Here is a 55,922-nt window from a genome sequence, read left to right on the forward strand (position 1 = left end):
GACGAACTATCTGTCGAAGGTGAACGCCGAGTGGAAGTCGAAGGTCGGCGAAGGTTCGACGGTCAACTGGCCGACCGGCACGGGCGGCAAGGGCAACGACGGCGTCGCGGCTTTCGTGCAGCGTCTGCCGGGCGCGATCGGCTACGTCGAATGGGCGTACGCGAAGCAGAACAAGATGACCTACGTCGGCATGCAGAATTCGGCGGGCACGGTCGTCGAGCCGGAAACGAAGACGTTCAAGGCGGCCGCTGCTGGCGCGGACTGGTCCAAGTCGTTCTACCAGATCCTGACCAACGAGCAGGGCAAGGACGCATGGCCGATCGTCGGCGCGACCTTCGTGTTGCTGCACTCGACGCAGGACAAGGCGGCGCAGGGCACCGAGACGCTGAAGTTCTTCGACTGGGCGTTCAAGAACGGCGGTCAGGCGGCGAACGAGCTCGATTACATCTCGCTGCCGGAGTCGGTCGTGGCGGAAATCCGCTCGCAATGGAAGGCGAAGGTGAAGGACGCGGCGGGCAAGCCGGTCGCGGAGTAAGCAGTACGCGGAGTTTGAAACTGTCCTAAGCTGCACTGGCGGGACAGCAGCAACACCAAGCCGCGCGGCGCGCTAGAAGCCGCCGCGCGGTCTGACACGCAGCGTAACCAAGGCTCCCATGTCGGACATCAACCTCGCGTCGGCACCCCCGGCGGCGCACGCGCAGCGCGCCCCCGGCCGCATCGGCGACATCGTTTTCGGCGGCATCACGCGGCTCGCAGCGGTGGTGACGCTGCTTCTCCTCGGCGGCATCATCGTCTCGCTGATCGTCGCGTCGATGCCGACCATCGAAAAGTTCGGACTCAGCTTTCTGTGGCGCGCCGACTGGGATCCGCCCAGCGACAGCTTCGGCGCGCTCGTGCCGATTTACGGCACCATCGCCACGTCGATCATCGCGCTCATCATCGCCGTGCCGGTGAGCTTCGGCATCGCGCTCTTCCTGACGGAACTGTCGCCCACGTGGCTGCGCCGGCCGCTCGGCGTGGCGATCGAACTGCTCGCGGCGATCCCTTCGATCGTCTACGGCATGTGGGGCCTGCTCGTGTTCGCCCCGATCTTCGCGAAATACTTCGAGAAGCCGCTCGGCGCGCTGCTCGGCGGCGTGCCGCTGATCGGCGCGCTGTTCCAGGGGCCGCCCATCGGCATCGGCATCCTGTGCGCAGGCGTCATCCTCGCGATCATGATCATCCCGTACATCGCCTCGGTGATGCGCGACGTGTTCGAAGTCACGCCCGTGCTGCTGAAGGAATCGGCATACGGCATCGGCTGCACGACGTGGGAGGTGATGTGGAAAATCGTGTTGCCGTACACGCGCGCCGGTGTGATCGGCGGCGTCATGCTCGGTCTCGGGCGCGCGCTCGGCGAGACGATGGCCGTGACCTTCGTGATCGGCAACACGAATCTGCTCGATAACGTGTCGCTGTTTTCGCCGGGCAACAGCATCACGTCCGCGCTCGCCAACGAGTTCGCGGAAGCGAGCCCCGGCCTGCACACATCGGCGCTGATGGAGCTCGGCCTGATTCTTTTCGTCATCACGTTCTTCGTGCTCGCGCTCTCGAAGCTGATGCTCTTGCGCATGGAACGCGGGGAGGGTGCGAAGTGAACCGTCCCGCTACGTTCGATCAGGACCACGACCGCGTGCAGGCGACGCGCATGAAACTGCAGCGCCGCCGTCGCGGCACGAATGCGATTGCGCTGACGCTGTCGCTCGCGGCGATGGCCTTCGGCCTCGTCTGGCTCGTGTGGATTCTCTTCACGACGCTGAAGCTCGGCGTCTCCGGCTTGTCGATGGATCTCTTCACGCAATCGACGCCCCCGCCGAACACCGATGGCGGCGGTCTCGCGAACGCGATCGTCGGCAGTCTGATGCTCGTCGTGCTCGCGACATGCGTCGGCACGCCGCTCGGCATCCTCGCGGGCGTCTATCTCGCGGAATACGGGCAGAAGCGCTGGCTCGCGAACATCACGCGCTTCATCAACGACATCCTGCTGTCCGCGCCGTCGATCGTCGTGGGCCTCTTCGTGTATGCGCTCGTCGTCGCGAAGATGGGGCGTTTCTCCGGCTGGGCGGGCGTGATCGCGCTGGCGCTGCTGCAGATTCCGATCGTCATCCGCACGACCGAGAACATGCTGAAGCTCGTGCCGAACGCATTGCGCGAAGCGGCGTTCGCGCTCGGCACGCCGAAGTGGAAGATGGTGATGTCGATCACGCTGAAGGCATCGGTGGGCGGCATCGTCACCGGTGTGCTGCTGGCGGTGGCGCGCATCGCCGGGGAAACCGCGCCGCTTCTTTTCACGGCGTTGTCGAACCAGTTTTTCTCGATGGACATGAATCAGCCGGTGGCCAATCTGCCGGTGACGATCTACAAGTTCGCAATGAGTCCGTTCCCGCAATGGCAAGTGCTCGCGTGGGCCGGTGTGTTCCTGATTACGCTCGGCGTGCTGGGTCTGAATATCCTGGCGCGTGCGATCTTCACGAAGAAATAAGGGCGGAGTGATTCCATGAATCTGGTCGAAAGTGGTGTCAACCACCTTGAATCGCAGACTCGCAACGCGAGCATCGAACGCGGTCCGGCACCCGGCAGCGTGCGCCCGGCGCACGCTTCGCAGCCCGCCGATTCCATCAAGCCGAAGATCGAGGTCAACAATCTCAACTTCTTCTACAACAAGTATCACGCGCTGAAGAACATCAACCTGCGCATTCCCGAAAAGAAGGTGACGGCGTTCATCGGTCCGTCCGGATGCGGCAAGTCCACGCTTCTTCGCACGTTCAACAAGATGTACGCGCTCTATCCGGAGCAGCGCGCGGAAGGCGAGATTCTGATGGACGGCGCGAACCTGCTCGAGACCACGCGCGACATCTCGCTCTTGCGCGCGCGCATCGGCATGGTGTTCCAGAAGCCGACGCCGTTTCCCATGTCCATCTACGACAACATCGCGTTCGGCGTGAAGATGTTCGAGCAACTGTCGCGCTCGGAAATGGACGACCGCGTCGAATGGGCGCTCACGAAGGCCGCGCTCTGGACCGAAGTGAAGGACAAGCTGCAGCAGAGCGGCTACGGTCTGTCGGGCGGCCAGCAGCAGCGTCTGTGCATTGCGCGCGGCATCGCGATTCGTCCGGAAGTGCTGTTGCTCGACGAACCGTGTTCCGCGCTCGATCCGATCTCGACGGGCCGCATCGAAGAGTTGATCGCGGAGTTGAAGAACGACTACACGGTCGTGATCGTCACCCACAACATGCAGCAGGCGGCGCGCTGCTCGGACTACACTGCCTATATGTACCTTGGTGAACTGATCGAGTTCGGCGATACCGAGAAGATCTTCATCAAGCCCGCCCGCAAAGAGACGGAAGACTACATCACGGGCCGGTTCGGCTAAAAGGAATAGAGGAGCAGAGCATGTCCGATAAACATCTGTCGAGCCAGTTCGACGCCGATCTCAATGCGGTATCGTCGAAAGTGCTGCAAATGGGCGGTCTCGTGGAGTCGCAAATCATTGCGGCGATGCATGCGCTGAACGAGTTCGATATTCAGGTCGCCGATCAGGTGATTGCCGCCGAAACGCGCCTCAACATGATGGAAGTCGAAATCGACGAGGAGTGCAGCAACATCATCGCGCGCCGCCAGCCGGCCGCACGCGACCTGCGCCTGCTCATGGCGATCTCGAAGACCATCACGAATCTCGAACGCGCCGGCGACGAAGCCGAAAAGATCGCCAAGCGCGTGAAGCGCATCAACGAGGACGGCGCGGGACGCACCGTGAATATCGCGGAAATCAAGCTGTCGGGCGAAATGGCGGTGTCCATTCTGCGCCGCGCGCTCGATGCCTTCGCGCGCCTCGACACGGTCGCCGCCGCGCAGATCGTGCGCGACGACAAGGCCATCGACGAAGAATTCCGCGCCTTCGTGCGCAAGCTCGTCACCTACATGATGGAGGATCCGCGCACCATTTCGGCGGGCCTCGATTACCTGTTCATCGCGAAAGCGGTGGAGCGCATCGGCGATCACGCAAAGAACATCGCCGAGTTCATCATCTATATCGTGAAGGGGACCGACGTGCGCCATATCTCGCGCGACCAGCTCGAACGCGAAGCGCTCAGCTAATCCTCCTTCCACTTCCAGCAAAGGTCAAAGAGGTGCCGATGCCCAGCAGTATCCTCGTCGTCGAAGACGAACCCGCGATCTCCGAACTCATCGCGGTGAACCTGCAACATGCGGGACATTGCCCGATTCGCGCGTACAACGCCGAGCAGGCGCAGAACCTCATCAGCGACGTGCTGCCCGATCTCGTGCTGCTCGACTGGATGCTGCCGGGCAAGTCCGGTGTCACGTTCGCGCGCGAGCTGCGCAATCACGAACGCACGAAGCATATCCCGATCATCATGCTGACCGCGCGCGGCGACGAGCAGGACAAGGTGCTCGGGCTCGAAATCGGCGCGGACGATTACGTCACGAAGCCTTTCTCGCCGAAGGAACTGATGGCGCGCATCAAGGCGGTGCTGCGCCGGCGCGCGCCGCAATTGACCGAAGACGTGGTCGCGATCAACGGCCTGCGGCTCGACCCGGCGACGCATCGCGTGGCCGCGAGTCATTCGGGCAACGACATCAAGCTCGATCTCGGCCCGACCGAATTCCGCCTGCTGCACTTCTTCATGACGCATCCTGAACGCGTGCACAGCCGTACGCAACTGCTCGATCAGGTTTGGGGCGATCACGTGTTCGTCGAAGAACGAACAGTCGATGTGCATATCAAGCGCCTGCGGGCCGCGCTCAAGCCCGCCGGTTGCGATGCTATGATCGAAACGGTGCGCGGCAGCGGCTATCGGCTGGCGAAGGGCGCGTGAAATCGGCGCATCCATTCGCAGTCACTGATCGAACGACAACATGAACATCATCTGGACGCGGTCCATCGTGTCCCTCGCCCTGCTGGCCGCGATCAGCGCCGCCATCGGCGCATTCGCAGGCGTCTCGGCGGCGCTCGGGTTCGCGGTGTTCATGCTGGTCGTGCAGACGCTCTTCAGCACGTTCCACACGCAGCGTCTATGGCGCCTGCTCGAAGCGCCGGTGTACGGCGAAGTGCCCAGCGCGCTCGGCATCTGGGGTGAAATCTACTATCGCCTGCACAAGCTCGCAAAGCGCTGGCACGCACAAGTGCGGCAGGTCGAGCAGCAGCATTCGCGCTTTATCCAGGCGATCCAGGCGTCGCCCAACGGCGTTGCAATGCTCGACGACCACGATCAGATCGAGTGGTGCAACGCCATCGCCGAGACGCACTTCGGGCTCGATGCAAAGCGCGACATGCGTCAGCACATCACGCATCTCGTGCGTCAGCCGGACTTCATCCGCTATCTGAATTCGCATCATTACGAGCAGATGCTGATCATGCGCGGCATGGGCGAAAACCGGCAGCGGACCATCTCCGTGCAGGTGTTTCCTTATGGCGAGCATCGCAAGCTCATTCTCACGCAGGACATCACCGAACTCGAGCGCACCGATTCCATGCGCCGCGATTTCGTCGCGAACGTATCGCACGAACTGAAGACGCCTTTGACGGTGCTGGCGGGCTTTCTGGAAACGCTGCGCGATCTGCCGCTCGACGAAACCGATCGCCGGCGCTATCTCGACATGATGGACAACCAGGCGACGCGCATGCAGAACATCGTGCGCGACCTGCTCGTGCTTGCGAATCTCGAAGGCGATATCCATCCCCCGAGCGACGACCTGCTCGACATGCGCGCCGTGCTCCGTCATCTGGAGAACGATGCGAACAATCTGTCGGGCGGGCATCATCGCATTGCCTTTCATGTGGACGATGCAGTGACGGTGGCGGGCGCGGAGACGGAAGTGGTCAGCGCGCTCGGCAATCTGGTGACGAACGCCGTGCGTTATACGCCCGAAGGCGGCGCAATCGATGTGACCTGGCAGCGTGAGAACGATCGCGCCGTGTTCATCGTGCGCGACAGCGGGCCGGGTATCGCCGCGGAACATATTCCGCGTCTGACGGAGCGTTTTTACCGCATCGACCGCAGCCGTTCTCGCGATACCGGCGGCACCGGACTGGGCCTCGCCATCGTCAAGCATGTGCTGCAACGGCATCACGCCGAACTCGACGTGAAGAGTGAAGTGGGGCGGGGCAGCACGTTCATCGTGCGCTTTCCCGCATCGCGCACCGCGTTGAGGAAATCGCTGGCGGCGTGAGCCGCTTCGTCCCTTCGGCTCAGGATCAGGCTCAGGAGCAGAACTTCGCGAGCAGGCCCAATTGCGCGTTGCGAATGGCTTTGCCGGAGCGGCGCTTGCGATAGTGCCCGTCGCTTTGCATGACCCATGCGGACTGATTGTCGCCGAGACACACCGACAAACCCTCGGCGATCACGCGGCGCTTGAGACGCCTGTCGCGAATCGGAAACGCGACTTCGACGCGACGAAAGAAGTTGCGGTCCATCCAGTCGGCGCTCGACAGATACACGTCTTCCTTGCCGTTCGCATAGAAATAGAAGATGCGATGATGCTCGAGAAAGCGCCCGACGATGGATCTGACCGTGATGTTCTCCGAAAGATCTTCGACGCCCGGCTTGAGCGAACACACGCCGCGCACGATCAGATCGATCTTCACGCCCGCATGCGATGCCTCGTAAAGCGCGGCGATCACGGTCGGTTCGAGCAGCGCATTCATCTTCGCGACGATGCGCGCGCGGCGGCCGGCACGCGCATGCTCGGCTTCGGCGCGGATCGCGTCGATGAGCTTCGCATGCAGCGTGAACGGCGACTGCCAGAGCTGATTCAGCGTGATCTCGCCGCCGATGCCCGTCAGCTGCTGAAAGACGTGATGCACGTCCTCGCACAACTGCTGATCGGCGGTCATCAGGCCGAAGTCGGTATAGAGACGCGCCGTGCGTGGATGATAGTTGCCCGTGCCGAGATGCGCGTAACGCTTGAGCACGGTCTTGCCGTTCTTCGATACGCGCCGCACGATCAGCATCATCTTGGCGTGACACTTGTGACCCACGACGCCATACACCACATGCGCGCCGACTGCTTCCAGTTGCGACGCCCAGTTGATGTTCGTCTCTTCGTCGAAGCGCGCGAGCAGTTCGACGACCACGGTCACTTCCTTGCCGTTGCGCGCGGCCTGCATGAGCGCGTCCATCAGCGGGGAATCGGTCCCCGTGCGGTAGATGGTCTGCTTGATCGCGACCACTTGCGGATCTTTCGCGGCCTGCAGCAGCAGCTCCAGCACCGGCTGAAAACTTTCGTACGGATGATGCAGCAGGATATCGCCCTGATCGATGACATCGAAGAGATGCGTCGCATTGGCGATCGTCTTCGGCACCGACGGAATGTGCGGCACGAACTTCAGGTCCGGGCGGTCCACCATTTCGGGCAGCTGCATGAGCCGCACGAGATTGACCGGACCGTTCACGCGATAACAATCCCGCGCGTTCAGCTGGCTTTCATCGAGCAGGCGGCGGATCAGATGCGGTGGCGTTTCCGCCGATACTTCGAGCCGCACCGCATTGCCGAGATGCCGCGCCGGCAATTCGCCCTGGAGCGCGACGCGCAGATTCGTGATTTCGTCTTCATCGACAAAAAGCTCGCTGTTGCGCGTGATGCGAAACTGATTGCAGTTGCGCACGAGGAGATGCGGAAACAGTTCGCTCACGAAGCGCTGCATGAACGAGCTCAGCAGCACGAAGCCATGCGGATAACCCGACAGCGCTTCCGGCATCCGCACGAGGCGCGGCAGCGCGCGCGGCGCCTGCACGATGCCCATCATCGCCTGGCGGCCGAACGCGTCCGTGCCTTCCAGTTCGACGACGAAGTTGAGGCTCTTGTTCAGCACGCGCGGAAACGGATGCGCGGGATCGAGGCCGATCGGCGTCAGCACCGGCAGCAGTTCGTTCAGGAAATATTCGCGCGCCCACGCGGTCTGCTGCTCGGTCCAGCTTTCGACGCCATGAAAATAGATGCCTTCCATTTCCAGCGCGGGCAGCACGATGTCGTGCAGCATCGCGTATTGTTGATGCACGAGGCGTTGTGCGCGTTCGGACACGAGATCGTAGACGTGTTGCAGCGACATGCCGTCCGGCGAGAGCGAGCCGGGGTTGTCGCGCATCTGTTCCTGGAGCCCGGCCATGCGGACTTCGAAGAACTCGTCGAGATTGCTGCTGGTGATGCAAAGAAAGCGCAGGCGTTCCAGCAAGGGCACCGAAGTATCGGCCGCTTGCGCGAGTACCCGCTCGTTGAAACCTAGAATGCCGAGTTCACGGTTAAAGAGCGGATAGTGTATCGGCATCGGCTGTGAGGAAAGGGTCTTGATCGGATGGGCACAAGAACGCTCAGATAATCTCACAGTAAGATGGCTTTTTTGTGACAGAACGATTGTCACAAATTCTACTCACATTGCGAATAGCGTCGCTAGCACAGGCGCGCGTTCCCGGATCCGTCGCCTCGCGCGGCATGGAATAGAATTCGTGCGCTGCAGCAGTGCGGCTGCGTTCCTCACTTCACGATTCCTGGATCTCCGATGGTCACTCATCCTCATCTCCTCGCCGCCGTCGACCTCGGATCGAACAGTTTCCGGCTGATCGTCGGACGCGTCGAGGAAACGCCTGCGGGCAGCCAGATCTATCAGGTCGACGCCTTGCGCGAACCGGTGCGGCTCGCGGCGGGGCTGTCGCGCGACAAGATGCTCGACCGCGCGTCGCAATTGCGCGGCTGGGACGCGCTCAAGCGCTTCGGCGAACGTCTGCGCGACTTTCATCCGGATCAGGTGCGCGCGGTCGCCACGAACACGCTGCGCGTCGCGAAGAACGCGCACGACTTTCTCGTCGAAGCGGAGAACGCGCTGGGTTTTCCGATCGAAGTGATCGCGGGCCGCGAGGAGGCGCGCCTCATTTATGCCGGCGCGGCGCATTCGGTGCCGGCGAGCACGGGCAAGCGGCTCGTCGTGGATATCGGCGGGGGATCGACGGAATTCATCATCGGCTCGCACTACACGCCGATTCACATGGAAAGCCTCTATATCGGCTGTGTGAGTCATAGCCGCCAGTTCTTCCCGGCCGGCAATGTCGACGAATTCACGATGCGACAGGCCGAGCTCGCCGCCAAGCGCGAAATCCAGATCATCTCGCGCGAGTACAAGCAGACCGGCTGGGATCAGGCGATCGGTTCATCCGGCACGGCGCGCGCGCTCGCGGAACTGGTCGAAGCGAACGGCTTCAACGACACGCAATACACGCACGGCATTTCACGCGGCGGCCTCGAGCGCCTGAAGCGCGCGCTGATCAAGGCGGAGAACGTGAACCGCCTGAAGCTCGTCGCGCTGAAGCCCGACCGCATTCCGGTGCTGGCGGGCGGGCTGTCGATCATGCTCGGGGTGTTCGAGGAACTGGGCATCGAGTATGTCGATACCACCGACGGCGCGTTGCGTCTCGGCGTGCTGTACGACCTGCTCGGCCGCTCGCAGCACCAGGACATGCGCACGGTGACGGTCGAAGGCTTCAAGCGCCGGTATGGCGTCGATGCCGCGCAGGCCGGGCGCATCGGCGATCTCGCGATCAGCTTCTACGATCAGCTCGGCGAACCGGATGCGGAGCGTCGGCAGGAGAATCGCATGTTCCTCGCGTGGGCGGCGTCGCTGCACGAGATCGGCTTGTCGATCGCACATAGCGCGTACCACAAGCACTCGGCGTATATCGCGAGCAATGCGGACATGCCCGGCTTCTCGCGCACCGATCAGGCACGGCTCGCGGCGCTCGTGCTCGGCCACGCGGGCAAGCTCGGCAAGCTCGCGCAGGCGAGGGACGTCGACTGGACGCTGCTCTTTTGCCTGCGCCTTGCGGCTTTGCTGTCGCGGCGCCGGACGGACGTGGGGCTGCCGGGCATCGAGGTGAGGGCGGCGGCGGGCGGCTTCGAAGTGCGTCTGCCGAGCCAGTGGGTGACCAATAACCCGCTTACCGATTACAGCCTCGTTCAGGAAGCGATGGAGTGGGAGAAGATCGGCCGCCCGTATCGCGTGGTCTATACGGGCGAATGAAGGGCTTGCTATTCGGCTTCGGCTTCGGCTTCGGCTTCGGCTTCCGTTTCGGTTTCAGCGCGCGGCATCGCCGATGAAGTGCCGCGCGTAACGCGCGTTGATCTCCGACAGGCGGAACAGCGTCAGAAAATCCGCCGTGTTGAAGTCGGGGTCCCACGCGGGCGCGCCGCAGATCTTCGCGCCGAGACGCAGATAGCCTTTGACGAGCGGCGGCGCGTTGACGGCGGCGCCGGTGCGCAAGTCATCCACCGGCAGGGGCGTATGCGGGAACGCGCGGTATTCGGGCGCGGTGAGCGCGCCGGCGGATAGCGAGTGATACAGATTCGCCGCGTAATGACCGCCGTCATTCATGCCGACGCTCGCGCAGCCGAGCATCGTCTCGTAGCCGTTCTGCATCATGTAGGCGGCGAGTCCGCCCCATAGCGACATGATGACCGCGCCGCTGCGGTAGTCGGCGTGCACGCAGGAGCGTCCCACTTCGACGAGCTTCGGGCGCAGATGCGCGAGGCGCGAGACATCGAATTCGCTTTCCGCGTAAAGCCGTCCGATGCGCGCAGCCTGATGCGGCGGCAGCACGCGATACGTGCCGACTACTTTGAGCGTGTCGAGATCGCGCACGAGCAGGTGATCGCAGTAGGCGTCGAATTCGTCGACATCGAGGCCGCTGCGGCCGGGCAGACGCGCGCCCATTTCTTCCGAGAACACGCGATAGCGCAGGCGCTGGCCTTCACGCAGCGCGTCGTCGGAACGCGCCCACGCGACTTGCAGGCGATGCTGGCTAGTGACGGTTTCGGCGATGCGCGGAAGATGGCGGCGCGAACGGACGGGCGTCGGCAGATCTTGCATGGGCGTTCCTCGGCAGGACGTGGCTTGAACTCCTCGCCAATGTAGTAACGCCCGGTGACGCTCGCATGGCTTTGCAATGACGTTTCGATGAAACGACACACGCGTGCCGCGTGGTCCGCCGCGTCGTTCGCTACAGCATGTCCGGATTCATCACCGCACGCAGGACGATGTGCCCGTCGCCGCCGCGCGTGCGCCCCTGGAACCACCAGATGCCGGTTTTCTTGATCGACCACTCCGCTTCTTGCCCGGTCATCAGCAAGGCGGCAACGCGCCCGAGCGTGGGCTGGTGCCCGACGATCACGACCGTGCCGGCAGCCCCTTCCGGCCAGCCGGCGGCATCGAGCGCGTGCTGGGCGGTCTTGCCCGGCGCGAGGTCATCGACGACGCGATAACGGTCGCCGAATGCCTCGACGGTCTGGATGGTGCGCGTCGCCGGGCTGGCGAGGAAGAGGGCGTCATCGTCGATACGCGCCTTCAGCCACTTCGCGATGCCCTGCGCCTGCTTGCGGCCGCGCGGCGTCAGTTGGCGCGCGAGGTCGCTCGATGCCTGATCTTCGGCTTCGGCGTGACGCCAGAGAATGAGGTTCATCGATCGTCTCCGTGAGGGGGTCGTGTGCCTTCGACCTTGCGTAGAACGATACGTGCCAGGGCTGCATTGCGGTTGTCGATCATCGACGCTACAATACGCGGCTTGTCGGAGCGTAGCGCAGCCTGGTAGCGCATCTGATTTGGGATCAGAGGGTCGAAGGTTCGAATCCTTTCGCTCCGACCACGAAACAAACGAAGGGGTTACAAGTCACGGCTTGTAACCCCTTCGTCTTTTCGACACTCGCCAAGAGGCCTCATGCCGCGCCACGTTCTTTCCGCCGCCTTCGTTCTCGTTGCGCTCGCGTTGTCCGCATGCGCCGATTCCTCCGCTCACCGCAAGCATCCGCCGCAGGACCCGCCCGACTATCAGGGCGTGCCGACCGATATGCGTCCGCCGTCGATGCTGATCGCGCCGTCGCAGCCGGAATAACAAAGACCGTTTCGGCTCGATGACCGAATCGGTCATCGCTACTTGACGAAAGCCTCTAGCTGCCGCTCAAGCGAAATTTTTTCCGCGCGGTTAAGATCGGACACCTTGTTGCAAATGGGTTCCGCCATGAATCTGCTGTGGGTTTTCGCTGCCGTCGCACCTGTCGCGATCGCTTCGCTCGTGGCGTTCGCCGCGCGTATCGATCCGTTGTCGGGGCACTGGCGAACGCGGGCACGCGAGCGCCGCGACGGCGGGCCATCGGACGCGTGAGACCGCGCGCATCACTGCTTGCAGCGAATCACCATCGAACGATTCTTGATGTTCGCGCCGAAGATGCCCGCGACCGATCCGCCCGCTGTCGCGCCGTTATCGGCGTCCTTCGAGACGACGTCATAGCCGTACGCGCCGCATACTTCGCCCGCCTGCTTGTAGCACGCCGCCCAGCTCGTGCTGGCGTCGCTGCCGCTGCAGTTGATCGCGAAGCCGGTATCGCCCGAGGGCAGGTAAGTCATGGTCGCGTTGTGGGCGCAGCCGCCCAGCGTGGCGACCGAAGCCGCAGCGGCAAACACCGCGGACATCGCGGCTGCATTCGTCTTCTTCGTCGATCTCATCCATCTTCCTCGCAACGCCGTCACGCTTTTCAGCGCGGCGGCAGGTAGCGCGACGGGTCCGTCGAGCGGCCCATGTAGCGCACTTCGAAATGCAGCATCGTGCGATCGCTGTCCGTGTCGCCCATTTCGGCGATCTGTTGCCCCTGCTGCACGGTCTGACCTTCCTTGACCAGCAGCGTCCTGTTGTGGGCGTAGGCGGTCAGATAGTCGTCGTTATGCTTCACGATCAACATGTTTCCATAGCCGCGCAAGCCGTTGCCCGCATAGACGACGTTGCCCGCGGCCGCCGCGACGACCGGCGTGCCGGCCGCATTCGCGATGTCGATGCCCTTCGAGTTCTTGCCGTCGAAGCCGCGAATCACCGTGCCCTGCGCGGGCCAGGACAACGACATGGCGGGCGCCGGCGCGCTGGATGCGCGCGCGTCGGCGGAGGCGTCGCTCTTCGCGGTGCTGCGACCGCCGGAGCCGCCCGGGCTGCCCGCGGACGCCGCGCTGCCCGCGGGCGGCTCGACGCGCAGCACTTGCCCGACCTCGATCGCATCCGGGTTCGCGAGCGTGTTCCAGCGCGCGATGTTCTTGACCGACGTGCGATTCTCACGCGCGATCTTGTACAGCGTATCGCCCCGCTGCACCCGATAAAACCCCGGCGCGACCGGCCCTGACCCGCAGGCGGCGAGCACAGCGGTGAGCAACGCGCAGACGAACAGTCGACTTCTCTTACGCAAAACCTGACCTCGCAAAGCGTCGCCGGACAGCAGCTGGCCCGGCGGATCGAAACGCAGGATTCTACCGTTTCGGGTTCCGTCCGACAGAAGGGGCATTGCTTTGCTTGCGTCTTACTCCGTCGGCGTGACCACGAGTCTCAGCAACGCCGATTCCGTCTTGCCCGGCGCGAGCCAGCGCAGGCCGCGCCCGTTGTGGATGGCGTCGGGCAGGCCGATCCACGGTTCGACGCAATAGAAGTCCGAATCGCCCGATTCGGTCCACGTCGTGACGGCGTACCAGGGCACCGAGTCCGGCTGATGCAGCTCGAAGCTGACGACGCGTTTCAAGCCGGGCGTCACGAGGCGCACCGGCTCGTCGGACGGTCCCGTCAGGCAGTGGAAGCAATCGATGATGCTGTCGTCGCTGAGCGCGTAACGCGGTGCGCCGGGCTGCGCGTCGGTGATCGAACCGTCCGGCTGCTGCCGTCGCCGTTCGCTGCGCGGCAGCTCGACGCTGCTTTCGCCGCGCTGCCCGTGCGGAAGATGAAAGTAGAAGTGATGCCCGGTGTAGTACGGCAACGCGACCTCGCCGGGATTCGACGTGGTCAGCTCGACTTCCAGCGTCGTCGCATCGACGATGCGGTACGCCGCTTCGAAGCGAAACGCGAACGGGTAGCCATCGCGGGTGGCGTCGCTATCGACGAGGGTCATGCGCAACCCGTGGCCGTCGGCATCGCGCGTGGCGGAGAAGGGCAGGTTGCGCGCGAAGCCGTGGGTCGGCAGCGAATGCACGATGCCCTCCGCATCGCGCCATTTGCCGATCTCGCCATCGACGAAATGCCGGCCGAGGAAAGGGAACAGCAGCGGATTGCCGCCGCGGATTTTCGCGGCGTTCGACCAGGCGGCGTCATCGAGCGGATCGGGCCAGTGGATGACCGGCTCGCCGCCGACGCGCCAAGTCATGAGCCGGCCGCCCGCGTTGGGCGCAAGCTGGATGACGGCGCCGTCGCGCTCTATTTCGATGATGTCTTTCTCGGATGACATGGTGGCAACGCACTCCGTCTGAGGCGGCGCGCGGCTTGAATGGGGAGCCGGCGACTGGTTACGGGATTCGCCGATTCTGCCTCGCTTTTTCATGCGGAGAAACCCTCTGCGGGAAATTGCGACTGTCGAAGGCAATTGCAATGTGTTGTTATATCCTCCGAATGTTGGGAATCAGACGGACAGGAGTCGGTATGGATCTGGCGATGGCGATGGGTGTCGCGATGTTCGGCCTCTTCGGCGCGAGCACGGCAATCTTTCTGTACAAGCTCAAGGGCTGACGGATCACGCAGGGTTTGGCGCTGTTCTTTCGGTTTCCTTTGTATTTGCTTGCGAATGTTTTCTCTTTCGCCGACGGTTAGCTGTCGGCGTCTTCTTGTGTGCGCGTAGCGCTTGGCGCTCCCTAAGCCCCTAGGCATAATCGGTCCCGGCTTGCGCGCCGCACCATTCCTCTTTCCTCTTCCGCCACGCTTTTCGAATCGGCAAGCGGCTGCGAAGCGGCTGCGGCGCGTCCTCTTTTCTCTTCACGACAAGGACCGTCGCGTGACTCTCTGGTTTCTCGTTTTTCTCAGTGTGCTTCAGGGCGTGACCGAACTCTTTCCGGTCAGCAGTCTGGGCCATACGTTGCTCGTGCCCGGCGTCATCGGCATGCATATCGATAAACATGCGCCGCAGTTGCTGCCGTTTCTCGTCGCGCTGCATCTCGGCACGGCTATCGCGCTGCTCTGGTATTTCCGCAAGCGCTGGGTTGCGCTGATCGGCGGCTGGTTCGCGTCGCTCGGCGGTCGCCGGAACGAGGACGGCCACATGATGTGGGCGCTCATCATCGGTACGATTCCGACGGGCATCGTGGGCCTCGTGCTGGAGAAACGGCTCGAGGCGTTTTTTCACGACTTGCGGATCGTCGCGGCGGCGCTGATCGTCAATGGCGTGTTGTTGTGGCTGGGCGATCGCTTGCAGCGCAACCGTGCGTCGCGTGCGCCGGAGAAGCTGACGTTCAGGCAGGCGTTTCTCGTGGGGCTGGCGCAGATCGGCGCGCTGATTCCGGGCTTTTCCCGCAGCGGCCTGACGATGATCGCAGGCGTCGGCGCGGGGCTCACGGCGGAAGCAGCGGCGGAGTTTTCGTTTTTGCTGGGCACGCCGATCATCTTCGCGGCGGGCGTGCTCGAACTGCCGAAGCTCTTTCACGCGCCGGGCCAATTGGCCGATGCGCTGCTGGGCGGCGTGCTGACGGGCATCGCGGCGTATCTGAGCGTGCGGTTCCTGATGCGCTACTTCGAAGGCCACGGCAAGCTGGCTTCGTTCGGCGTGTACTGCGTGATCGCGGGCGTGTTCTTTCTCGGCTGGTTCATGACGCACGGACAGCCCGTGTGATGACGGCTAGACGCGCGGCAGGGCGGATGAGGTAAAATCCCGGGTTCTCTGCTGCGCCATACCCGCCCTTAGCTCAGTTGGATAGAGCAACGGCCTTCTAAGCCGTAGGTCACACGTTCGAATCGTGTAGGGCGGGCCAATATCAGCAAGCGTTGCGGTGTCTTGCGCCGTGGCTCTCTTCACTTCTTGGCTTCATGCCATCGTCCTGTTTGTTGCAAACCGCCGGCTCTCTATTCAAATGGCGATTCTTACGGGCGATACTGCCGCCGGTTCTTCCCTCGGTCTTACTCGTTCGTTGACGCCGGAAAGCCGATTCCGCATCCATTCAGACCGGCTTTTTACAGCCCCGATTGAAACGGGCGCGGGCGTTCATTGTGTAACCCGACCGGGAGCAATCGGTACACGAATCTTCGTCGTGAAGGGCATTCGACTTTCGGAATAACTCACTGGCGCCGCGTCGCTATTCGAATCACTATGTTGTTCAAGTACAGAACAACCGATGGAGATGCGGCGAGTGTTTCACCTTGGTCCCTACTATGGCGGCTACCATGACAACCCGGCGTATCTGTCGCTGTTCTGGCCGAGCCTGAAGCAGTCACTCTATCTGAGCGTCCAGCATCCCGGCATGTTCGATCCGGCGCGTCATTATGCATTTGGCACGGATCGGCATTTCACGGAGATCACGGCTGATGAGGTCGAGGACATCATTCAGGCGATGAAGATTGCTCGGGTTGCATTTCTCGAAGGCATAGACATGCTTTTGCTGACGTGCGAGGACGATGCGTTCCGTTCGATACTTGCGCGCTCCGATGAATCGTTCCCGGAATGGGTATGGAGCGATAAGCGGCACATTATTCAGGCCGTCTGTGACGAGATCAAGAAGGGTCGATTGGTGTTCGTGCCGAAGCGTGACGACTTGCGCGCCTGCGTCGAGGCGATGCGAAAACGCCGGCGGGAGCGGCCCGCGCCCGTCGAGCGAACCGAACGGCTCGATCCTCGGTCTTGCGCACAGCGGATGTACGGCAAGACGCCACGCGTGCCGCAGAATCTCGATGCAACATCGGACATACCCGAAGCGATGGCGCTCGCGGATGGGCAGGCTTTCGAGTATCGGGCAGATATAGCGGGCGGCGATACCTTTGAACTCGCAGCCCGCAGTATCAGTGACGCTGATGAAGCCGACTGCTTCGCTGCGTATCGGTTCGAGATGAAGCAGTGTGATTTTGTCCGTGCGATGACGCAAGATGTCCGGGCCTACGGAGTCTGCAAGGAGACTGCCTTCCACAATTATCAGACTTGCCGAGGTTTCTAATGACACAACGTCGAACTGCCACTATCGTTTTCTACAACGAGCAGACGCAACAGCTTCAGCTCTGCACGGTGTATCGCGACGAGGTGCAAGTTGCAATCGATCGCCAGGCTGCTCGCGGGTTCACGATGAACCTTCCCTTAGGGGCCGACAACAATAGTCAGTCACTTATAACGGACGAGGTTCTTCGCCAGATCGGTGGTATGGCCGCGCTGAACCAGGCATCCGTGCATCCGGAATTGCGTGCTCGCCTGCAGTTCGATATGGCGAACCCGGTCGATTGGGACGAACTGGACACACGCGACAAAGGCAAATGAATGCTGGCGTTCCGGTATTCCGATTCGTGGCATCGAATCTGTGCAAACGTTATCGCCCGATAAGGCTTCTTCCACGACGCGCTTGCTGACGGACTTGTTGATTGAAAACCTAGTTTATTCCGTGGACGGTTCTCGTCGATTTCAATCCGCGAGAAATCAGACGTGCGCGTTCTACTCTGGATGATTCATATCCTTGGGGCAAAGACAAGCCGCTCAAGCTAATTAAGTTTATTCGGGCATCGTTTCACGCAGAGATCCTTGCCGAATTCGAGGCAACGGGCGTGAATTTCCAATGAGCGGTGCATATCACACCGGCATTGAGCACTGGCCCGCTTCCTGCCACACCCTTCCCGAATACCCCCGCAACTCGCAATACCGATCCACCCCGGTGCACCCATGCATCGCGATGAAGCGCCATGCACCGTCCGCACCGTCGAACGAGGGCGATCTTGAACAACCGGGCATACGAAACGAGTTCGTCCCAAAGCGCGCTATGGAATCGCAAGCGGCTGCGCATGGCTGCCGATTCGCGTCGCGTGCTCGTCGCTCTCACCGAACGCGCGCTCGGCGAATCGCTCGTCTCGCTCTTCGACCTCAAGGGCTTTCCGTCGCAATACGCCGCGGACGCGTCATCGCTCAAGCGCAGCATCGGCGAATGGCGTCCGCATGCGGTGTTCGTCGATACGCGCATCGGCGGCTGCGGCAACTATGCGCTCGTGCGCGATCTGCGCAACAGCCACGATGACGACGCCGACCGCCTCATCATCGCGATGAGCGGCTTCCTGCCCGAAGAACCGCTCGCGCATCTGCGGGAAGCGGGCTACGACGGCCATTGCCGACGGCCTTGTCCCGTATGGCAGATGACCGATATCCTCGACGACTTCTTCGCGAGCCATCTCGTGCGCTGAAAGCACGCGCCAAAAGCGAAGCGGGCCGCACTCAGAGATAGCGGCCCGCTGCATCGGCAAGACAACTTACTGTGCGAAGTCGAGCGCGTTCGTCAGATCGCCCATCGGCTTGCCGCCGTTCGCGGTCAGCGCCGCGTCGCGGGCGGCGATGCCCGGCAGCGTCGGCAGCGAATAGCGCTTCGTGATGAACCGCAGGATCGACGTCGTATCGTACTGCGTATGATCGACGAATCCCTTCTTCGCATACGGCGACACGATCAGCGCCGGAATGCGTGTACCCGGGCCCCAGCGATCGCCCTTCGGCGGCGCGACGTGATCCCAGAAGCCGCCGTTTTCATCGTACGTCACGATCACGACCATGTTCTTCCACTGCGGACTGTTTTGCAGGTGCGTGATGAGATCCGCGATGTGCCGATCGCCCGATGCCACATCCGTATAACCGGCGTGCTCGTTCAGGTTGCCTTGCGGCTTGTAGAACGACACTTGCGGCAGCGTGCCCGCGTCGATCGCCTTGATGAACTCGGCGCCGTTCGTGCCGCCATCGAGCAGGTGCTGCGCGCGATTGGCCGTACCCGGCGCGAGATCGGCGAAGTAGTTGAACGGCTGATGATGCGTCTGAAAGTTCGGCACCGTATTCGGCGCACCGCCGATGACCGAGCGGTTCGCCAGCGCCGCGCCCCATGAGCCGCCATACCACGCCCAGCTCACGCCCGCTTTGTTGAGCAGGTCGCCAATGTGCGTCGATGTCTGCGGCGGCAGCGTCGTCGCGGCGGACGGATCGGCGAGCGTCGCATCGCCGCCCGATGCCGGCGCGTTGCCGCTCGGCTGGTACGGCGGCTGCATCGTGTTGACCGCGTAGAAATCGGGCGTGAGGTTGCCCGAGTTCACGTACTTCGGTGCGCCGCCGAGCGCCGACGCCGGACTATTCGATGCGAGCGTCAGCGATACGCCATCCGCATTGACGACCGAGATCGAGCCCTTCGCCACGCTCTTGTCGGCGTTCGGATACGTCGGCGTGCAGGCGCAGACGAGCCACTGGTGATTCAGGAACGAGCCGCCGAACGCGCCCATGAAGAAGTTGTCGGCGAGCGTGTATTGTTGCGCGACCTTCCACAGCGGCAGCTTCGCAGGCGGCGTGCTGTAGTGGCCCATCACGAGGCCGCCGGAATCGGCCCATGCGGCGAACTTGTCGTTCTTGCCGCCATCGATCTGCATCTGGTTCTCGTAGAAGCGGTGATACAGGTCGCGCGTCGTGACGGAAAGCGGCGTGTTGAAGCCGTTCGGATCGTCGATCGCGAAGGGCGCGTTCGGCAGATTGGCCGTCATCGCTTCGCCGATCGCGGGCGTCACGCCCGTCGCGGTCAGGCCCGACCAGATCTTCGGCAAGGTCGGCAACACGCTGCCGTCGCGATCCAACTGTTGCGCGCTCGCGGCCGTCACGTTCTGCAAGCCATTCGCGCCGGGAAAGCCGCCATAGAGATTGTCGAAGCTGCGGTTCTCCGCATAAATCACGACGACATTCTTCACCGATCCGATGTCGTCGCTGCGATGATCGTCGCCGCCGCATGCGTACAGTCCGAATGCGAGCGCCGAGGCGATCGGCGCCGCGCAAACGAGTTTCTTGTTCATTAGGCTCTCTCTTGTGTTGGGGAGCCGGCGCATGACGTGAGTCCGTCGTATCGACGAAGCATTTTGCCCGCCGGCGTGCGCAGTGTGCCGCCGCTCTTTTACGCCGGTATGTAAAGGCGCTTTCGGCGGTGTAATGTTCGCTTGACAGTTCGCCGATATGACGCAAGCGTGGCTTGTCACATAAAGGAAACATGAACGACATACGCTGCGGCATCTTCGATTACCGTCATCACGTCCATGCCTTCGATGCGTTCTTCGTTCGTTGTGTGCGCCATCACGCTCGCTGCCTTGTCCGCGGCATTGAGCGGGTGCGATTCGCGAGAGGCCAATGCAGCAACGAACCCGCCGACGCAAGCGCAATCGCGCGCCGAAGTCTTCGCGCATGTGAAGATGATGTCGTCGATCGGCGAGAAGCTGTTCTCCGATCCCGCGTTGTCGGGGTCGGGCAAGCTCGCGTGTGCGTCGTGTCATAGTCCGGGCCATGCGTTCGGCCCGCCCAATGCGCTGTCCGTGCAACTCGGCGGCAGCGACCTGCATCGGTCCGGCTTTCGGGCAGTGCCGTCGCTCAGGTATCTGCAATCGGTGCCGCAGTTCAGCGAGCATTTCCACGACTCGGACGACGAAGGCGACGAAAGCGTCGATGCCGGCCCGACCGGCGGCCTCACGTGGGATGGCCGCGTCGATCACGGGTCGGATCAGGCGCGCATCCCGTTGCTGTCGTCGTTCGAGATGGGCAGCACGCCCGCGAAGGTGGCGCAGGCGGTGAAGGCATCGGCTTATGCGGACGATTTCCGTCGGGCGTTCGGCCCGAATGTCCTCGATAGCAGCGACAAGACGTTCGCGGCCGTGCTCGCATCGCTCGAAGCATTCGAACAGACGCCGCAAAACTTCTTCCCCTACACGAGCAAATACGATGCGTTCCTCGCCGGCCGCGCGAAGCTCAACGATGCCGAGTTGCACGGGCTGCAGCTTTTCAACGACGAGAAGAAGGGCAACTGCGCGGCGTGCCATATCAGCCAGCGCGCGAAGGACGGCTCACCGCCGCAGTTCAGCGACTTCGGGCTGATCGCGATCGGCGTGCCGCGCAATCGCGCGTTGCCGGTCAACCAGGATCAGCGGTTCCACGATCTCGGCGCCTGCGGTCCCGAGCGCACGGACCTGAAGGGACGCGACGAGTTCTGCGGCCTCTTCCGCACGCCGTCGCTGCGCAACGTCGCGACACGCAAGACGTTCTTCCATAACGGCATCTATCATTCGCTCGACGACGTCGTGCGCTTCTACGCGCAGCGCGATACGAATCCCGAGAGGTTCTATCCCGTATCGAAGAAGGGCGTCGTGCGGAAGTTCGACGACCTGCCGCGCCGCTATTGGGACAACATCAACACGGAGCCGCCGTTCGATCGCAAGCGTGGCGACAAACCCGCACTCGACGATGCCGAGATCAGGGATGTCGTCGCGTTCCTCGGCACGCTCACCGACGGCTACGATCCCGCGAAAGACAAGGACTCGCAAAAGGGCACGGCGGTGCAGGACATGAAGGCCGCTGCCGACTGAGACGCCCGGGGCGTGACGCGAAAGCGCCTCATGCTATCCTCGTTGCGTTCGTGCGGCCCGCCCGCCGGACGATTCCGCAACGAGGAGATTCTTTCATGCCGATTCATCATCGAGCGCTTGCTCAAGCCTGCATCCGGACGATCGCGGCTGCCGCGCTTGCTGTATCGAGCGCAGGTGCATTCGCCGCCAACCTGGGCTTTCTGAACAACACGCCGATCACCTACATGAAGCAGCGCGATCTGCAGGCCCTCAACAAGGCCGCGCAGGTTGCGCTCGACACCAAGAAGGACGGCGAATCGCTCGACTGGAACAACGAGGGCGCGGGCAATCCGGTGCCGATCAACGGCACGGTGACGCCGCACGAGACCTTCGAAGCGGACGGCCTGCAATGCCGCAAGATCACGCTCGTCGCGCACGCGAAAGGGCAGACGCAGACCTGGACGCCGACGACCTGCAAGCAGGCCGACGGCAAGTGGAAGCTGAAGAAGCAATGACCACGACGGAAGCCCTGACGCGATGACCGGCCGCACCGTATCGTGCGGCGTGGTCATGCTGAACGCACACGGCGATGTCCTGCTGTGCCACGCCACCGAAACCACGCATTGGGACGTGCCCAAGGGCCAGGCCGATCCCGGCGAGAGCCCGCGTGACGCCGCGTTGCGCGAACTCGTCGAGGAGACGGGCATCGTGCTGTCACCGGAACGGCTCACGCATCTTAAGGATCTGGGCCGCTTCGTCTATCGGCGCGACAAGGACCTGCATCTGTTCGCCGTGCGCGTGAACGACGACGAAGTCGATCTCGCGAACTGCGTGTGCGAATCGTATTTCCCGCGTTATGGCGATGGCACGATGATCCCGGAAATGGACGCGTACCGCTGGGTGAGCCCCGCCGACGTCGACCGCTTCGCGAGCCGCAGCCTTGCGCGGCTCTTTCAGACCACGCTATCGCTTGCCGAGCTGAACGAAGCGCTCGACTGAACCGGTCTCGCGCGCGGCGGTTCAGTCGATCGTGCGGTCGTTCGGGTTGGCGAAGAGCGCCTTCATTTCCGCCGACATCGGGAATTGCAGGTTGATGCCGGCCGGCGGAATCGGCTGCATGAACCACGCTTCGTAGAGCTTCGTGGCTTCGCCGGAGCGCTGCATGTGGGCGATCACGTCATCGACGATGCGCTTGAACACGGGATCGCCCTTGCGCATCATGCAGCCATACGCTTCGTTCGCAAGCGATTCGCCCGTCACCGCGTATTCGTGGCGCGCCGGGCCCTGCTCGGCGATCTGCCCGTAAAGCAGCGGATCGTCCATCACGAACGCGACGGCGCGATCGTGCTTGAGCGCCGCGAAACCTTCGGCGTGATCGCGCGCGCTGATGATGCGCAGGTTGAGTTTCCGGTCCATCGTCATTTGCCGAAGGATGCGCTCATCGGACGTGCCCGCGGTCGTCGCGACGGTCTTGCCGGCGAGATCGGCGTAATCGCGAATGCCCGACTTGCGCTTCACCGCCATGCGGATGCCGTACTGAAAGAAGCTGTTCGAAAACGCGACGAGCGGATCGCGTTCCGCGAGATGCGCGGTCGAGCCGCATTCGAGATCGACCTGATTGTTCACCACGTAGGAGATGCGGTTCGCGGACGTGACGACCACGTGCTTCACTGCGAGATTCGGCATCTTGAGCCGCTGCTTGACCTCGTCGACCACCTTGAGCGCGATCGCATACGAGTAGCCCGTCGGCTGCTGCTTCACCATGTAGGAGAACGGAATCGACGATTCGCGCGCGCCCAGCACGATCGCCCCGTTCTCGGCAATCTTGCGCAGCGTGGCCGATGGCGGCATCTGATCGACGAGCGCCTGCGCCGATGAAATCTCCGCAGCGGTGGCGGCATGAACGGGAAGCGTCGCGAACGAGAGGGCGGTTGCGATTGCCCACGAAATGCGATGCGTTAGCAACGGGTGATGCGGCAGCTTCATGATGTTCCTCGTTTGAAGCGGCGGGGTCTTGCTCGACTTCGTTGCAGCGAGCGGACGCCGCATGGCCGTGCGGCGTCCTTCCGGCGATGCGGCCGGTGTCAGGTCCTCAGGCCGGCTTGCCCCAGCTGTCGCGCAGGCTGACGATGCGGTTGAACACCGGCTTGCCCGGCTGCGAATCCACGCGATCCGCGACGAAATAGCCGTGCCGCTCGAACTGGAAGCGGTCCTCGGGCAGCGCCTCGCGGGCGCTCGGTTCGAGATACGCGTTCACGACGCGCTTCGATTCGGGGTTGAGCGCATCCAGAAACTCCGCGCCGCCCGCGCCGGGCTGCGGCTCCTTGAACAGGCGGTCATAGATGCGCACTTCGGCGGCATAGGCCGTGGCCGCGCTGACCCAGTGGATCGTGCCCTTGACCTTGTACGCGTTGGCGCCTTCGGTGCCCGATTTGCTGTCCGGAAAGTAGTTGCAATGGACGGCGATCACGTTGCCGTTTTCGTCCTTGTCCGCGCCGGTGCATTCGACGACGAAGCCGTATTTCAGGCGCACCTTGTTGCCGGGAAAGAGGCGGAAGTAGCCCTTCGGCGGCGTTTCCTGGAAGTCTTCACGCTCGATCCACAGCTCGCGGGAGAACGGGAACGTGCGCGTGCCGCGATCCGCGTGATGCGGATGCACCGGCGCGCTGCACTCGTCGGTCTGGCCTTCCGGATAGTTATCGATGATGAGCTTGAGCGGGTCGAGCACGGCGATGGCGCGCGGCGCTTTCTCGTCGAGATCGTCGCGCAGCGCGCCTTCGAGGATGCTCATGTCGATCCACGAATCGACCTTCGTCACGCCGACACGCTCCACCATCAGCCGGATGCTTTCGGGCGTGAAGCCGCGCCGCCGCACGCCGACGATGGTCGGCATGCGCGGATCGTCCCAGCCTTCGACGTGGTTCTCCTGCACGAGCTGCAGCAGCTTGCGCTTGCTGGTGATCGCATAGGTCAGGTTGAGCCGCGAGAATTCGATTTGCTGCGGCAACGGACGCACGAACACGCCGTCATTCGCGAGTTGCACGAGGAACCAGTCGTAGAGCGGGCGATGATCTTCGAATTCGAGCGTACAGAGCGAATGCGTGATGTTTTCGAGCGCATCCGATACGCAGTGCGCGTAGTCGTACATCGGGTAAATGCACCACTTGTCGCCCGTGCGGTAGTGATGCGCGAAGCGGATGCGGTAGATCACCGGATCGCGCATGTTGAAGTTGGGCGACGCCATGTCGATCTTCGCGCGCAGCACGTGTTCGCCTTCCTTGAACTCGCCGGCCTTCATGCGGCGGAAGAGATCGAGATTCTCTTCGGGCGTGCGGTTGCGATACGGCGAGTTGATGCCCGCTTCGGTGGCGGAGCCGCGCGTCGCGCGCATTTCTTCGGCGCTCTGGCTGTCGACGTAGGCCTGGCCTTTCTCGATGAGCTTCTCGGCGAATTCGTACAGCTTGTCGTAGTAGTCGCTCGCGAAGTACTTGTGCTCGCGGCCGTCCTTGTTCCAGTCGAAGCCGAGCCACTTGACGGCATCGATGATGGAATCGACGTATTCGACGCTTTCCTTTTCGGGATTCGTGTCGTCGAAACGCAGATGGCAGACGCCGCCGTAGTCCGCGGCCAGCCCGAAGTTCACGCAGATGCTCTTCGCATGGCCGATGTGCAGATAGCCGTTCGGCTCGGGCGGAAAGCGCGTTTCGACGCGCTGCGCCCATTTGCCGGAGCGGTTGTCGTCTTCGATGATGTTGCGGATGAAATTGGATGGCGCCGGGGCGTCGTTGCGATCGGTGTTCATGCGAAAAAGAGTGCCAACGTGTTGCTGCGTGGGGATCGGTTCGGGAAACGTTCCTCGCGGCCGGAACGCGTTCGAATGCGTTGAATATCGGGACGATTCTACCTTACGCAACCGTGCCGGGCTTGCTTGCGGCGTCGGCTGCGCGAGGGGTGCAGGTGTCGATCGTAACGACGGTAACGGGACGTAAATCGGCTTGTGGGCGGCGTTCGGGAAATTTTATGATCGCCTCGCCACGTGCGATTCCGGCGGCTTATGAAGCGCCGGGCGCAGGACACAAGACATCACAACGACAACAGAAGGATTCGACCATGAAGAAGATCGCCATTACGACCATGAAGCTCGCGGCTGCGGCCGCCCTCGTTTCGAGCCTCGCAGCGTGCTCGGGATTGTCGCGCCAGCAGGCTCACGCGGCTATCGGCGCGGGCGCGGGCGGCGCGCTCGGCTATGTGCTGACGGGCGGGCCCGTGGGGACTATCGCCGGAGCGGCGGCGGGCGGGCTGATCGGGGCGGGGACGCGGTAAGTCGCGCGATATCGATGCGCTCCGGCATCCAGCAACGCCAGCGCATCTTCCAAAGCCTCAAATCACCTTCCCCTCCCGCAACTGCGCGATCCGCGCCTCGTCATACCCCAGCACACCGGAAAGCACGCTGACCGTGTGTTCTCCGAGCATCGGCGGATGCGTGCGCGCTTCGGGCGGCGTCGCGCTCATCTTGATCGGATTCGCGACGAGCTTCACCGCGCCCGCTTCCGGATGCGGCAAATCGATCTGCATCTCACGCGCGATCACCTGAGGATCGTCGAACACTTCGCCGAGATCGTTGATCGGCCCGCAAGGCACGCCCGCCGCTTCCAGCGCCGCGAGCCATTCGTGCTTGCCGCGCGTGCGGACCATGTCCGCAAGGATCGGCACGAGCGCATCGCGATTGCGCACGCGCGACGGATTCGCGGCGAAGCGCGCATCGTCGGCGAGTTCCGCCCGTCCGCCGGCTTCCACGAACTTGCGGAACTGGCCATCGTTGCCCACGGCGACGATGATCCATCCATCGCTCGCCTGAAACGTCTGATACGGCACGATGTTCGGATGCGCGTTGCCCCAGCGCACCGGCGGCTTGCCGCTCGCCAGAAAGTTCGTGTTCATGTTGGCGAGCATCGCGACCTGCACATCGAGCAGCGCCATATCGATGTATTGCCCTTCGCCCGTCCGGTCGCGATGCGCGAGCGCCGCGAGCACGCCGACCGTCGCATACATGCCGGTCATCAGGTCCGCAATCGCGACGCCGGCTTTCTGCGGCCCGCCGCCTGGCTGGCCGTCGCGCTCGCCGGTGATGCTCATGAATCCGCCGATGCCCTGGATGATGAAGTCATAGCCCGCCCGCTGCGCATACGGCCCGGTCTGCCCGAAGCCCGTCACCGAGCAATAGACGATGTCCGGCTTCACGCGCTTGAGCGACTCGTAGTCGAGCCCGTACTTCTTCAGTTGACCGACCTTGTAGTTCTCGAGCACGACATCGCTGTGCGCAGCCAGTTCGCGGACGATCTGCTGTCCCTGCGGCGTGGCGATGTCGACCGTCACCGAACGCTTGTTGCGGTTCGCCGCGAGGTAATACGCGGCTTCGCGGGTGTCGTCGCCATCGGGGGTCTTCAGGTACGGCGGACCCCAGTGGCGAGTGTCGTCGCCGGTTTGCGGCCGCTCGATCTTGATGACGTCCGCGCCGAGGTCGCTCAGCGTCTGGGCGCACCACGGACCCGCCAGCACGCGGGTCAGGTCCAGTACGCGGATGTGGCTTAGGGCTCCCACAGGCTTTGTCTCCGGTTTTTTTTGAAGGCTCGACGTTCCTCGAACGGGCCAGGTGCAAGCTTAACGCAGCAGCGTCGCCGGGCGCGGTGGCGACGGGCCGATCCCGTATAATCAAAAACTTACTTTTAGTCTTGCCGAAAGGCCCCGATACGGCCTCCGGAAAGGCTTCGTCAGAAAACCAGCAGAACGCAAAAAGCCCCGTACGCCATGAAAGCCGCCGAAATACGCGAGAAATTCCTGAAGTTTTTCGAATCGAAGGGTCACACGATCGTCCGCTCGTCGAGCCTCGTGCCGGGCAACGACCCGACGCTGCTTTTCACCAACTCGGGCATGGTCCAGTTCAAGGACGTGTTCCTCGGCGCGGAGTCGCGGCCCTATTCGCGCGCGACCACCGCGCAGCGCAGCGTGCGTGCGGGCGGCAAGCACAACGACCTCGAGAACGTCGGCTACACCGCGCGTCATCACACGTTCTTCGAGATGCTCGGCAACTTCTCGTTCGGCGACTACTTCAAGCGCGACGCCATCCATTATTGCTGGGAGCTGTTGACGAAGGTCTACATGCTGCCGGCCGAAAAGCTCACCGTCACCGTCTATCAGGAAGACGACGAGGCCTTCGACATCTGGGCGAAGGAAATCGGCGTGCCGGTCGAGCGCATCATCCGTATCGGCGACAACAAGGGCGCGCGCTACGCCTCCGACAACTTTTGGCAGATGGCCGACACCGGCCCGTGCGGTCCGTGCTCCGAAGTGTTTTACGACCACGGCCCGGAAATCTGGGGCGGCCCGCCGGGGTCTCCCGAAGAGGACGGCGACCGCTTCATCGAGATCTGGAATCTCGTGTTCATGCAGTTCAACCGCGACGCCCAGGGCCACATGACGCCGCTGCCCAAGCAGTGCGTCGATACCGGCATGGGCCTCGAACGCCTCGCGGCAGTGCTGCAGCACGTGCACAGCAACTACGAGATCGATCTGTTTCAGACGCTCATCAAGGCCGCCGCGCGCGAAACGAATACCCCCGACCTCGAAAACAACTCGCTCAAGGTCATCGCCGACCATATCCGCGCGTGCTCGTTCCTGATCGTCGACGGCGTGATCCCCGGCAACGAAGGCCGCGGCTATGTGCTGCGCCGTATCGTGCGCCGCGCGATCCGCCACGGCTACAAGCTCGGCAAGAAGGGCGCGTTCTTCCACAAGCTCGTGGCGGACCTCGTCGCTGAAATGGGCGCGGCGTATCCCGAACTGACGGACGCCCAGCAGCGCGTCACCGATGTGCTCCGTCAGGAAGAAGAACGCTTCTTCGAGACGATCGAGCACGGCATGTCGATCCTCGAAGGCGAACTCGCGGAGCTCGAAAAGCAGGGCGTGAAGCAGCTGGACGGCGAACTCGCGTTCAAGCTGCACGACACGTACGGCTTTCCGCTCGACCTGACAGCGGACGTGTGCCGCGAGCGCGGCGTGACCGTCGACGAACCCGCATTCGACGACGCGATGGCCCGCCAGCGCGACCAGGCTCGCGCGGCCGGCAAGTTCAAGCTCGCGGCGGGGCTGGAATACTCCGGCGCGAAGACCACGTTCCACGGTTACGAGAAGGACATTTTCGACGACGCGAAGATCGTCGCGATTTATGTCGAAGGCGCATCGGTTCAGCAGGCGGAAGCGGGACAACAAGCGGTCGTCGTGCTGGATCACACGCCGTTTTACGCGGAATCCGGCGGTCAGGCGGGCGATCAGGGCGTGCTCGTCAATGCCGCGACGCGCTTCGAAGTGGCCGACACGCTGAAGGTGCAAGCCGATGTCGTCGGTCATCACGGCACGGTCGCTCAAGGCACGCTCAAGGTCGGCGACGTCGTGAAGGCGCAGATCGACGCCATCCGCCGCGCCCGCACCGCGCGCAATCACTCGGCCACGCACCTGATGCACAAGGCGCTGCGCGAAGTGCTCGGCGGCCACGTGCAGCAAAAAGGCTCGCTCGTCGATGCCGACAAGACCCGCTTCGACTTCGCGCACAACGCGCCGATGACGGACGACGAAATTCGCCGCGTCGAGGAAATCGTCAATGCGGAAATCATCGCGAATGCGCCGGGCGTGGTTCGCGTGATGCCCTACGACGAAGCGGTGAAGGGCGGCGCAATGGCGCTCTTCGGCGAGAAGTACGGCGACACCGTGCGCGTGCTCGACCTCGGCTTCTCGCGCGAACTGTGCGGCGGCACGCATGTGCAGCGCACCGGCGACATCGGCTTTTTCAAGATCGTGATGGAAGGCGGCGTGGCGGCGGGCATTCGCCGCGTCGAAGCCATCACCGGCGACAACGCCGTGCGCTACGTGCAGGAACTCGACGCGCGCATCAACGCCGCCGCGAACGTGCTGAAGGCGCAGCCGGCCGAACTGACGCAGCGCATCGCGCAGGTTCAGGAGCACGTGAAGTCGCTGGAGAAGGAACTGTCCGCGCTCAAGTCGAAGCTGGCGTCGAGCCAGGGCGAAGAACTCGTCTCTCAAGCCGTCGACATTGCCGGCGTGCAGGTTCTCGCCGCGCAACTCGAGGGCGCCGACGTGAAGACGCTGCGCGAAACCGTCGACAAGCTGAAGGACAAGCTGAAGAGCGCGGCTATCGTGCTCGCTTCGGTCGACGGCGGCAAGGTCAGCCTGATCGCGGGCGTCACGCCGGATGCATCGAAGAAGGTGAAGGCGGGCGAACTCGTCAACTTCGTCGCGCAGCAAGTGGGCGGCAAGGGCGGCGGACGTCCCGACATGGCGCAAGCAGGCGGCACGGAACCGTCGAAGCTGCCGGCGGCGCTCGCCGGCGTGACGGGCTGGGTGCAGCAGCAGCTCTGAGCATCGCTCAAGCGTCGAGCGCAATGAAGCGGCCCGGTCGGCTTACGTCGACCGGGCCGTTTTCATTACAGCTTGTCAGGCACATCGCGTGCAAGTCGTGCTTCATCACCAACGACGAAAGGAGATGAACCATGAATCGCAAGATCGCATCGATGCTGCTCGCCGCCACGATGATCACCGCAACCGGGGCGGCACAAGCGAAGGGCTGTCTCGAAGGCGCGGCGGTAGGCGGCGTCGCGGGTCACGTGGCCGGCAAGCACGGCACGGCAGGCGCGGTCGGCGGCTGCGCGATCGGCCATCACGAAGCGAACAAGAAGGAAAAGAAGGCGCAGCAAGCCGCGGCGGCAAGCGCTCCGGCAGCGAAGTAACACCGACAGGCAGCGCGGTCCCATGCAGCGTGACCGCGCGGCCAACCGCTAGAATGGCCGGCAATTCCCGGCGCGAGCCTCACCCATGCGCCTGAGTCAACAGCCATCACAGCGATCTCATGACAGCGCCCACGCATCTCACGCAGCACTTCGCTTCCGACAACTACGCCGGCATCTGTCCCGAAGCGCTCGCCGCGCTCGTCGAGGCCAACACGAGCGGTCACGAACCCGCATATGGCGACGATTCCTGGACCGCGCGCGTCTGCGACCGCATCCGCGAACTGTTCCAGACCGACTGCGAAGTCTTCTTCGTCTTCAACGGCACGGCGGCCAATTCGCTCGCGCTCGCGTCGCTGTGTCAGTCGTATCACTCGGTCATTTGTCACGAGCTCGCGCATATCGAAACGGACGAATGCGGCGGCCCCGAGTTCTTTTCCGGCGGCTCGAAACTGCTGACCGCGAAGGGCGAGAACGGCAAGCTCACGCCCGACGCAATCGAAGAACTCGTCACGAAGCGCGCCGATATTCACTATCCGAAGCCGAAGGTCGTCGCGCTCACGCAGGCAACCGAGGTCGGCACGGTCTATACGGTCGAGGAAGTGCGCGCGATCGCGGCAATCGCGAAGCGCCGGCATCTGAAGGTGCACATGGATGGCGCGCGGTTCGCGAATGCGGTGGCGACACTGAACGTGCATCCCTCGGAGATCACCTGGCGCGCGGGCGTCGACGTGCTGTGCTTCGGCGGCACGAAAAACGGCTTGCCGGTCGGCGAGGCGGTCGTGTTCTTCGACAAGGCGCTCGCCGCCGATTTCGCGTATCGCCTGAAGCAGGCGGGGCAACTCGCGTCGAAGATGCGCTTCATCTCCGCACCGTGGCTCGGCTTGCTCGATGACGACGTCTGGTTGCGCAACGCGCGCCATTCCAACGCGATGGCGCAACTGATGGCCGAGCGCCTCGCCGGTATCCCCGGCGTCAACGTGCTCTTCAAGCCGCAGTCGAACGCGGTGTTCGCGGAACTGCCGCCGCACGTTTCGGCGGGATTGCGCGCGAAGGGCTGGCGCTTCTATCAGTTCATCGGCTCGGGCGGTTGCCGTCTGATGTGCGCGTGGGATACGGCGCAAGAGACCGTCGAGCGTTTCACCGACGAAGTGCGCGCGCTCGCCGCGCGTTGAGCGCGCGTTGCCCCGTCCCGCGCCGATCCCCGATTGACACGCGCGCCGCGCGGCTCCTAACATGGCCGCACCATCCACCCTGCGTTTGGAATCGTCGTCCGCCATGGCCTTTATCTTCTACCTGACGCACATTCATCTCGGCTATGACTCGCTCGCGATGCTGCAAGGCGAATGCGAGCGCATCGGCATCAAGCGGCCGCTCGTCATCACGGACAAGGGCGTGGCGGCGGCGGGGCTGGCGGCGCGCGTCGTCGAAAGCGCGAAGCTCGGCGCGCTGCCCGTGTTCGACGATACCCCCTCGAATCCGACCGAAGCGATGGTCCTGCAGGCCGCTGAGCAATACAAACGCGAAGGCTGCGACGGGCTGATCGCGGTCGGCGGCGGATCGTCGATCGATCTGGCGAAGGGCGTGGCCATCGCCGCGACGCACGACGAGCCGCTCACGGCCTACGCGACGATCGAAGGCGGCAGCGGCAAGATCACCGAGCGCGCCGCGCCGCTGATCGCGGTGCCGACCACATCGGGTACGGGCAGCGAAGTGGCGCGCGGCGCGATCATCATCCTGAACGACGGGCGCAAGCTCGGCTTTCACTCGTGGCATCTGCTGCCCAAGTCGGCCATCTGCGATCCCGCGCTGACGCTTGGCCTGCCGCCCGGCCTGACCGCCGCAACCGGCATGGACGCGATCGCCCATTGCATCGAAACGTTTCTCGCGCCCGCGTTCAATCCGCCCGCCGACGGCATCGCGCTCGACGGCCTCGAGCGTGCGTGGGCGAACATCGAGCGCGCGACGCAAGACGGTCAGGACCGCGACGCGCGTCTCGCCATGATGTCGGCATCCATGCAGGGCGCGATGGCGTTTCAAAAGGGCCTCGGCTGCGTGCATTCGCTGTCGCATCCGCTGGGCGGTCTCGCGGTGAACGGGCGCACCTCGCTGCATCACGGCACGCTCAACGCGGTCGTGCTGCCCGCCGTGCTGCGCTTCAACGAAAGCGCGCCGACGGTGGTGGCCGAGCGGCGCTTCGCACGCATGCGCCGCGTGATGAATCTCGCCGATGACGCCGATGTCGCGCAAGCCGTGCACGACATGACCGAGCGCCTCGGCCTGCCGACGCGTCTGTCGCAAATGGGCGTCGATGCGACCATGTTCGACAAGGTCGTGAAGGGCGCGCTCGCGGATCACTGTCACAAGACGAATCCGCGCGAGGCGAGCGCCGAGGACTATCGGCGCATGCTGACGGAGTCGCTCTGAACGATGACCAAGCCGGTTCGGACCACGCGGGCGGACTATCCGCATTTTCTGTCGATCAGCACGCGCTGGTCCGATAACGACGTCTACGGGCATGTGAACAACGTCGTCTATTACAGCTACTTCGATACGGTCGTAAACGAGTATCTGCTGCGCGCGGGCGTGCTCGATTTCACCGAGGGCGAGACGATCGGCCTGGTGGTCGAGACGCGCTGCAACTTCTTCGCATCGGTCGTGTTTCCGCAGCGTATCGACGCGGGCTTGCGGGTGGAAAAGCTCGGCAACACGAGCGTGCGCTACGAAGTCGCGATTTTCGCGGAAGACTCCGATCAAGCGGCCGCGCAAGGGCATTTCGTGCATGTGTACGTCGATCGCGAGACGCGCCGTCCGGTGCCGTTGCCCGCGCCGCTCGTCGATGCGTTGAAGCCGCTCGTCAACGCTTGAGGGCTTCGTCTTGCTTCAGTGGTTCATCGTCAGCCTGCTGAACGGCGTGAGCGTCGGGCTGCTGCTTTTCATGTTGTCGGCGGGCCTCACGCTGATCTTCTCGATGCTCGGCGTGCTCAACTTCGCGCACGCGAGCTTCTACATGCTGGGCGCGTATGTCGCGCAGGCGCTTGCGGTCCATGCGGGATTCTGGGGCGCGCTCGTGCTCGCGCCGCTCATCGTCGGCCTGCTCGGCGCGGTCTTCGAACGATGGCTTCTGAGGCGCGTGCATCCGCGCGGCGCGCTCGCCGAGCTGCTGCTGACGTTCGGCGCGGCGATGGTCATCGGCGAGGGCGTGAAGCTGATCTGGGGACTCGGCCCGTTGCCCGCGACCGTTCCGCATCTGCTCGACGGCCCGCTCTTCACGCTCTATGGCGCGGCGTTCCCGCGCTATCGCGTGTTCATGATGACGCTGTCGGTTGCGATGCTCGTCGCGCTCGCCGTCGCGCTGCGGACTTCCAGGACGGGGCTGATCGTGCGTGCCGCATTGACCCATCCGGCGACCGTCGAAACGCTGGGGCACGACGTGCCGCGAATTTTCACGACGGTCTTCGCCGGCGGCTGCGCGCTGGCCGCGCTCGCGGGCGTGATCGGCGCGCCGCTCGCCGTGGTTGAACCCGCAATGGCCGATGCTATGGGGCCGATCGTGTTCGTCGTCGTCGTGATCGGCGGGATCGGATCGCTGGCGGGGGCGCTCGCGGCATCGCTCGTGATCGGCTGCGTGCAGACGTTCGCGGTTGGATCGACGGCGTCGGCGGGCAGTATCGCGGCATCGCTCGGCCTGAGCTTGCCCGACGCGTGGGCCGCGTTGACCGTCGCCCAGCTCGCGCCCGTATTGCCCTACGCGCTGCTCGTCGCGATGCTGGCCGCGCGGCCGCACGGCTTTCTCGGCGAGCGCACGCGCGATGCTTAGGTTCGTTGCGCTCGTTGCGGCGCTCGCGCTGCCGCCGTTGCTCATCGATCAGTCGTGGCTGCTCGCGTATCTCGCGCAGACGGCGACGCTCATCGTCTTCGCGCTTTCATACAACATCCTGCTCGGCGAAACGGGCCTGCTGTCGTTCGCCCATGCGGTCTATGCGGGCCTCGGCGCGTTCGCCGCCGCGCACGCGTTCAATGCGTTCGGCGTGCCGCTGCCGTTGTTGCCGTTCGTCGGGGGATGCGCGGCGGCGCTCGTCGCATTGCCCATCGGCGCAATCTCGACGCAACGCGCCGGCACGCCATTCGCGATGATCACGCTCGGCATCGGCGAGCTCGTCGCGGCGAGCGTGTGGCTCGTGCCGGGCTGGTTCGGCGGCGAGGCGGGCGTGACGATCGATCGCGCGAGCGGAACATCGCTGCTCGGGTGGACGTTCGGGCCGCTGTCGCAGGCGTATGCGCTGATCGCGTGCTGGTGCGTGGTGTCGTCGATGGCGATGTTCGCGTTCTCGCGCACACCGATGTGCCGTCTCGCCAACGCCGTGCGCGACAACCCGGCCCGCGCGGCGGCGATCGGCTTCGCGCCGCGCGGCGTGCGCTTCCACGTGCTGGTGCTGTCGGCGTTCTTCGCGGGCATCGCGGGCGTGCTGTCGCTGATCAGTGTCGAGCTGGTATCGGCGGAAAGCGTGGGGCTGGCTCGCTCGACGGGCGTGCTCGTCGCGACGGTGATCGGCGGGACGGGATCGTTTCTCGGGCCGATGATCGGGGCGGTGCTGCTGACCTTCTTCAGCGTCGCGGTGGCGAGCGTGTCCGCCGCCTGGCCGATGTACCTGGGCCTCTTTTTCATGTGGGTGGTCGTGGCGTCGCCGGATGGCGTCGCCGGCTGCTTCGCAGGCGATGCACGCACGGTCGCGCTTCGGCTGCTGAGTGCGCTTCCGTGGGGCGTGGCGGCCGTTCTCGTGATCGAGACGCTGTACGGGCGCGAGCACATGCCGCGCATGATGTGGCTCGCCGCGCTGCCGCTCGCGATGCTGGCCGTGTGGCTCGCGCGACGGAGAACCGCACGATGACCGCGGCGCTGCACATGCACGGCGTCGTGAAGCGCTTCGGCGCAACCGCTGTATTGCGCGGCGTCGATCTGCACGTCGCGCAGGGCGAGCGCCACGCGATCATCGGCCCGAACGGCGCGGGCAAGTCGACGCTCTTCGATCTGATCTCCGGACGTGCGCGGCCGGACGAAGGACGCATCGTTGCGCGCGGCGTCGACATCACGGGGCGCGCGCCGCATCGCGTGAGCCGAATGCTCTCGCGCAGCTTCCAGACGACGAGCGTGTTCGGCGGTCTGTCGGTGCTCGACAATCTGCGTTGCGCGGCGCTGGGCGCGGGATCGTCGCGTCTGCTGGATCGCTGGCTTCATTCGCGTTCGATCGATGATCGCGCCCGCGCGATGCTCGATGCGATCGGCTTGTCGTCCCGCGCCGATCATCCCGCCGCGCGCCTCACGTATGCGGAGCAACGCGCGCTGGACCTGGGGCTCGCGCTCGCCACCGATGCGCCGCTGATTCTGCTCGACGAGCCGACCGCCGGCATGAACCGCGCCGAGGCCGCGCGCGCGCTCGCGTTGATTCGCGCGACGACGGAAGGCCGCACGCTGCTCGTCGTCGAACACGATATGGACGCGGTGTTCGCACTCGCGGACCGCATCTCGGTGCTGGTGCGCGGACGCGTGATCGCATCCGATACGCCCGCCGCGATCCGCGCGAATCGCGATGTGAGGCAAGCGTATCTCGGAGCGACGCCATGAGTGAACTGCTGCGCATCGACGGCCTGCGCGCATGGTACGGCGCGGCGCAAGTGCTGCATGGCGTACAGCTTGCGATAGGCGACGGCGAAGCGGTCGCGCTCGTCGGACGCAACGGCTCGGGGCGCTCGACGCTTGCGAAGGCGATCATGGGCCTCGTGCGATGCGAGGGCGACATGCGCTATCGCGGCGTCCAGCTTGTCGGTTTGCGCGCGTTTCGCATCGCGCGCCTGGGTATCGGTTATGTGCCGGAGACGCGCGATGTGTTTCCGACGCTGACCGTGCGCGAGAACCTCATGCTCGGGGAGAGGAGAGGCGCGCGTTTCACGTTCGACGATGCGTACCGGCTCTTTCCCTCCCTGCATGAACGCGCGACGGTGAGGGCGGGCGCGCTTTCGGGCGGCGAGCAGCAGATGCTGGCCATGGCCCGCACGCTGATGGGCGATCCGTCGCTGATCGTCATCGACGAGCCCGCCGAAGGGCTTGCGCCGCGTGTGATCGAGCAACTCGGGGCGGCGCTTGCGATGCTGCGTTCGCGCGGTGTCGCGATGCTCCTGATCGAAGAGCGCCTGACGATCGCGCGCATGCTCGATGCCCGCGTCGCGGTGATGGGGCATGGCGCCGTGCAGTTCGACGGGCCGCTCGCGGAACTGGGGCGGCGGGAGGAGGTGGTGCGTGAGTGGCTGGCGGTGGGTTGAAAATCACCCGGGCTCGTTAGGAGTTCACCCCTTGCTATCCCTCTCCACGATCCACTCATGCTTCGGATCGTTCCTGAAGTGCCACGTGCGCTTCTCTCCCGCCATCACGTTCAGATAGTAATTGTCGTAGCCATAAGGCACGACGACCGGATGATAGCCGCGCGGCACCATCACCACGTCGCGGTCCTCGACGGCCATCGTTTCATCGAGGTCGCGTTCATCGGTATAAACGCGCTGGAACGCGAAGCCTTGCGGCGGGTCCAGCCGATGGTAATACGTCTCTTCGAGCGCGCTCTCGGCCGGCACGTTGTCCTGATCGTGCTTGTGCGGCGGATAGCTCGATGCATGACCGCCCGGCGTCCTCACTTCCACGACGAGCAGCGACTCGGCGGCTTCCGTCTGCGGAAGAATATCGCAGACGTATCGCGTATTCGCGTGCTTGCCGCGCGTCGAGCGCTTCATCTGCGAAGGCGCGATGAGACGCGGCGGATAGATGCCCTTGGCCGGCGCGCTCGCCACGCCGATCTCCGATTCGCGATCGGCCCGCACGATGGCGGCGAGCTTCGGCGGCACATACACCGCGTACGGCGCCGCATCCTCGAACACGCTGTCACGCGAGCCGATCGATGCCCAATGCTCGTCGCCCGCTTCGACGCTCACCGTGCCCGTTAATACGACGATGCAGCTCTCGCGTTCCGCGTCGTAGACATGCACGACATCGCCCGCATCGAGACGATACGCCGCGAAGCCCACATGCTTCCAGCCTGCGGAATCCGGCGTGACGCGCGTGATGGTCTGTCCTTCACGCGATGCTTTCACTAGCAGGCTCATACGGCCTCCTTCGAGTTGTGCGGATGCGTTGCGTCGACGAGCGCGCGCAGCGTGCGGTATCCCTTCTCGGCATACGTACGGCTCCGCGCGATGACGGGGTCCTGTTCGGCTTCGACCACGAGCCAGCCGCGATAACCATGCTTCGCAAGACACGCGACGATGCCCGCATAATCCACCGCGCCATCGCCCGGCACCGTGAATGCGCCGTTGATGACGGCATCGAGAAAGCTCCAGTTGCGATTGCGCGCCAGCTTCACGATCTCGGGACGCACGTCCTTGCAATGAACATGGCACACACGCGCAATATGCTTTTCCAGCATCGCGACGGCATCGCCGCCGGCGAACGTGATGTGTCCCGCATCGAAAAGCAGGCCGACGGCATCGGTCGTCGAGGCCATCAGGCGATCCACGTCCGCAGGCGTTTCGACATACGCACCCATGTGATGATGATAGGCGACGCGCACGCCCTTTGACAGCGTGTATTCGGCGAAGCGGTCGAGGCGTTCGGCGTATTGCGACCATTGGGCGTCGGAGAAGAAGCGCGGCCGTTGATACAGCGGACGCGGCGCGCCCTGGATCGAATCCGCGACTTCGCCATAGACCATGACGGTCGCGCCGTTCTGCGCGAGCAGGTCCAGATGCGGACCGACGGCTTCGATCTCTTCCTCCGCGCTGCGTTGCGCGAGCCGGCCCGAAAACCACCCTGAAACAAGGGCTAAATCGTATTGCGCGAGCAACGCCTTCAGCGCCTGCGGCTCGCGCGGGAACTTGTTGCCGAGCTCGAAGCCTTCATAGCCGATCTCGCGTCCTTCGGTCAGCGCGACGGACAAGGGCGTTTCGCCGCCGAGCGAAGGCAGGTCGTCGTTCATCCACGACAACGGATTGATTCCGATGCGGACTTGCAGGGGCATGGCGTTCGTCCTCGTCTAGTCGTCGTTGCCGTGGCGCGCGTGAATCGCGCGTTCGTATTCGGCCCGCGCGGACTTGACCGCATCGCGATCCGATACCTCCGGCACCGCGACTTCCCACCACCAGCCGCCTTCTTCGGTACTGCGCGCGGGATCGGTGTCGATCGAAATCAGATAGCTGCGATCTGCCGCGCGCGCGCGTTTCATCGCGGCCTGCAATTCGTCGATGTTCGCCACGTGCTCGGCAAGCGCGCCCATCGAACGCGCGTGCATCGCGAAGTCGATACTCGGTATGCCTAACGAAGCGTGCTTGCAATCGTCGAGCAGATTGTTGAACGGCGCGCCGCCGCACGCCTGTTGCAAGCGATTGATGCAGCCATAGCCGCGATTGTCGAGCAGCACGACGATCAGCTTCGCACCCAGCATCACCGACGTGGCAAGCTCGCTGTTCATCATCAGATAGCTGCCGTCGCCGACCATGACGATGACCTCGCGCTCGGGCCGCGCGAGCTTCACGCCGACGCCACCCGCGATTTCATAGCCCATGCACGAATAGCCGTATTCGACGTGATAGCCGCCCGGCGTGCCGGTGCGCCACAGCTTCTGCAAGTCGGCGGGGAGCGTGCCGGCGGCGCACACGACGATATCTTCCGCAGCCGATGCGTCGTGCGAACGCTGCACCGCGCCGATGACATCCGCTTCGCGCGGCAATCGTCCATCCGGCACGGTCATGTTCGTCACATGCGCGACGGTCTCGCGCCAGTCGTTCGCCGCGCGATGCGCTCGCGTCGTCCATTGCGGCGATGCGCGCCAGTCCCCGAGTGCTTGCGACAACGCTTCGAGCGCAATGCGCGCATCGGCTTCGAGTGCGGTGGCGTTCTGCTTGAGCGCATCGAACGGATTCGCATTGATCGCGACGAGCCGCGCCTGCGTGAAAAGCGTATTCGATCCGGTCGTGAAGTCCTGCAGGCGCGTGCCGACGGCGAGCACGCAATCGCTCGCATGCGCAAGCTCGTTCGCCGCCGACGAGCCCGTCACGCCGATGCCGCCCACGTTCAACGCATCGTCCCACGCGAGCGCCCCTTTGCCGGCCTGCGTCTCCGCCACAGGTACGCCGTGCCGGTGCGCGAAGTCACGCAGCGCTTCGCCGCCAAGGCCGTAGAGCACGCCGCCGCCCGATACGATCAACGGCTCGCGCGATTCGCGCAGCATCGCGGCGGCGCGTTCGATCTCGCGCGGCGCGGCAGCGGGCGCATGGAAATACACCGCGCGCGGCTCGAAGAAGGAAGCGGGATAGTCGTAGGCCATCGCCTGAACGTCTTGCGGCAGCGCAAGCGTGACAGGGCCGCATAGCGCGGCATCGGTCAGCACGCGGATTGCACGAGGCAGCGCGCTCAGCAATTGCGCGGGATGCACGATGCGATCGAAATATCGCGAGACCGCTTTCAGCGCATCGTTCGCCGATGATCCGCCATCCTGACTATCTTCCAGTTGCTGCAGGACGGGATCGGGCGCGCGCGAGACGAAGATATCGCCCGGCAATAGAAGAACCGGCAAGCGGTTCACGTGCGCGAGCGCCGCCGCTGTGACGAGGTTGGTCGCGCCCGGCCCGATGGATGTCGTCACCGCCATCATGCGGCGCCGCATATGCGCCTTCGCATAGGCAATCGCGCTGTGCGCCATCGCCTGTTCATTGTGCGCGCGATACGTCGGCAACGCCTCGCGATGCTTGTACAAGGCCTCGCCCATGCCCGCGACATTGCCGTGCCCGAAGATCGCGAACACGCCGCCGAAAAGCGGTTCGCCGGTCTCCGTGCGCAACGCGGCGAGGTAGCGCGCGAGGGCTTGCGCAACAGTCAGTCTGACGACGTTCATGCGGCTTGCTCCTGAGTTCCTTCGATGGACGTTTGCGACGATGCCCGCGCGTCGCGCCACGCGGCGATCAAGGTTTCGAACGTGCGGCGCACGCGTGCGATGAGTTCGGTATCGTCGATATCGCCCGCAAGCCATGCCTGGCTCGGTTCATGAAAGATGGTGCGGCCGACGGTGAACCCCTTGCACGTTTTCGACGATGCCGCCGCGTTGAACCCCTCGCGCAACTGATCGACACCCGCCGACAAGCCGAGCAGCACGACCCCGCGGCAATACGGGTCGCGTTCCGCAAGCAACGCATCGATGGCCTGCCATTGCGTCGCGCTCATCGGCTCGAGCTTCCACCACTCGGGGTAGATGCCGAGGTTATACAGACGCTTCAACGCGCGATACACCGTATCGTCTTCGACCGGCGGACCGTTTTTCGGCGCGATCACTTCGAGCAGCAGTTCGTGGCCGCTTGCCTGCACCGCATAGTAGAGCGCGCGCAATTGCGCTTCCTGTTCGAGCCGCACGTCATGGGGATGATCGGGGTGATAGTGAACGAGGCACTTCACGACATGCTCGCGCGGCCATTCGATCAGCGTCGTGCCGACCGATCGTCCGTGATCGAACACGAGCGGCATCGAGCCCGGCAGTTCGACAGGCCGGCCGATCCACCAGCCGCGTCCCGTCGCGGCGTTGAGCGCGTCCTGTCCATAGCGGTCATCGATCAGCACGCCGATGCGCCCGGCAAGTCCAAGTTCGCTTTCGGTCTGCGCGACGGCATCGACGAACAGGCCCTTGAGCGTTGCAATGCGCGCTTCGTCTGCTCCCGCCTGTTGCGCAAGCTCGAAAAACTGATTGCGATGATCGAACGCGAAGCCGAGCACTTCGTCCCACTGCCTGCGCGCCGGCCTCACGCGATGCAGCCGCGCGAGCGTCGCATCCTTGTCGGGACGACGCATGCGCAAGGGGTCTTGGTTAGCAGCAGCGAGGAAGTAATCGAGTTCGGCGGGCGTGGGCATCGCGGGCGCGCAGCCGTGCCGCGAGACGACGAGCGCGCCGCATGCATTCGCCGCGCGCGCGCAGGCTTCGAGCGGCGCATCGCGCAGCCATCCGGAAAGGAAGCCGGATGCGAAAGCATCGCCTGCGCCGAGCACGTTCAGCACTTCCACTTCGACGCCGCCGTGAACCGGCGCATCGTCGACGGATGCGGGCGTCGCGCCTTCGATGATCGAGCAGCCGAGCGGTCCGCGCTTCACCACGAGCGTTGCGTTTGTTACCGCGCGAACCATTGCGAGCGCATCGATCAATCGATCCTTGCCGCCCGCGATGCGGAACTCTTCTTCGGTGCCGATCACGAGATCGAAGCGCGGCAAGATGCGCTGCAGATGCGCGGTCACGCCTTCATTCGCCACGAAGCGCGTTTCGCCGTCGGCCTTGCCGGTCAGGCCCCACAGCACCGGCCGGTAATCGATGTCGAGCACGGTGCGGACATCGTTGCGCCGCGCATGGTCCAGCGCGCGCAGGCTCGTGCGATTCACCTGCTCCGTCGAGAAGTGCGTGCCGGTGATGAGCAAGGCCTTCGATGACGCGATATACGCTTCGTCGAAGTCGCTTTCATCGACAGCCATGTCCGCGCAATTCTCCCGGTAGAAGACGAGCGGAAAGGTGTCGCGGTCCTCGATGCCGAGCAGCACGAGCGCGGTAAGCCTGTCCTTGTCGATGCGAACGTGGCTCACATCGCAGCCTTCGCGCTGCAGCGTCTCGGTGAGAAAGCGCCCCATGTGATCGTTGCCGACGCGCGCGAGCATCGACGATCGCAGCCCGAGCCGCGCGCAGCCGAAGGCGATGTTCGCCGACGAGCCGCCGAGATACTTCGCAAACGACGACACGTCTTCGAGCCGCGCGCCGACTTGCTGCGCGTATAAATCGACGGCGAGACGCCCGAGACACACGATGTCGCGCGTGCGGTTCGCCGCAAAGCGTGATGGAGATTCTGCTGACATGGCTCGTGTCCTCATATCGTCGCGCCTTCGAGTTCGCTGATCATCTTCTGCATCTCGGCGCCGCCGGCCATCATGTCGAGCACTTCGTTCTTCGTGATGGTGTCCTTGGTGAACGTGCCCATCGAGCGCCCGCGGTTGAGCAGCGTGAACGAATCGCCGATCGGATAGGCGTGGTGCACGTTGTGCGTGATGAAGATCACGGAGATGCCTTTCTCGCGTGCCTTATGGATGAGCTTCAGCACGTTGAAACTCTGCTTTACGCCGAGCGCGGCAGTCGGTTCGTCGAGAATCAGCACGCGCGCGCCGAAGTGAATCGCGCGTGCAATCGCGAGACACTGCTTCTCGCCGCCGGACATCGTGCCGATGGGCTGATGCGGGTCGCGCACGTTGATGCCCATTTCGGCGAGCTTCGCGCGCGACGTTTCGGCGGCCAGATCGAGGTCCATCACGCTGAAGAGGCCGAAGCGCTTCTTCTGCGGTTCACGGCCCATGAAGAAATTGCGCGCAACGGAAAGCAGCGGCACCAGCGCGAGGTCCTGATACACGGTCGCGATGCCGAGATCGAGTGCTTCTTTCGGCGATTCGAAACGCACCGGCTTGCCATCGACGAGATATTCGCCGGAAGAGGGCGCATGCACGCCGGCCAGCGTCTTGATGAGGGTGGACTTGCCCGCGCCGTTATCGCCGAGCAGGCAGTGCACTTCGCCGCGCCGCAAGCGCAGCGTCACGCCGTTCAGCGCGATTACCTTGCCGAAGAACTTGCTGACGTTCTCCAGCGCGAGGATGTTGTCGTCGTTCATGGCGGTCGTCCTCATTGAGCGGCTTCATTGAGCCTGTGACACGCGGCGGCGTACGTAGTGATTGAAGAGCACGGCAATGAGCAGCATCACGCCGAGGAACACGCGGAACCAGTCGGAACTCACGTTCGTATAAGTGATGCCGATCTGCACCACGCCGAAGATAAGTGCACCGAAACATGCGCCGACCACCGAGCCGTAACCTCCGGTCAGCAGCGTGCCGCCGATCACCGCCGCAATGATCGCTTCGAACTCTTTCTGCAGGCCGCGATCCGCCGCCGCCGATCCGATATCGCACACTTGCAGCACCGCGAAGAGGCACGAGCAGAACGCAGTCAGCACGAACAGCGATATCTTCACGCGCTTGACCGGCACGCCGACGTTCTTGGCAGCGTTGGCATCGCCGCCGACAGCGAGAATCCAGTTGCCGTAGCGCGTCTTGGCGAGCACGAATGCGCCGATGGCCGCGAGTGCGAGCCACCACAGGATGACTTTCGGTATGCCGGGCACGAGCGGTTCGCCGCTATCGAGCAGGGTGCCGACGCCCATATGTGCGAGCCACGTGAAGAAGCCATGCAGTGCGACGCCGTGAAACAGCGTGTTGGCGAGCCAGTCCTTTTGTGCGAGATCGCCGACGCCCGAGATGATCGTGCGATCCGCGAACATGATCGAGAGCGCGAGCGTGAGGCCGCGCAGAATGAAGAGAAACGCGAGCGTGACGATGAACGACGGCAGGCGCGTGCGCATCACGAGATAGCCGTTCAATGCGCCGAGCAGCATCGAAGCGATGAACGCGAAGAGGATCGACAGCGATATCGGCCAATGAAAGTAGACCGAGGGCAACGCGACCATCATGCCGGCGAAGCCGATCATCGAGCCGATGGACAAATCGAACTCGCCCGCGATCATCAGCAGGCACGCGCCGACCGCGAGCAAGCCGAGATACGCGGCGACTTGCGACCAGTTCATCACCCCGTCGAGATTGAACATGCCCGACGATCCCGCACCGAAGCCGAACACGAGAAACACGAGCACGGTGCCGGAAATCGCGGCGAATTCCGGGCGATTCAGCAAGTGCCCGAACCACGACTGCTGGCGCACGCGCTCGTCCGACGGCTTGTCCCGGTCCGTTGCGGCGTCGGCGTTGTCCTGCTGAGGGTTCGCGTGGGGAGGATAGTGCTTGCCGGCTACGCCCATGATGGCTCCTTAGTACGACGATGCAATGTGATACGATGCGTTTCGGTGCTGCTGCGTGCCTCGTGACGGATGGAGAGACGCGGGCGGCGTCGCGTGTTCGACCCGATGCCGCCCGAAGAGGTCAGCCGCGCATCAGCGATACTGCCCGGCGTACTTCACGACCTTGTCGAGGTTTTCCCTGGTGATGAAACCCGGTCCCGAGCGAATGTTCTTCGGCCCATAAGAAGGCTGAAGGCCATAGGTTTCGAGGCGCGCCCTGAACTTCGGGTTCGCTTCGAGGAGCTGGCGGATCTTCGCGGGATCGGTGGTGTGCTCCTTCTTGACGATGGCAAGCACCGCCACCGGAATATAGCCCTGCAGATACGGCTGCTGATCGATCGCGAACTTGATGGTGCCGTCCTTGATCGCCTTCGCGATGTCGTCGGAGAAATCGAAAGTCACGAAATAGAGCTTGTTTTGCAGGCCCATTTGCGCGACGGCCTTGAGCGTTGCGGACGCGGGCGTCGGTCCCAGCGTGAGCACCGCCTGCGTGTCCGGATGATTGCGCAGATACGCGGATACCTTCGATTGAATTTCCGTCGGGTCCTGACCGGAATCGAGCGTGGCGGCCTTGTAATCCGCGCCGATGGCATCGGCGAAACCGCGGCATCGATCGAAGGACACGGTGTTGGTCGCGAGATGATTCACGCACAGAAACGACTTGATGCCCGCCGCCTTCGCTTTCTCGCCGGCTGCCTTGCCCGCGACGTATTCCGGCTGGCCGATATGCATGATCGCGTTGAGCTGCGCACTCTGCTCCTCGGTGCCGGAGTTGATCGTCACGAGCGGAATCTTCTTCGCGGTGACCTTGTTGATCGCGCTCTTCAGCACGTCGAAGTCTGCGATGGTGGTGATCACGCCGTCGTAATTGCGCGCGGCCGCCTGCTCGATCAGACGCGCCATGTCCGCGATATCCCCGTTCGGCGGATTGCGATAGTCGGTCTGCACGTTGAAGTCTTCGTCGGCCTGCCTGATCGAATTCTTAATGGTGTTCCACCACGAGTCGGAGTCCGGCGCGTGGCTGATGAGCACGAACCTGGCGTCCGGCGCGGCATGCGCGGGGGACGTCGTCAACAACGCGGCGCTGCATAACGCAGCAGCAGCCGCCAGCGCGCGCAGCGCGGCCCGACCGTTGCAAAGGGTCATTGTCTCCACCTATCTCGGTTGTTGTTCGGTGTGATCGTCCTGAGCCGATGCGAGCCTGCCTCGATGAGTCGATGAAACGATGCATCGTGCTCACGAGCGAGATTAGGTCAGTTTTCGGCGGGCTGCAATAGGTATTTCATCGGTGCGACAAATAGAAAATGCATTCCAATTTGCGTGCCGCCTTCCTATAATCGCTTCCACTGGGGCTCACTTCGAGCGCCGATGAAGCGAGCCTTTCATGCAGGACGAAACCAGCACCGACGTGGCCGGCGTCGACGAACTGATGCAACGCATCACCGATGCTTACGATTCGCTGCCGCGTCAGTTGAAGAGCGTGGCGACGTATATCGAGCAGCATCGACCGAGCGTGATGATGGACCGCACGAGCGATATCGCCGCTTCCTGCGGCGTGCATCCGTCGGCGGTGGTGCGCTTCGCGCAGCGCTTCGGCTTCTCCGGCTTCTCGGACCTGCAGGCGGTGTTCCGCCAGGCGTATGCGGGCGGCAACGCCTCGCAGAGCTATCAGCAACGCATTCGCAAGCTGATCGACGAAAAGGCGGGCGAGGCGTCGGGCGTTTCGGTGGCGCGCGAATTCATCGCGGCGAGCCGTGCGGGTCTCGTCGAACTGGAAGCCGGGCTCGACGATGCGCAGTTCGAAGCCGCTGTCGAAATGCTGCAGCAGGCGGAGAACATCTACGTCGTCGGCGTGCGCCGCTCGTTCGCGGTGGCGAGCTATGTCGTCTATGCGCTCGGGCATACGAAGAAGCGCGTGCATCTGGTGTCGGGCATCGGCGGGATGATCCACGAACAGATTCGCAGCGTGAAAAAGGGCGATGTGGTGATCGCGATCAGCTTCGCGCCCTACGGCAAGGAGACGCAGTATTGCGTGCGCGCGGCGCAGCATCACGGCGCGAAGACGCTCGTCATCACCGACAGTCAGCTTTCGCCGCTCGCGCGTCATGCGAGCGCCAGTCTGCTCGTGAAGGAGGGCAGCGCGTTTGCGTTCCGCTCGCTCACGAGCACCATCTGCCTGTGCCAGGCGCTTTTCATCGCGCTCGCGTACCGGCTGGAATTGAACGTCGAAGAATCCAGGGAGACAAGCGGCTATGACGATTGACGTGGCGGTGTTTGGGGCGGGGCGCATCGGCAAGATTCATGCGGCGAATCTGGCGCGGCAGCCGGGCGTGCGGCTCAGGTATGTCGTCGATGTGAACCGCGACGCGGCCGCCGCGCTCGCGGCGCAATATGGCGCACAGGTCGCCGATGTCGATGGCGCGATGGGCGACGCGTCCATCGGCGCGACGGTCGTCTGCTCCAGTACTGATACGCATGCCGAACTAATTGTCGCGTCGGCGGCGCAGAAGAAGCATGTGTTCTGCGAGAAGCCCGTCGATCTGACGGTGGAGCGGGCGCGCGCATGTGCGGATGCGGTGGATCGCGCAGGCGTCGTCTGCATGATCGGCTTTCAGCGCCGTTTCGATCCGACATTCTCCGCGTTGAAGGCGCGTGTCGATGCAGGCGAGATCGGCGATCCGGAGATGCTGATCGTGACGAGCCGCGATCCGGGCGCGCCGCCTGTCGACTACATCCGTCATTCGGGCGGCATCTTCAAGGACATGCTGATTCACGACTTCGACATCTTTCGCTGGATGCTCGACGACGAAGCCGAGACGCTGCATGCGACGGGGAGCGTGCTGTCCGATCCGGCCATCGCCGATGCGGGCGATATCGATTCGACCGCCGTCACCATCCGTACGAAGCGCGGTCGGCTGTGTCAGATCAACACGGCGCGGCGCGCGGCATATGGCTACGATCAGCGCTTTGAACTCCTCGGCAGCGCGGGCATGCTGCAGGCGGGCAACGTGCGGCCGACCGAAGTCACCGCGTACTCGAAGACGGCCGTATCGAGCGACGTGCCGGAAGCGTTCTTTCTCGAGCGGTATCGCGCGGCGTATGCGCTGGAAATCGCGCATTTCTTCGATGCGGTCGTGCACGGCAAGCCGGTCCGCACGACCGTCGCCGACGGCGTGAAGGCGCTCGAGCTTGCCGAAGCCGCGACGCTTTCGTGGCGCGAGAAGCGCGTGGTTCATCTTGGCGAGAGCGCGGCATGAACACGGTGCGCGTGGGCATCGTCGGACTTGGGCGGCTCGGTCGGCGTCATGCGGAAAACATCGCATGGCATGTGCCGGGCGCGCGGCTCGTTGCGGCGTGCAGTCCGGCGCCGGAAGAGCGGGAATGGGCGCAGGCGCGCTTCCCCGAGGCGGTGCTTTACGCCGATTACGAAGCGCTGCTCGCCGATGCATCGGTCGATGCGGTGTGGCTCGTCACGCCGACATCGCTGCACGCGACGCAGATCATCGCTGCGCTGGCGGCGGGCAAGCATGTGTTCTGCGAGAAGCCGCTGTCGCTCGATCTCGCGGAGTGTGATCGCGTGATCGAGGCGCATGGGCGGCATGGGCATTCGCATGTGATGATCGGCTTCGTGCGCCGTTTCGATGCGAGCTATCGCGATGCGTTCGACAGCATCGCGAAGGGCGCGATTGGCCGGCCTTTCATGGTGCGCTCGCAAACTTGCGACAGGAATGATCCCGATGGCTTCTTCGTGCGCTTTGCGCCGACATCGGGCGGGCTGTTTCTGGACTGCAGCGTGCATGACATCGATCTCGCGCGCTGGCTGCTGGGTAATCCGCGAGCGAAGCGCGTCTTTGCGAGCGGGACCATCGCGATTCACGAGGGCTTGCGTGAGTGCGGCGATATCGATAACGGCGTGGGCGTCGTCGAATTCGACGATGGCCGGCTCGCCGTGTTCTACGCTTCCCGCACGATGGCGCATGGGCACGATACGCAAACGGAGGTGATCGGCACGGCGGGGGCGTTGTCGATAGGGCGCAATCCGCGCCTGAATCGCGTGGAGATCGCGGATGAGTACGGCGTGCGCAATGCCTGCACGCCGACGTTTTTCGAGCGTTTCGAGAATGCGTTTCTGCGCGAGGCGCAGGCGTTCGTTGGCTTGCTCGCCGATGGCAAGCCGACCGGGCTGACGCTCGAGGATGCGCGCGAAGCGACGCGCATCGGGCTGGCGATGCGGGCCGCGTATGAATCGGGGCGTGCGGTGGATTTGTGAGCTCGCACACGCCGGCGTTCAGCCGACGACCATCGTGACCGGCTTGCCGATGCGGGCGAGCATCGCCACGAGTGTATCGATCGTGAACTTGCTCGTCTTCTTGTTGACGACATCGGATACGCGAGGACGTGTGACGTGCAGGATCGCGGCGGCATCCGACTGTCTCAACTCATGCGCTTCGATCCACGAAGCAAGCTCGTTCATGAGCTGCTCCTTGAGTACGACCGTCTGATCGATGAGCGCCTGTGACTCGGCTTGATACCGGCGCGCTTCGTCGGGTGTGAAGCCGAGTTCGGCGAACAGATTCGCTCCGGCCTTTGCGCGGGCCCGGAACAAGTAAACTCCCATTAAGGATGTCTTTCGGCATGAGCGTTACGGCCGCGTATGAATCGGGGCGTGCGGTGGATTTGTGAGCGCTGCGTTAAAATCCATCTCTTACAGCGCTCAACGCAGGCACACGGAAGGTTCAATCGCGATGGAAGTTCACAAGGAAGTCGACGCGCGCGGGCTCAACTGCCCGTTGCCGATTCTGCGCGCCAAAAAGGCGCTCGCCGACATGACGAGCGGCCAGATTCTGAAAGTACTGGCCACCGACCCGGGATCGCAACGCGATTTCGCGGCCTTCGCCAGACAGACGGGCAACGAAATCGTCGAAACGTCGTCGCAGGACAAGACATTCATCTTTCTCATGCGCCGCCGCTGAGTTCGGTGCTCATAAAACAAAATGCCCGTCACGTGCGTGACGGGCATTTTTTTTATCGAGCCGACGAAGCCTTAGCCTTCGAGAATCGGCGAACGCGTGCGCAGATACTCTTCGAAGTCCTTCGACACTTCCGGATGGCGCAGCGCGAATTCCACCGTCGCCTTCAGATAGCCGAGCTTGCTGCCGCAATCGAAGCGCGTGCCGTGATACTTGTACGCCAGCACTTGCTCATCCGACAGCAGCGACTGGATCGCGTCCGTCAGTTGCAACTCGCCGCCCGCGCCCGGCTTCAGCGCGCGAATGTGATCGAAAACGCGCGGCTTCAGCACGTAACGGCCGACCACGCCGAGGTTCGACGGCGCAACCGCAGGCTCCGGCTTCTCGACGATGCCCGACAGCTTCACGATGTTGTCTTCCCACTCCTTCCCGTCGATGATGCCGTACGACTTCGTGTCCTGAGGCGGAATCTCTTCCACGCCGATGACCGAGCTGTGATAGTGGTCGAACACTTCGATCATCTGCGTGAGCACAGGCGGCTTGCCGTACAGCAAGTCGTCCGCGAGGATCACGGCGAACGGGTTGTCGCCGACGAGCTTTTCGGCGCACAGCACCGCATGACCGAGACCCAGCGCTTCGGCCTGACGCACGTAGAAACAATCGACATGGCTCGGCTTGATGCTGCGCACGAGTTCGAGCAGCTTCTCCTTGCCGCGTGCCTCGAGCTCGGCTTCGATCTCATAGGACTTGTCGAAGTGATCTTCGATGGCGCGCTTGCTGCGGCCCGTCACGAAGATCATTTCGGTGATGCCGGCGGCCATGGCTTCTTCCACCGCGTATTGAATCAGCGGCTTGTCGACGACCGGCAGCATTTCCTTCGGGCTGGCCTTGGTCGCGGGCAGAAACCGCGTACCGAGACCCGCGACCGGGAAAACTGCTTTGGTAACTTTTAGCATGTGATAACCCTGATCCTTTAATCGTCTGAAATCATCTGGAACATCGAGCCAGTGAGCCGAAGGGAAGTCGGTATAAAACTCCCGGTTCAAGCGGGCAGTCGCAATAATTGCGCCTGAAGCTTCTCGATAGTGGTCTCATATTCTGCCAGCCTTTTGCGCTCCTGATCAACGACAGCGGCCGGCGCTTTTGAAACAAAACTTTCGTTACCGAGCTTGGCGTTACATTTTGCGATTTCGCCGTTCAACCGGTCGACTTCCTTCGAGAGGCGCTCGCGTTCGGCAGCGACATCGATCTCGACTTTCAGCACCAGTTTATGCGCGCCGATGATCGCTACCGGTGCGCCATGCGCCTCTTTGTCGAGAGCGGCTTCGTCGTCGATGATCTTCACTTCCGAGAGACGCGCGAGCGCCGCAACGTAAGGCGCGAACGTCGAAAGACGCGCCGCGTCGCCGTGCGCGAGCAACGGCACTTTCACCGCGGGCGAGAGATTCATTTCGCCACGCAGATTACGACATGCATCGATCACCGCCTTCAGTTCGGCGGCCCACTGTTCCGACGATTCATCGATTTTCTTCGCTTCCGCACGCGGATACGGCTGCGTCATGATCGACGCTTCGCCTTCCTTCGCACCCGCGGGGTAGGCGTCCGTCAGCGGAGCGACCTTCTGCCAGAGCGCTTCGGTGATGAACGGGATCACCGGATGCGCGAGGCGCAGCACCGTTTCGAGCACGCGCAGCAGCGTGCGCCGCGTGGCGCGCTGCTGCTCGGGCGTGCCGTTCTGGATCTGCACCTTCGCGAGTTCGAGATACCAGTCGCAGTACTCGTCCCACACGAACTTGTAGATCGCGCTTGCGACGTTGTCGAAACGATAGTCCGCGAAGCCTTTCTCGACGTCCGCTTCCACGCGCTGCAGAAGCGAGACGATCCAGCGATCCGCGTGCGAGAAGTCCGTATAACCGCCGGGGCCGCAATCGCCCGGCTGGCACGCGCCCGGTTTCGAGAAACCGCAATCGTGGCCCTCGCAATTCATCAGCACGAAACGCGTGGCGTTCCAGAGCTTGTTGCAGAAGTTGCGGTAGCCCTCGCAGCGCGCGAGATCGAAATTGACGTTGCGGCCGAGCGTGGCCATCGACGCCATCGTGAAGCGCAGCGCATCGGTGCCGAACGACGGGATGCCCTCGGGAAACTCCTTGCGCGTCTTTTTCTCGATCTGCGCGGCCTGCTTCGGATTCATGAGGCCGACGGTGCGCTTGGCGACGAGCGCTTCGAGATCAATGCCATCGACGATGTCGATCGGATCGAGCGTGTTGCCCTTGCTCTTCGACATCTTCTGGCCTTCGGCGTCGCGCACGAGGCCGTGCACGTAGACGGTATCGAACGGCACCTTGCCGGTGAAGTGCGTGGTCATCATCACCATCCGGGCGACCCAGAAGAAGATGATGTCGAAACCCGTCACGAGCACCGACGAAGGCAGGAACGCCTTCAGCTCCGGCGTTTCGTTCGGCCAGCCGAGCGACGAGAACGGCACGAGCGCCGACGAGAACCACGTGTCGAGCACGTCGTCGTCGCGCTTGAGCGGGCCGGTGTAGCCTTGCGCATCGGCTTCGGCGCGGGCTTCTTCCTCGCTCTTCGCGACGAAGATTTCGCCCTTCTCGCCGTACCATGCGGGAATCTGATGGCCCCACCACAACTGACGCGAGATGCACCAGTCCTGGATGTTCTCCAGCCACTGATAGTAGGTCGTGGTCCAGTTTTCCGGCACGAACCTGATCTGGCCGCTGCGCACGACATCGAGCGAGGTTTCCGTGATCGACTTGCCCGGATTGAACGTGCCCTCGGGGGCGGGCTTCATCATCGCGACGAACCACTGGTCCGTCAGCATCGGCTCGATCACGACGCCCGTGCGGTCGCCGCGCGGCACCATCAGCTTGTGCGGCTTGACGGAGTCGAGCAGGCCGAGCGCTTCGAGATCGGCGACGACCTGCTTGCGCGCATCGAAACGGTCCAGGCCGCGATATTTCTCGGGCGCGTTGTCGTTGATCTTCGCGTCGAGCGTGAGAATTTCTATCTGCGGCAGCTTGTGGCGCTGGCCGACGGCGTAATCGTTGAAATCGTGCGCGGGGGTGACTTTCACGACGCCCGTGCCGAACTCGCGGTCGACGTAATCATCGGCGATGATGGGAATCTCGCGGTCGCACAGCGGCAGCACGGCCGTCTTGCCGATTAGATGCCGATAACGCTCGTCTTCCGGATGCACCATCAGCGCGACGTCGCCGAGCATCGTCTCGGGGCGCGTGGTCGCAACCGTCATGTGGCCCGAGCCATCCGGCAGCGGATACCTGATGTGCCACAGGCTGCCGTTCTCTTCTTCGCTGACGACTTCGAGATCCGACACGGCGGTGCCGAGCACCGGGTCCCAGTTCACGAGACGCTTGCCGCGATAGATCAGCCCCTGTTTGTACAGCGTGACGAAGACATCGCGCACGGCGGCGGACATCTTGTCGTCCATCGTGAAGTATTCGCGCGACCAGTCGATCGACGCGCCGAGCCTGCGCACCTGATTCGTAATGGTCGAGCCGGATTGCTGCTTCCACGCCCACACGCGTTTCAGGAAGTCTTCCCGGCCGAGGTCGTGACGCGAGACGCCTTGCGCATCGAGCTGACGTTCGACGACGATCTGCGTCGCGATGCCCGCGTGGTCCGTGCCCGGCACCCACAGCGTGTTCTCGCCGAGCATGCGGTGATAGCGCGTGAGGCCATCCATGATGGTCTGGTTGAACGCGTGCCCCATGTGCAGCGTGCCGGTGACGTTCGGCGGCGGCAGTTGAATGGAGAAATTTTTCGCGCCTTCCTTGAACGTGGGCGCGGACAAGCCGCGCTTTTCCCATTCGGGGCCCCACTGGGACTCGATGTTTTGAGGCTCGAAGCTCTTCGCAAGCGTGTTGTCGCTCATCGTGAAATCTGCCGAAAAATGCGTGAAAAAGTGCGTGGAATCCCCAATTATAAGGTTCCGCCGGGTTCCGCCGGATGATTGTCGCCCTCAGCCGGACGGCATAGGCCCGAACGCCGCCATCGGCGCGGTCTTATAATGAGCGGCCCGCCTTCCGCCTTACGTGCGTCCCGATTTCTCCATGCCCGACTTACTCGCCAACCTGAACCCCGAACAGCTCGCCGCCGTGACGCTGCCCAACGAGCCTGCGCTGATTCTCGCGGGCGCGGGGAGCGGCAAGACGCGCGTGCTCATCACGCGCATCGCCTGGCTGATCCAGCAGGGCTATGCGTCGCCGCCGACCATCCTCGCGGTCACGTTTACGAACAAGGCCGCGCGCGAAATGATGTCGCGTCTGTCCGCGCTTCTTCCGATCGACACGCGCGGGATGTGGATCGGCACCTTCCACGGCCTGTGCAACCGCATGTTGCGCGCGCACTACCGCGACGCGGGCCTGCCGCAGACGTTCCAGATTCTCGACACCGCCGACCAGCTTTCCGCGATCAAGCGGCTCATGAAGGGGCTGAATGTCGACGATGAAAAGTACCCGGCGAAGAACCTGCAGTACTTCATCAACAACGCGAAAGAGCAGGGCCTGCGCCCGAAGGACGTCGACGCCACCGACAACTTCAATCGCAAGTTCGTGGAGCTGTACGAAGCGTACGATCAGCAGTGCCAGCGCGAAGGCGTCGTCGATTTTCCGGAGTTGCTGCTGCGCTGTCATGAACTGCTCGCGCACAATCCGCCGTTGCGCGCGCATTACCAGGCGCGCTTTCGCAACATCCTGGTCGACGAGTTTCAGGACACCAACAAGCTGCAGTACGCGTGGCTCAAGCTGCTCGCGGGCGAGCACAACGCCATCTTCGCCGTCGGCGACGACGATCAGTCCATCTACGCGTTTCGCGGCGCGAACGTCGGCAACATGCACGACTTCGAGCGCGAGTTCCGCGTGCGTAACCTCATCAAGCTCGAGCAGAACTATCGCTCTCACGGCCATATTCTCGATACCGCCAACTATCTGATCGCGAACAACGCGCGGCGGCTCGGCAAGAACCTGCGTACCGATGCGGGCCACGGCGAGCCGGTGCGCGTCTACGAGGCCGCGACCGATTCTCAGGAAGCGGGCTGGATCGTCGAGGAAATCAAGGCGCTCATCAATACCGGGCTGGCGCGCGGCGAGATCGCGGTGCTGTATCGGAGCAACGCGCAGTCGCGGACCATCGAACATACGCTCGTGAACGCGGGGATCGCGTATCGCGTGTATGGCGGGCTGCGATTCTTCGAGCGCCAGGAAGTGAAGCACGCGCTCGCGTATCTGCGCCTGATCGACAACCCGAACGACGACACCGCGTTCGCGCGCGTCGTCAATTTTCCGACGCGCGGCATCGGTGCGCGTTCCATCGAACAACTCGCGGACGCAGCGCGTCTCTATAACTGCTCGATGGCGGCGGCCGTGCCGTATGTGACCGGCAAGGCGGGATCCAGCCTCGGCGCGTTCGCGACGATGATCGCGAAAATGCGCGCCGAGACGCAGCAGATGAGCCTGCCGGAAACGGTCGAATACGTCGTGCGCGCAAGCGGCCTCGCCGCGTTCTATGAAACGGAGCGCGAAGGGCAGGACCGGCTGGAAAACTTGCAGGAACTGGTGAACGCGGCGGCGGCGTTCGTGAGCGAAGAGGGCTACGGCCTCGATACGCCCGCACGGTCCATCCCGCTGCGTCCCGGCGCGACGGCCGCGCCGGAAATCGCCGCGGTGAGCGAGGACGGCGAAATCGAAGTGCTCGATGCGCCCGGCATCGCCGATCCCGCACAGAATCCCGACACGATGACGCCGCTTGCGGGCTTCCTGTCGCATGCATCGCTCGAAGCCGGCGACAACCAGGCGCAGGCCGGGCAGGACGCCGTGCAACTGATGACCGTCCACGCGGCGAAGGGTCTCGAATTCACGGCGGTGTTCATCACCGGGCTGGAAGAAGGGCTGTTCCCGCACGAGAACAGCGCGCAGGAATCCGACGGGCTCGAAGAGGAGCGGCGGCTCGCGTATGTGGCCATCACGCGGGCGAAAGAGCGGCTCTATCTGTCGTTCGCGCAAAGCCGGATGCTGCACGGACAGACGCGCTACAACATCCGCTCGCGCTTTTTCGATGAATTGCCGGAAGGCTCGCTCAAATGGCTCACGCCGAAGGTCGAGCCGGGCGCGCGCTGGGGCGGGCGGTCGGACAACGCCGGCTGGGGCCGCGACTGGTTCGCGCGGCCGGGGCAGGAGCGCGGTGCTTCATCGGCGGCGAGCGCGGCGTTGCCGTCGTTCGCCAATGAGCAGCGTGCCGCCGATACGGGCTTCAAGGTCGGGCAGGCCGTCTTCCACACGAAGTTCGGCGAAGGCACCGTGACCGCGCTCGAAGGCTCGGGCGGCGATGCGCGCGCGCAAGTGCGCTTCAAGCGCCACGGCGAGAAATGGCTCGCGCTCGCGGTCGCAAAGCTGCAGGCGGTCGAATGAAGCGGCTCGGCATCATGGCGGCGCTGCCGCAGGAACTCGGCGATCTGATCGCCCGGATGCGCGCGGCCGGCGACGTGCGGACCGTCACGCTCGGGCAGCGCGAATATCACGTCGGCGAGGCGCATGGCGTCGGCGTCGTGGTGACGCTCGCGCGCATCGGCAAGGTCGCGGCGGCGGCGACGGCGAGCGCGCTGATCCACGTGTTCGAAGCCGATGCGATCGTCTTCACCGGCGTCGCGGGCGGCGTGCATCGCGATGTGCGGGTGGGCGATATCGTCGTAGCCGATGCGTTGCTGCAGCACGATCTCGACGCGTCGCCGTTTTTTCCGCGCTACGAGGTGCCGTTGCTGGACCGGGCGCGCTTCGATTCGGACGGCGCGTTGGCCGATGCGCTGG

General features: G+C 63.6%; 53 protein-coding genes and 2 tRNA genes (2 of these 55 cut by a window edge). 35 read left to right on the forward strand and 20 right to left on the reverse strand.

All coding sequences use genetic code 11. The annotated features are described in order from the left end of the window. From pstS to phoR, 7 genes are all read left to right on the forward strand, one after another. Nucleotides 1-535: the 3' portion of a phosphate ABC transporter substrate-binding protein PstS gene (gene pstS, locus P9220_RS08410; protein ID WP_309764431.1), read on the forward strand. It extends 497 nt beyond the left edge of the window; the window shows 535 of its 1,032 coding nt (coding positions 498-1,032); the start codon falls outside the window, past its left edge; the stop codon is at nucleotides 533-535. Between the two features lie 118 nt (nucleotides 536-653). Then, a complete protein-coding gene (gene pstC, locus P9220_RS08415) occupies nucleotides 654-1,637 on the forward strand; it encodes a phosphate ABC transporter permease PstC (protein ID WP_309764432.1) in 984 nt (327 codons plus the stop codon). Between the two features lie 50 nt (nucleotides 1,638-1,687). After that, nucleotides 1,688-2,521, forward strand: a complete 834-nt coding sequence (gene pstA, locus P9220_RS08420) for a phosphate ABC transporter permease PstA (protein WP_309765428.1) — start codon at nucleotides 1,688-1,690, stop codon at nucleotides 2,519-2,521. Nucleotides 2,522-2,536: 15 nt separating this feature from the next. Further along, entirely contained in the window at nucleotides 2,537-3,412 is an 876-nt protein-coding gene (pstB, locus tag P9220_RS08425; RefSeq protein ID WP_309764433.1) for a phosphate ABC transporter ATP-binding protein PstB, read from the forward strand. A 20-nt stretch (nucleotides 3,413-3,432) separates the two neighbouring features. After that, nucleotides 3,433-4,137, forward strand: coding sequence for a phosphate signaling complex protein PhoU (gene phoU, locus P9220_RS08430; protein ID WP_309764434.1), 705 nt, complete (start codon nucleotides 3,433-3,435; stop codon nucleotides 4,135-4,137). 38 nt (nucleotides 4,138-4,175) lie between these two features. Continuing rightward, on the forward strand, nucleotides 4,176-4,877 hold the full coding sequence (gene phoB / locus P9220_RS08435; RefSeq protein WP_244794381.1) for a phosphate regulon transcriptional regulator PhoB: 702 nt from the start codon (nucleotides 4,176-4,178) through the stop codon (nucleotides 4,875-4,877). Between the two features lie 40 nt (nucleotides 4,878-4,917). Then, nucleotides 4,918-6,231, forward strand: coding sequence for a phosphate regulon sensor histidine kinase PhoR (phoR, locus tag P9220_RS08440; protein ID WP_309764435.1), 1,314 nt, complete (start codon nucleotides 4,918-4,920; stop codon nucleotides 6,229-6,231). Nucleotides 6,232-6,262: 31 nt separating this feature from the next. Here the strand turns inward: phoR and ppk1 are convergent, their stop codons facing one another. Continuing rightward, nucleotides 6,263-8,326 (reverse strand): polyphosphate kinase 1, encoded by a 2,064-nt coding sequence (gene ppk1, locus P9220_RS08445; RefSeq protein ID WP_309764436.1) that lies wholly within the window; start codon nucleotides 8,324-8,326, stop codon nucleotides 6,263-6,265. A 231-nt stretch (nucleotides 8,327-8,557) separates the two neighbouring features. On the opposite strand from ppk1, the gene ppx reads away from it, so the two are divergent. Beyond that, on the forward strand, nucleotides 8,558-10,069 hold the full coding sequence (gene ppx, locus P9220_RS08450; RefSeq protein WP_309764437.1) for an exopolyphosphatase: 1,512 nt from the start codon (nucleotides 8,558-8,560) through the stop codon (nucleotides 10,067-10,069). Nucleotides 10,070-10,123: 54 nt separating this feature from the next. Here the strand turns inward: ppx and P9220_RS08455 are convergent, their stop codons facing one another. Together P9220_RS08455 and P9220_RS08460 are read right to left on the reverse strand one after the other, a co-directional pair. Then, the gene (locus P9220_RS08455) at nucleotides 10,124-10,915 is read right to left on the reverse strand and encodes a GNAT family N-acyltransferase (protein ID WP_309764438.1); all 792 of its coding nucleotides are present in this window, start codon (nucleotides 10,913-10,915) and stop codon (nucleotides 10,124-10,126) included. Between the two features lie 130 nt (nucleotides 10,916-11,045). Next, on the reverse strand, nucleotides 11,046-11,504 hold the full coding sequence (locus P9220_RS08460) for a histidine phosphatase family protein (RefSeq protein ID WP_309764439.1): 459 nt from the start codon (nucleotides 11,502-11,504) through the stop codon (nucleotides 11,046-11,048). A 106-nt stretch (nucleotides 11,505-11,610) separates the two neighbouring features. On the opposite strand from P9220_RS08460, the gene P9220_RS08465 reads away from it, so the two are divergent. The 3 genes from P9220_RS08465 to P9220_RS08475 all read left to right on the forward strand — a co-directional run bounded on the left by P9220_RS08465 (nucleotide 11,611) and on the right by P9220_RS08475 (nucleotide 12,203). Continuing rightward, nucleotides 11,611-11,687: transfer RNA gene (locus P9220_RS08465), tRNA-Pro, on the forward strand. Nucleotides 11,688-11,759: 72 nt separating this feature from the next. Further along, nucleotides 11,760-11,933 (forward strand): hypothetical protein, encoded by a 174-nt coding sequence (locus tag P9220_RS08470; RefSeq protein ID WP_309764440.1) that lies wholly within the window; start codon nucleotides 11,760-11,762, stop codon nucleotides 11,931-11,933. A gap of 126 nt (nucleotides 11,934-12,059) precedes the next feature. Then, nucleotides 12,060-12,203: a hypothetical protein gene (locus P9220_RS08475; RefSeq protein WP_309764441.1), complete on the forward strand. Its 144-nt coding sequence runs from the start codon at nucleotides 12,060-12,062 to the stop codon at nucleotides 12,201-12,203. 11 nt (nucleotides 12,204-12,214) lie between these two features. On the opposite strand, the gene P9220_RS08480 is transcribed toward P9220_RS08475, so the two are convergent. The 3 genes from P9220_RS08480 to P9220_RS08490 all read right to left on the reverse strand — a co-directional run bounded on the left by P9220_RS08480 (nucleotide 12,215) and on the right by P9220_RS08490 (nucleotide 14,292). Beyond that, the gene (locus P9220_RS08480) at nucleotides 12,215-12,511 is read right to left on the reverse strand and encodes a hypothetical protein (RefSeq protein ID WP_404980435.1); all 297 of its coding nucleotides are present in this window, start codon (nucleotides 12,509-12,511) and stop codon (nucleotides 12,215-12,217) included. Nucleotides 12,512-12,573: 62 nt separating this feature from the next. Continuing rightward, nucleotides 12,574-13,269 (reverse strand): peptidoglycan DD-metalloendopeptidase family protein, encoded by a 696-nt coding sequence (locus tag P9220_RS08485; RefSeq protein ID WP_309764443.1) that lies wholly within the window; start codon nucleotides 13,267-13,269, stop codon nucleotides 12,574-12,576. Nucleotides 13,270-13,380: 111 nt separating this feature from the next. Beyond that, a complete protein-coding gene (locus tag P9220_RS08490) occupies nucleotides 13,381-14,292 on the reverse strand; it encodes an aldose epimerase (RefSeq protein WP_309764444.1) in 912 nt (303 codons plus the stop codon). A 540-nt stretch (nucleotides 14,293-14,832) separates the two neighbouring features. Here P9220_RS08490 and P9220_RS08495 point away from each other — a divergent pair. The 5 genes from P9220_RS08495 to P9220_RS08515 all read left to right on the forward strand — a co-directional run bounded on the left by P9220_RS08495 (nucleotide 14,833) and on the right by P9220_RS08515 (nucleotide 18,197). Beyond that, on the forward strand, nucleotides 14,833-15,663 hold the full coding sequence (locus P9220_RS08495; RefSeq protein ID WP_309764445.1) for an undecaprenyl-diphosphate phosphatase: 831 nt from the start codon (nucleotides 14,833-14,835) through the stop codon (nucleotides 15,661-15,663). Between the two features lie 62 nt (nucleotides 15,664-15,725). Further along, nucleotides 15,726-15,802: transfer RNA gene (locus P9220_RS08500), tRNA-Arg, on the forward strand. Nucleotides 15,803-16,177: 375 nt separating this feature from the next. Further along, a complete protein-coding gene (locus P9220_RS08505; RefSeq protein WP_309764446.1) occupies nucleotides 16,178-16,975 on the forward strand; it encodes a hypothetical protein in 798 nt (265 codons plus the stop codon). Next, complete coding sequence (locus P9220_RS08510) at nucleotides 16,975-17,289, forward strand: hypothetical protein (RefSeq protein ID WP_309764447.1); 315 nt, start codon at nucleotides 16,975-16,977, stop codon at nucleotides 17,287-17,289. Before P9220_RS08505 ends, P9220_RS08510 begins: the two co-directional genes overlap by 1 nt. 449 nt (nucleotides 17,290-17,738) lie before the next feature. After that, nucleotides 17,739-18,197 carry a response regulator gene (locus tag P9220_RS08515; RefSeq protein ID WP_309764448.1) on the forward strand — a complete coding sequence of 153 codons (459 nt, stop codon included), beginning with the start codon at nucleotides 17,739-17,741 and terminating at the stop codon, nucleotides 18,195-18,197. A gap of 66 nt (nucleotides 18,198-18,263) precedes the next feature. Here P9220_RS08515 and P9220_RS08520 read toward each other — a convergent pair whose 3' ends face one another. Beyond that, nucleotides 18,264-19,826, reverse strand: a complete 1,563-nt coding sequence (locus tag P9220_RS08520) for an acid phosphatase (protein WP_309764449.1) — start codon at nucleotides 19,824-19,826, stop codon at nucleotides 18,264-18,266. 237 nt (nucleotides 19,827-20,063) lie between these two features. Between P9220_RS08520 and P9220_RS08525 the strand changes: the two genes are divergently transcribed. The 3 genes from P9220_RS08525 (at nucleotide 20,064) to P9220_RS08535 (ending at nucleotide 22,358) form a co-directional block, all read left to right on the forward strand. Beyond that, a complete protein-coding gene (locus tag P9220_RS08525; protein WP_309764450.1) occupies nucleotides 20,064-21,380 on the forward strand; it encodes a cytochrome c peroxidase in 1,317 nt (438 codons plus the stop codon). Between the two features lie 95 nt (nucleotides 21,381-21,475). Further along, complete coding sequence (locus P9220_RS08530) at nucleotides 21,476-21,874, forward strand: RT0821/Lpp0805 family surface protein (protein WP_309764452.1); 399 nt, start codon at nucleotides 21,476-21,478, stop codon at nucleotides 21,872-21,874. Between the two features lie 22 nt (nucleotides 21,875-21,896). Beyond that, a complete protein-coding gene (locus tag P9220_RS08535; RefSeq protein WP_309764453.1) occupies nucleotides 21,897-22,358 on the forward strand; it encodes an NUDIX hydrolase in 462 nt (153 codons plus the stop codon). A 21-nt stretch (nucleotides 22,359-22,379) separates the two neighbouring features. Here P9220_RS08535 and P9220_RS08540 read toward each other — a convergent pair whose 3' ends face one another. Together P9220_RS08540 and P9220_RS08545 are read right to left on the reverse strand one after the other, a co-directional pair. Further along, nucleotides 22,380-23,345: a transporter substrate-binding domain-containing protein gene (locus P9220_RS08540; RefSeq protein WP_309764454.1), complete on the reverse strand. Its 966-nt coding sequence runs from the start codon at nucleotides 23,343-23,345 to the stop codon at nucleotides 22,380-22,382. 106 nt (nucleotides 23,346-23,451) lie between these two features. Beyond that, nucleotides 23,452-25,161 (reverse strand): glutamine--tRNA ligase/YqeY domain fusion protein, encoded by a 1,710-nt coding sequence (locus P9220_RS08545; RefSeq protein WP_309764455.1) that lies wholly within the window; start codon nucleotides 25,159-25,161, stop codon nucleotides 23,452-23,454. Between the two features lie 308 nt (nucleotides 25,162-25,469). Between P9220_RS08545 and P9220_RS08550 the strand changes: the two genes are divergently transcribed. After that, nucleotides 25,470-25,682 (forward strand): hypothetical protein, encoded by a 213-nt coding sequence (locus tag P9220_RS08550; RefSeq protein WP_035959522.1) that lies wholly within the window; start codon nucleotides 25,470-25,472, stop codon nucleotides 25,680-25,682. Nucleotides 25,683-25,739: 57 nt separating this feature from the next. Here P9220_RS08550 and P9220_RS08555 read toward each other — a convergent pair whose 3' ends face one another. Then, nucleotides 25,740-26,960, reverse strand: coding sequence for a CaiB/BaiF CoA-transferase family protein (locus P9220_RS08555; RefSeq protein WP_309764456.1), 1,221 nt, complete (start codon nucleotides 26,958-26,960; stop codon nucleotides 25,740-25,742). Nucleotides 26,961-27,167: 207 nt separating this feature from the next. Between P9220_RS08555 and alaS the strand changes: the two genes are divergently transcribed. The 9 genes from alaS to P9220_RS08600 all read left to right on the forward strand — a co-directional run bounded on the left by alaS (nucleotide 27,168) and on the right by P9220_RS08600 (nucleotide 36,478). Next, entirely contained in the window at nucleotides 27,168-29,792 is a 2,625-nt protein-coding gene (gene alaS, locus P9220_RS08560) for an alanine--tRNA ligase (RefSeq protein ID WP_309764457.1), read from the forward strand. Nucleotides 29,793-29,923: 131 nt separating this feature from the next. Further along, entirely contained in the window at nucleotides 29,924-30,160 is a 237-nt protein-coding gene (locus P9220_RS08565) for a hypothetical protein (protein ID WP_309764458.1), read from the forward strand. Nucleotides 30,161-30,279: 119 nt separating this feature from the next. Continuing rightward, entirely contained in the window at nucleotides 30,280-31,332 is a 1,053-nt protein-coding gene (locus P9220_RS08570; protein ID WP_309764459.1) for a low specificity L-threonine aldolase, read from the forward strand. 103 nt (nucleotides 31,333-31,435) lie between these two features. Then, the gene (locus P9220_RS08575) at nucleotides 31,436-32,584 is read left to right on the forward strand and encodes an iron-containing alcohol dehydrogenase (protein WP_309764460.1); all 1,149 of its coding nucleotides are present in this window, start codon (nucleotides 31,436-31,438) and stop codon (nucleotides 32,582-32,584) included. A 3-nt stretch (nucleotides 32,585-32,587) separates the two neighbouring features. Beyond that, nucleotides 32,588-33,025 carry a thioesterase family protein gene (locus tag P9220_RS08580; protein ID WP_309764461.1) on the forward strand — a complete coding sequence of 146 codons (438 nt, stop codon included), beginning with the start codon at nucleotides 32,588-32,590 and terminating at the stop codon, nucleotides 33,023-33,025. A 70-nt stretch (nucleotides 33,026-33,095) separates the two neighbouring features. After that, a complete protein-coding gene (locus P9220_RS08585; RefSeq protein ID WP_309765429.1) occupies nucleotides 33,096-33,977 on the forward strand; it encodes a branched-chain amino acid ABC transporter permease in 882 nt (293 codons plus the stop codon). Next, complete coding sequence (locus P9220_RS08590) at nucleotides 33,970-35,049, forward strand: branched-chain amino acid ABC transporter permease (protein WP_309764462.1); 1,080 nt, start codon at nucleotides 33,970-33,972, stop codon at nucleotides 35,047-35,049. Before P9220_RS08585 ends, P9220_RS08590 begins: the two co-directional genes overlap by 8 nt. Continuing rightward, nucleotides 35,046-35,783, forward strand: a complete 738-nt coding sequence (locus P9220_RS08595) for an ABC transporter ATP-binding protein (protein ID WP_309764463.1) — start codon at nucleotides 35,046-35,048, stop codon at nucleotides 35,781-35,783. The genes P9220_RS08590 and P9220_RS08595 overlap by 4 nt, the downstream gene beginning before the upstream one ends. Beyond that, on the forward strand, nucleotides 35,780-36,478 hold the full coding sequence (locus tag P9220_RS08600) for an ABC transporter ATP-binding protein (RefSeq protein ID WP_309764464.1): 699 nt from the start codon (nucleotides 35,780-35,782) through the stop codon (nucleotides 36,476-36,478). The genes P9220_RS08595 and P9220_RS08600 overlap by 4 nt, the downstream gene beginning before the upstream one ends. 24 nt (nucleotides 36,479-36,502) lie before the next feature. Here the strand turns inward: P9220_RS08600 and iolB are convergent, their stop codons facing one another. The 7 genes from iolB to P9220_RS08635 all read right to left on the reverse strand — a co-directional run bounded on the left by iolB (nucleotide 36,503) and on the right by P9220_RS08635 (nucleotide 45,259). After that, entirely contained in the window at nucleotides 36,503-37,309 is an 807-nt protein-coding gene (iolB, locus tag P9220_RS08605; protein ID WP_309764465.1) for a 5-deoxy-glucuronate isomerase, read from the reverse strand. Then, nucleotides 37,306-38,220, reverse strand: a complete 915-nt coding sequence (gene iolE / locus P9220_RS08610; RefSeq protein ID WP_309764466.1) for a myo-inosose-2 dehydratase — start codon at nucleotides 38,218-38,220, stop codon at nucleotides 37,306-37,308. Before iolE ends, iolB begins: the two co-directional genes overlap by 4 nt. A gap of 15 nt (nucleotides 38,221-38,235) precedes the next feature. After that, complete coding sequence (gene iolD, locus P9220_RS08615) at nucleotides 38,236-40,092, reverse strand: 3D-(3,5/4)-trihydroxycyclohexane-1,2-dione acylhydrolase (decyclizing) (protein ID WP_309764467.1); 1,857 nt, start codon at nucleotides 40,090-40,092, stop codon at nucleotides 38,236-38,238. Further along, nucleotides 40,089-42,080 carry a 5-dehydro-2-deoxygluconokinase gene (gene iolC, locus P9220_RS08620; protein ID WP_309764468.1) on the reverse strand — a complete coding sequence of 664 codons (1,992 nt, stop codon included), beginning with the start codon at nucleotides 42,078-42,080 and terminating at the stop codon, nucleotides 40,089-40,091. The genes iolD and iolC overlap by 4 nt, the downstream gene beginning before the upstream one ends. 11 nt (nucleotides 42,081-42,091) lie before the next feature. Then, a complete protein-coding gene (locus P9220_RS08625) occupies nucleotides 42,092-42,880 on the reverse strand; it encodes an ATP-binding cassette domain-containing protein (protein WP_404980335.1) in 789 nt (262 codons plus the stop codon). A gap of 24 nt (nucleotides 42,881-42,904) precedes the next feature. Continuing rightward, nucleotides 42,905-44,074, reverse strand: coding sequence for an ABC transporter permease (locus tag P9220_RS08630; RefSeq protein WP_309764470.1), 1,170 nt, complete (start codon nucleotides 44,072-44,074; stop codon nucleotides 42,905-42,907). A gap of 132 nt (nucleotides 44,075-44,206) precedes the next feature. Next, nucleotides 44,207-45,259, reverse strand: a complete 1,053-nt coding sequence (locus tag P9220_RS08635; RefSeq protein ID WP_309764472.1) for a sugar ABC transporter substrate-binding protein — start codon at nucleotides 45,257-45,259, stop codon at nucleotides 44,207-44,209. A 238-nt stretch (nucleotides 45,260-45,497) separates the two neighbouring features. Between P9220_RS08635 and P9220_RS08640 the strand changes: the two genes are divergently transcribed. Genes P9220_RS08640 through P9220_RS08650 form a run of 3 tightly spaced genes read left to right on the forward strand, consistent with a single transcriptional unit; the run spans nucleotide 45,498 to nucleotide 48,383 of the window. Further along, nucleotides 45,498-46,376, forward strand: coding sequence for a MurR/RpiR family transcriptional regulator (locus P9220_RS08640; RefSeq protein ID WP_309764473.1), 879 nt, complete (start codon nucleotides 45,498-45,500; stop codon nucleotides 46,374-46,376). Beyond that, nucleotides 46,366-47,370, forward strand: a complete 1,005-nt coding sequence (gene iolG / locus P9220_RS08645; RefSeq protein WP_309764474.1) for an inositol 2-dehydrogenase — start codon at nucleotides 46,366-46,368, stop codon at nucleotides 47,368-47,370. The genes P9220_RS08640 and iolG overlap by 11 nt, the downstream gene beginning before the upstream one ends. Next, on the forward strand, nucleotides 47,367-48,383 hold the full coding sequence (locus P9220_RS08650) for a Gfo/Idh/MocA family oxidoreductase (protein ID WP_309764475.1): 1,017 nt from the start codon (nucleotides 47,367-47,369) through the stop codon (nucleotides 48,381-48,383). Before iolG ends, P9220_RS08650 begins: the two co-directional genes overlap by 4 nt. Nucleotides 48,384-48,401: 18 nt before the next feature. On the opposite strand, the gene P9220_RS08655 is transcribed toward P9220_RS08650, so the two are convergent. After that, nucleotides 48,402-48,731, reverse strand: coding sequence for an XRE family transcriptional regulator (locus P9220_RS08655; protein WP_309764476.1), 330 nt, complete (start codon nucleotides 48,729-48,731; stop codon nucleotides 48,402-48,404). A gap of 127 nt (nucleotides 48,732-48,858) precedes the next feature. On the opposite strand from P9220_RS08655, the gene P9220_RS08660 reads away from it, so the two are divergent. Continuing rightward, nucleotides 48,859-49,086, forward strand: coding sequence for a sulfurtransferase TusA family protein (locus P9220_RS08660; protein ID WP_309764477.1), 228 nt, complete (start codon nucleotides 48,859-48,861; stop codon nucleotides 49,084-49,086). A 71-nt stretch (nucleotides 49,087-49,157) separates the two neighbouring features. Here the strand turns inward: P9220_RS08660 and galU are convergent, their stop codons facing one another. Continuing rightward, nucleotides 49,158-50,039: a UTP--glucose-1-phosphate uridylyltransferase GalU gene (gene galU / locus P9220_RS08665; RefSeq protein WP_309764478.1), complete on the reverse strand. Its 882-nt coding sequence runs from the start codon at nucleotides 50,037-50,039 to the stop codon at nucleotides 49,158-49,160. 86 nt (nucleotides 50,040-50,125) lie between these two features. Continuing rightward, on the reverse strand, nucleotides 50,126-52,993 hold the full coding sequence (locus P9220_RS08670; RefSeq protein WP_309764479.1) for a valine--tRNA ligase: 2,868 nt from the start codon (nucleotides 52,991-52,993) through the stop codon (nucleotides 50,126-50,128). 178 nt (nucleotides 52,994-53,171) lie between these two features. Here P9220_RS08670 and P9220_RS08675 point away from each other — a divergent pair, with 178 nt between their 5' ends. Both P9220_RS08675 and P9220_RS08680 read left to right on the forward strand, forming a co-directional pair. After that, nucleotides 53,172-55,526 (forward strand): UvrD-helicase domain-containing protein, encoded by a 2,355-nt coding sequence (locus tag P9220_RS08675; RefSeq protein WP_309764480.1) that lies wholly within the window; start codon nucleotides 53,172-53,174, stop codon nucleotides 55,524-55,526. Further along, a protein-coding gene (locus tag P9220_RS08680) for a 5'-methylthioadenosine/adenosylhomocysteine nucleosidase (RefSeq protein ID WP_309764481.1) crosses the window boundary here: on the forward strand, nucleotides 55,523-55,922 show its 5' portion. It continues 353 nt past the right edge of the window; the window shows 400 of its 753 coding nt (coding positions 1-400); the start codon lies at nucleotides 55,523-55,525; its stop codon lies beyond the right edge, outside the window. The genes P9220_RS08675 and P9220_RS08680 overlap by 4 nt, the downstream gene beginning before the upstream one ends.

Origin of the sequence: Caballeronia sp. LZ016 (assembly GCF_031450805.1) — a bacterium.
Classification (GTDB): Bacteria; Pseudomonadota; Gammaproteobacteria; order Burkholderiales; family Burkholderiaceae; genus Caballeronia.

What these genes read in the sequence shown, in the direction of transcription:
- alaS (WP_309764457.1), top strand. Translation starts at nt 27,168, where the DNA reads ATGAAAGCCGCCGAAATACGCGAGAAATTCCTGAAGTTTTTCGAATCG.
- P9220_RS08460 (WP_309764439.1), bottom strand. Translation starts at nt 11,504, where the DNA reads ATGAACCTCATTCTCTGGCGTCACGCCGAAGCCGAAGATCAGGCATCG.
- P9220_RS08520 (WP_309764449.1), bottom strand. Translation starts at nt 19,826, where the DNA reads ATGAACAAGAAACTCGTTTGCGCGGCGCCGATCGCCTCGGCGCTCGCA.
- P9220_RS08630 (WP_309764470.1), bottom strand. Translation starts at nt 44,074, where the DNA reads ATGGGCGTAGCCGGCAAGCACTATCCTCCCCACGCGAACCCTCAGCAG.
- P9220_RS08455 (WP_309764438.1), bottom strand. Translation starts at nt 10,915, where the DNA reads ATGCAAGATCTGCCGACGCCCGTCCGTTCGCGCCGCCATCTTCCGCGC.
- iolE (WP_309764466.1), bottom strand. Translation starts at nt 38,220, where the DNA reads ATGCCCCTGCAAGTCCGCATCGGAATCAATCCGTTGTCGTGGATGAAC.
- P9220_RS08625 (WP_404980335.1), bottom strand. Translation starts at nt 42,880, where the DNA reads ATGAACGACGACAACATCCTCGCGCTGGAGAACGTCAGCAAGTTCTTC.
- P9220_RS08650 (WP_309764475.1), top strand. Translation starts at nt 47,367, where the DNA reads ATGAACACGGTGCGCGTGGGCATCGTCGGACTTGGGCGGCTCGGTCGG.
- P9220_RS08640 (WP_309764473.1), top strand. Translation starts at nt 45,498, where the DNA reads ATGCAGGACGAAACCAGCACCGACGTGGCCGGCGTCGACGAACTGATG.
- P9220_RS08600 (WP_309764464.1), top strand. Translation starts at nt 35,780, where the DNA reads ATGAGTGAACTGCTGCGCATCGACGGCCTGCGCGCATGGTACGGCGCG.
- P9220_RS08580 (WP_309764461.1), top strand. Translation starts at nt 32,588, where the DNA reads ATGACCAAGCCGGTTCGGACCACGCGGGCGGACTATCCGCATTTTCTG.
- P9220_RS08510 (WP_309764447.1), top strand. Translation starts at nt 16,975, where the DNA reads ATGACACAACGTCGAACTGCCACTATCGTTTTCTACAACGAGCAGACG.
- P9220_RS08550 (WP_035959522.1), top strand. Translation starts at nt 25,470, where the DNA reads ATGAAGAAGATCGCCATTACGACCATGAAGCTCGCGGCTGCGGCCGCC.
- P9220_RS08595 (WP_309764463.1), top strand. Translation starts at nt 35,046, where the DNA reads ATGACCGCGGCGCTGCACATGCACGGCGTCGTGAAGCGCTTCGGCGCA.
- P9220_RS08490 (WP_309764444.1), bottom strand. Translation starts at nt 14,292, where the DNA reads ATGTCATCCGAGAAAGACATCATCGAAATAGAGCGCGACGGCGCCGTC.
- phoU (WP_309764434.1), top strand. Translation starts at nt 3,433, where the DNA reads ATGTCCGATAAACATCTGTCGAGCCAGTTCGACGCCGATCTCAATGCG.
- P9220_RS08635 (WP_309764472.1), bottom strand. Translation starts at nt 45,259, where the DNA reads ATGACCCTTTGCAACGGTCGGGCCGCGCTGCGCGCGCTGGCGGCTGCT.
- P9220_RS08470 (WP_309764440.1), top strand. Translation starts at nt 11,760, where the DNA reads ATGCCGCGCCACGTTCTTTCCGCCGCCTTCGTTCTCGTTGCGCTCGCG.
- P9220_RS08570 (WP_309764459.1), top strand. Translation starts at nt 30,280, where the DNA reads ATGACAGCGCCCACGCATCTCACGCAGCACTTCGCTTCCGACAACTAC.
- pstB (WP_309764433.1), top strand. Translation starts at nt 2,537, where the DNA reads ATGAATCTGGTCGAAAGTGGTGTCAACCACCTTGAATCGCAGACTCGC.
- phoR (WP_309764435.1), top strand. Translation starts at nt 4,918, where the DNA reads ATGAACATCATCTGGACGCGGTCCATCGTGTCCCTCGCCCTGCTGGCC.
- P9220_RS08530 (WP_309764452.1), top strand. Translation starts at nt 21,476, where the DNA reads ATGCCGATTCATCATCGAGCGCTTGCTCAAGCCTGCATCCGGACGATC.
- phoB (WP_244794381.1), top strand. Translation starts at nt 4,176, where the DNA reads ATGCCCAGCAGTATCCTCGTCGTCGAAGACGAACCCGCGATCTCCGAA.
- P9220_RS08540 (WP_309764454.1), bottom strand. Translation starts at nt 23,345, where the DNA reads ATGAAGCTGCCGCATCACCCGTTGCTAACGCATCGCATTTCGTGGGCA.
- ppx (WP_309764437.1), top strand. Translation starts at nt 8,558, where the DNA reads ATGGTCACTCATCCTCATCTCCTCGCCGCCGTCGACCTCGGATCGAAC.
- P9220_RS08590 (WP_309764462.1), top strand. Translation starts at nt 33,970, where the DNA reads ATGCTTAGGTTCGTTGCGCTCGTTGCGGCGCTCGCGCTGCCGCCGTTG.
- ppk1 (WP_309764436.1), bottom strand. Translation starts at nt 8,326, where the DNA reads ATGCCGATACACTATCCGCTCTTTAACCGTGAACTCGGCATTCTAGGT.
- iolG (WP_309764474.1), top strand. Translation starts at nt 46,366, where the DNA reads ATGACGATTGACGTGGCGGTGTTTGGGGCGGGGCGCATCGGCAAGATT.
- P9220_RS08670 (WP_309764479.1), bottom strand. Translation starts at nt 52,993, where the DNA reads ATGAGCGACAACACGCTTGCGAAGAGCTTCGAGCCTCAAAACATCGAG.
- iolB (WP_309764465.1), bottom strand. Translation starts at nt 37,309, where the DNA reads ATGAGCCTGCTAGTGAAAGCATCGCGTGAAGGACAGACCATCACGCGC.
- P9220_RS08535 (WP_309764453.1), top strand. Translation starts at nt 21,897, where the DNA reads ATGACCGGCCGCACCGTATCGTGCGGCGTGGTCATGCTGAACGCACAC.
- P9220_RS08565 (WP_309764458.1), top strand. Translation starts at nt 29,924, where the DNA reads ATGAATCGCAAGATCGCATCGATGCTGCTCGCCGCCACGATGATCACC.
- pstA (WP_309765428.1), top strand. Translation starts at nt 1,688, where the DNA reads ATGAAACTGCAGCGCCGCCGTCGCGGCACGAATGCGATTGCGCTGACG.
- galU (WP_309764478.1), bottom strand. Translation starts at nt 50,039, where the DNA reads ATGCTAAAAGTTACCAAAGCAGTTTTCCCGGTCGCGGGTCTCGGTACG.
- P9220_RS08655 (WP_309764476.1), bottom strand. Translation starts at nt 48,731, where the DNA reads ATGGGAGTTTACTTGTTCCGGGCCCGCGCAAAGGCCGGAGCGAATCTG.
- P9220_RS08545 (WP_309764455.1), bottom strand. Translation starts at nt 25,161, where the DNA reads ATGAACACCGATCGCAACGACGCCCCGGCGCCATCCAATTTCATCCGC.
- P9220_RS08525 (WP_309764450.1), top strand. Translation starts at nt 20,064, where the DNA reads ATGCCTTCGATGCGTTCTTCGTTCGTTGTGTGCGCCATCACGCTCGCT.
- P9220_RS08475 (WP_309764441.1), top strand. Translation starts at nt 12,060, where the DNA reads ATGAATCTGCTGTGGGTTTTCGCTGCCGTCGCACCTGTCGCGATCGCT.
- P9220_RS08585 (WP_309765429.1), top strand. Translation starts at nt 33,096, where the DNA reads ATGTTGTCGGCGGGCCTCACGCTGATCTTCTCGATGCTCGGCGTGCTC.
- P9220_RS08675 (WP_309764480.1), top strand. Translation starts at nt 53,172, where the DNA reads ATGCCCGACTTACTCGCCAACCTGAACCCCGAACAGCTCGCCGCCGTG.
- iolD (WP_309764467.1), bottom strand. Translation starts at nt 40,092, where the DNA reads ATGAACGTCGTCAGACTGACTGTTGCGCAAGCCCTCGCGCGCTACCTC.
- P9220_RS08480 (WP_404980435.1), bottom strand. Translation starts at nt 12,511, where the DNA reads ATGTCCGCGGTGTTTGCCGCTGCGGCTTCGGTCGCCACGCTGGGCGGC.
- iolC (WP_309764468.1), bottom strand. Translation starts at nt 42,080, where the DNA reads ATGTCAGCAGAATCTCCATCACGCTTTGCGGCGAACCGCACGCGCGAC.
- P9220_RS08660 (WP_309764477.1), top strand. Translation starts at nt 48,859, where the DNA reads ATGGAAGTTCACAAGGAAGTCGACGCGCGCGGGCTCAACTGCCCGTTG.
- pstC (WP_309764432.1), top strand. Translation starts at nt 654, where the DNA reads ATGTCGGACATCAACCTCGCGTCGGCACCCCCGGCGGCGCACGCGCAG.
- P9220_RS08575 (WP_309764460.1), top strand. Translation starts at nt 31,436, where the DNA reads ATGGCCTTTATCTTCTACCTGACGCACATTCATCTCGGCTATGACTCG.